At 59.2% G+C, this 56,791-nt stretch carries 53 protein-coding genes (2 of these 53 cut by a window edge); 32 read left to right on the top strand and 21 right to left on the bottom strand.

The window, feature by feature from the left end; all coding sequences use genetic code 11:
• The 4 genes in view from BM316_RS12930 to rnhA are tightly spaced (at most 16 nt apart) and all read left to right on the top strand, a layout consistent with a single transcriptional unit that may run on beyond the window.
• On the top strand, positions 1 to 253 hold the 3' end of the coding sequence (locus tag BM316_RS12930) for a LysE family translocator (RefSeq protein ID WP_090209250.1). Its footprint begins 362 nt before the window's first position; the window shows 253 of its 615 coding nt (coding positions 363-615); the start codon falls outside the window, past its left edge; it ends in the stop codon at positions 251 to 253.
• Between the two features lie 16 nt (positions 254 to 269).
• On the top strand, positions 270 to 719 hold the full coding sequence (locus tag BM316_RS12925; protein ID WP_090209247.1) for a DUF3429 domain-containing protein: 450 nt from the start codon (positions 270 to 272) through the stop codon (positions 717 to 719).
• On the top strand, positions 719 to 1,315 hold the full coding sequence (locus BM316_RS12920) for a class I SAM-dependent DNA methyltransferase (RefSeq protein ID WP_090209244.1): 597 nt from the start codon (positions 719 to 721) through the stop codon (positions 1,313 to 1,315). Before BM316_RS12925 ends, BM316_RS12920 begins: the two co-directional genes overlap by 1 nt.
• On the top strand, positions 1,308 to 1,772 hold the full coding sequence (rnhA, locus tag BM316_RS12915; protein ID WP_090209241.1) for a ribonuclease HI: 465 nt from the start codon (positions 1,308 to 1,310) through the stop codon (positions 1,770 to 1,772). Before BM316_RS12920 ends, rnhA begins: the two co-directional genes overlap by 8 nt.
• Before the next feature lie 22 nt (positions 1,773 to 1,794).
• Here rnhA and BM316_RS12910 read toward each other — a convergent pair whose 3' ends face one another.
• Together BM316_RS12910 and BM316_RS12905 are read right to left on the bottom strand one after the other, a co-directional pair.
• Positions 1,795 to 2,766, bottom strand: a complete 972-nt coding sequence (locus tag BM316_RS12910; RefSeq protein WP_090209238.1) for an NAD(P)H-quinone oxidoreductase — start codon at positions 2,764 to 2,766, stop codon at positions 1,795 to 1,797.
• 99 nt (positions 2,767 to 2,865) lie between these two features.
• Entirely contained in the window at positions 2,866 to 3,573 is a 708-nt protein-coding gene (locus BM316_RS12905) for a COQ9 family protein (protein WP_090209235.1), read from the bottom strand.
• A 104-nt stretch (positions 3,574 to 3,677) separates the two neighbouring features.
• On the opposite strand from BM316_RS12905, the gene rpsU reads away from it, so the two are divergent.
• The 3 genes from rpsU to BM316_RS12890 all read left to right on the top strand — a co-directional run bounded on the left by rpsU (position 3,678) and on the right by BM316_RS12890 (position 6,077).
• Positions 3,678 to 3,884, top strand: coding sequence for a 30S ribosomal protein S21 (rpsU, locus tag BM316_RS12900; protein ID WP_008231221.1), 207 nt, complete (start codon positions 3,678 to 3,680; stop codon positions 3,882 to 3,884).
• Between the two features lie 240 nt (positions 3,885 to 4,124).
• Positions 4,125 to 4,532, top strand: coding sequence for an NUDIX hydrolase (locus BM316_RS12895; protein WP_090209233.1), 408 nt, complete (start codon positions 4,125 to 4,127; stop codon positions 4,530 to 4,532).
• 60 nt (positions 4,533 to 4,592) lie between these two features.
• Positions 4,593 to 6,077, top strand: a complete 1,485-nt coding sequence (locus BM316_RS12890; RefSeq protein WP_090209229.1) for an inorganic phosphate transporter — start codon at positions 4,593 to 4,595, stop codon at positions 6,075 to 6,077.
• Positions 6,078 to 6,492: 415 nt separating this feature from the next.
• On the opposite strand, the gene BM316_RS12885 is transcribed toward BM316_RS12890, so the two are convergent.
• From BM316_RS12885 to BM316_RS12875, 3 genes are all read right to left on the bottom strand, one after another.
• Positions 6,493 to 8,604, bottom strand: a complete 2,112-nt coding sequence (locus tag BM316_RS12885; protein WP_090209226.1) for a methyl-accepting chemotaxis protein — start codon at positions 8,602 to 8,604, stop codon at positions 6,493 to 6,495.
• Between the two features lie 80 nt (positions 8,605 to 8,684).
• The gene (locus BM316_RS12880) at positions 8,685 to 11,603 is read right to left on the bottom strand and encodes a DNA translocase FtsK (RefSeq protein ID WP_090209222.1); all 2,919 of its coding nucleotides are present in this window, start codon (positions 11,601 to 11,603) and stop codon (positions 8,685 to 8,687) included.
• Positions 11,604 to 11,614: 11 nt separating this feature from the next.
• Positions 11,615 to 12,793 carry an aminotransferase class I/II-fold pyridoxal phosphate-dependent enzyme gene (locus BM316_RS12875; protein WP_090209220.1) on the bottom strand — a complete coding sequence of 393 codons (1,179 nt, stop codon included), beginning with the start codon at positions 12,791 to 12,793 and terminating at the stop codon, positions 11,615 to 11,617.
• A 327-nt stretch (positions 12,794 to 13,120) separates the two neighbouring features.
• Here BM316_RS12875 and BM316_RS12870 point away from each other — a divergent pair, with 327 nt between their 5' ends.
• Together BM316_RS12870 and BM316_RS12865 are read left to right on the top strand one after the other, a co-directional pair.
• Positions 13,121 to 13,627 (top strand): P-loop NTPase family protein, encoded by a 507-nt coding sequence (locus BM316_RS12870; protein WP_090209217.1) that lies wholly within the window; start codon positions 13,121 to 13,123, stop codon positions 13,625 to 13,627.
• Between the two features lie 171 nt (positions 13,628 to 13,798).
• Entirely contained in the window at positions 13,799 to 14,047 is a 249-nt protein-coding gene (locus tag BM316_RS12865; protein ID WP_131802590.1) for a hypothetical protein, read from the top strand.
• A 122-nt stretch (positions 14,048 to 14,169) separates the two neighbouring features.
• Here the strand turns inward: BM316_RS12865 and BM316_RS12860 are convergent, their stop codons facing one another.
• A complete protein-coding gene (locus tag BM316_RS12860; protein ID WP_090209212.1) occupies positions 14,170 to 15,513 on the bottom strand; it encodes an amidase in 1,344 nt (447 codons plus the stop codon).
• A 46-nt stretch (positions 15,514 to 15,559) separates the two neighbouring features.
• Between BM316_RS12860 and BM316_RS12855 the strand changes: the two genes are divergently transcribed.
• Positions 15,560 to 16,807, top strand: a complete 1,248-nt coding sequence (locus BM316_RS12855) for a UbiH/UbiF/VisC/COQ6 family ubiquinone biosynthesis hydroxylase (RefSeq protein WP_090209209.1) — start codon at positions 15,560 to 15,562, stop codon at positions 16,805 to 16,807.
• Positions 16,808 to 17,207: 400 nt separating this feature from the next.
• On the top strand, positions 17,208 to 19,097 hold the full coding sequence (locus BM316_RS12850) for an SLC13 family permease (RefSeq protein ID WP_090209206.1): 1,890 nt from the start codon (positions 17,208 to 17,210) through the stop codon (positions 19,095 to 19,097).
• Between the two features lie 3 nt (positions 19,098 to 19,100).
• On the opposite strand, the gene BM316_RS12845 is transcribed toward BM316_RS12850, so the two are convergent.
• From BM316_RS12845 to BM316_RS12835, 3 genes are read right to left on the bottom strand one after another with little or no spacing between them, the layout of a single operon-like run.
• A complete protein-coding gene (locus BM316_RS12845; protein WP_090209203.1) occupies positions 19,101 to 19,280 on the bottom strand; it encodes a Trm112 family protein in 180 nt (59 codons plus the stop codon).
• Positions 19,277 to 19,915, bottom strand: a complete 639-nt coding sequence (locus tag BM316_RS12840; RefSeq protein WP_090209200.1) for an LON peptidase substrate-binding domain-containing protein — start codon at positions 19,913 to 19,915, stop codon at positions 19,277 to 19,279. The genes BM316_RS12845 and BM316_RS12840 overlap by 4 nt, the downstream gene beginning before the upstream one ends.
• Positions 19,916 to 19,942: 27 nt before the next feature.
• Positions 19,943 to 20,854 carry a thioredoxin family protein gene (locus BM316_RS12835; protein ID WP_090209514.1) on the bottom strand — a complete coding sequence of 304 codons (912 nt, stop codon included), beginning with the start codon at positions 20,852 to 20,854 and terminating at the stop codon, positions 19,943 to 19,945.
• A gap of 107 nt (positions 20,855 to 20,961) precedes the next feature.
• Between BM316_RS12835 and BM316_RS12830 the strand changes: the two genes are divergently transcribed.
• Both BM316_RS12830 and BM316_RS12825 read left to right on the top strand, forming a co-directional pair.
• On the top strand, positions 20,962 to 21,600 hold the full coding sequence (locus BM316_RS12830; protein ID WP_090209198.1) for an SGNH/GDSL hydrolase family protein: 639 nt from the start codon (positions 20,962 to 20,964) through the stop codon (positions 21,598 to 21,600).
• Complete coding sequence (locus tag BM316_RS12825) at positions 21,597 to 22,001, top strand: NUDIX hydrolase (RefSeq protein ID WP_090209195.1); 405 nt, start codon at positions 21,597 to 21,599, stop codon at positions 21,999 to 22,001. Before BM316_RS12830 ends, BM316_RS12825 begins: the two co-directional genes overlap by 4 nt.
• On the opposite strand, the gene BM316_RS12820 is transcribed toward BM316_RS12825, so the two are convergent.
• Positions 21,991 to 22,716 carry a phosphodiester glycosidase family protein gene (locus BM316_RS12820; RefSeq protein WP_090209192.1) on the bottom strand — a complete coding sequence of 242 codons (726 nt, stop codon included), beginning with the start codon at positions 22,714 to 22,716 and terminating at the stop codon, positions 21,991 to 21,993. The genes BM316_RS12825 and BM316_RS12820 overlap by 11 nt on opposite strands.
• On the bottom strand, positions 22,716 to 23,111 hold the full coding sequence (gene rbfA, locus BM316_RS12815) for a 30S ribosome-binding factor RbfA (protein WP_090209189.1): 396 nt from the start codon (positions 23,109 to 23,111) through the stop codon (positions 22,716 to 22,718). The genes BM316_RS12820 and rbfA overlap by 1 nt, the downstream gene beginning before the upstream one ends.
• 99 nt (positions 23,112 to 23,210) lie before the next feature.
• Here rbfA and dapB point away from each other — a divergent pair, with 99 nt between their 5' ends.
• A complete protein-coding gene (gene dapB / locus BM316_RS12810) occupies positions 23,211 to 24,020 on the top strand; it encodes a 4-hydroxy-tetrahydrodipicolinate reductase (RefSeq protein ID WP_090209187.1) in 810 nt (269 codons plus the stop codon).
• A gap of 223 nt (positions 24,021 to 24,243) precedes the next feature.
• Positions 24,244 to 24,606, top strand: a complete 363-nt coding sequence (locus tag BM316_RS12805; protein WP_090209184.1) for a dihydrodipicolinate reductase — start codon at positions 24,244 to 24,246, stop codon at positions 24,604 to 24,606.
• Here BM316_RS12805 and BM316_RS12800 read toward each other — a convergent pair whose 3' ends face one another.
• Complete coding sequence (locus BM316_RS12800; RefSeq protein ID WP_090209181.1) at positions 24,607 to 25,179, bottom strand: hemerythrin domain-containing protein; 573 nt, start codon at positions 25,177 to 25,179, stop codon at positions 24,607 to 24,609.
• Between the two features lie 273 nt (positions 25,180 to 25,452).
• On the opposite strand from BM316_RS12800, the gene BM316_RS12795 reads away from it, so the two are divergent.
• From BM316_RS12795 to BM316_RS12775, 5 genes are all read left to right on the top strand, one after another.
• Complete coding sequence (locus tag BM316_RS12795; protein WP_090209179.1) at positions 25,453 to 27,087, top strand: peptide ABC transporter substrate-binding protein; 1,635 nt, start codon at positions 25,453 to 25,455, stop codon at positions 27,085 to 27,087.
• A gap of 82 nt (positions 27,088 to 27,169) precedes the next feature.
• The gene (gene oppB / locus BM316_RS12790) at positions 27,170 to 28,093 is read left to right on the top strand and encodes an oligopeptide ABC transporter permease OppB (RefSeq protein ID WP_090209176.1); all 924 of its coding nucleotides are present in this window, start codon (positions 27,170 to 27,172) and stop codon (positions 28,091 to 28,093) included.
• Between the two features lie 12 nt (positions 28,094 to 28,105).
• The gene (locus BM316_RS12785) at positions 28,106 to 29,032 is read left to right on the top strand and encodes an ABC transporter permease subunit (protein ID WP_090209173.1); all 927 of its coding nucleotides are present in this window, start codon (positions 28,106 to 28,108) and stop codon (positions 29,030 to 29,032) included.
• 2 nt (positions 29,033 to 29,034) lie between these two features.
• Complete coding sequence (locus tag BM316_RS12780; RefSeq protein WP_090209170.1) at positions 29,035 to 30,003, top strand: oligopeptide/dipeptide ABC transporter ATP-binding protein; 969 nt, start codon at positions 29,035 to 29,037, stop codon at positions 30,001 to 30,003.
• Entirely contained in the window at positions 30,000 to 31,007 is a 1,008-nt protein-coding gene (locus tag BM316_RS12775; RefSeq protein WP_090209169.1) for an oligopeptide/dipeptide ABC transporter ATP-binding protein, read from the top strand. Before BM316_RS12780 ends, BM316_RS12775 begins: the two co-directional genes overlap by 4 nt.
• A gap of 97 nt (positions 31,008 to 31,104) precedes the next feature.
• Here the strand turns inward: BM316_RS12775 and BM316_RS12770 are convergent, their stop codons facing one another.
• Together BM316_RS12770 and BM316_RS12765 are read right to left on the bottom strand one after the other, a co-directional pair.
• Positions 31,105 to 35,343, bottom strand: coding sequence for a translocation/assembly module TamB domain-containing protein (locus tag BM316_RS12770; RefSeq protein ID WP_090209511.1), 4,239 nt, complete (start codon positions 35,341 to 35,343; stop codon positions 31,105 to 31,107).
• Between the two features lie 8 nt (positions 35,344 to 35,351).
• Positions 35,352 to 37,139 (bottom strand): autotransporter assembly complex protein TamA, encoded by a 1,788-nt coding sequence (locus tag BM316_RS12765; RefSeq protein WP_090209509.1) that lies wholly within the window; start codon positions 37,137 to 37,139, stop codon positions 35,352 to 35,354.
• A gap of 130 nt (positions 37,140 to 37,269) precedes the next feature.
• Here BM316_RS12765 and BM316_RS12760 point away from each other — a divergent pair, with 130 nt between their 5' ends.
• Together BM316_RS12760 and BM316_RS12755 are read left to right on the top strand one after the other, a co-directional pair.
• Entirely contained in the window at positions 37,270 to 38,919 is a 1,650-nt protein-coding gene (locus BM316_RS12760; protein ID WP_090209167.1) for a hypothetical protein, read from the top strand.
• Positions 38,895 to 39,437: a DUF3726 domain-containing protein gene (locus BM316_RS12755; protein ID WP_090209165.1), complete on the top strand. Its 543-nt coding sequence runs from the start codon at positions 38,895 to 38,897 to the stop codon at positions 39,435 to 39,437. The genes BM316_RS12760 and BM316_RS12755 overlap by 25 nt, the downstream gene beginning before the upstream one ends.
• A gap of 9 nt (positions 39,438 to 39,446) precedes the next feature.
• Here the strand turns inward: BM316_RS12755 and truA are convergent, their stop codons facing one another.
• Both truA and BM316_RS12745 read right to left on the bottom strand, forming a co-directional pair.
• Positions 39,447 to 40,214, bottom strand: a complete 768-nt coding sequence (gene truA, locus BM316_RS12750; RefSeq protein WP_090209162.1) for a tRNA pseudouridine(38-40) synthase TruA — start codon at positions 40,212 to 40,214, stop codon at positions 39,447 to 39,449.
• A 70-nt stretch (positions 40,215 to 40,284) separates the two neighbouring features.
• A complete protein-coding gene (locus tag BM316_RS12745; protein ID WP_090209159.1) occupies positions 40,285 to 41,385 on the bottom strand; it encodes an MraY family glycosyltransferase in 1,101 nt (366 codons plus the stop codon).
• 333 nt (positions 41,386 to 41,718) lie between these two features.
• On the opposite strand from BM316_RS12745, the gene BM316_RS12740 reads away from it, so the two are divergent.
• Entirely contained in the window at positions 41,719 to 43,131 is a 1,413-nt protein-coding gene (locus BM316_RS12740) for a YcjX family GTP-binding protein (RefSeq protein WP_090209156.1), read from the top strand.
• On the top strand, positions 43,128 to 44,126 hold the full coding sequence (locus BM316_RS12735) for a YcjF family protein (protein ID WP_090209153.1): 999 nt from the start codon (positions 43,128 to 43,130) through the stop codon (positions 44,124 to 44,126). The genes BM316_RS12740 and BM316_RS12735 overlap by 4 nt, the downstream gene beginning before the upstream one ends.
• Here BM316_RS12735 and BM316_RS12730 read toward each other — a convergent pair.
• The 4 genes from BM316_RS12730 to BM316_RS16605 are packed head-to-tail and all read right to left on the bottom strand — an operon-like array spanning position 44,123 to position 46,913.
• Complete coding sequence (locus BM316_RS12730; protein ID WP_090209150.1) at positions 44,123 to 45,484, bottom strand: sensor histidine kinase; 1,362 nt, start codon at positions 45,482 to 45,484, stop codon at positions 44,123 to 44,125. The genes BM316_RS12735 and BM316_RS12730 overlap by 4 nt on opposite strands.
• On the bottom strand, positions 45,481 to 46,143 hold the full coding sequence (locus BM316_RS12725; RefSeq protein ID WP_090209147.1) for a response regulator: 663 nt from the start codon (positions 46,141 to 46,143) through the stop codon (positions 45,481 to 45,483). Before BM316_RS12725 ends, BM316_RS12730 begins: the two co-directional genes overlap by 4 nt.
• 51 nt (positions 46,144 to 46,194) lie before the next feature.
• Positions 46,195 to 46,677, bottom strand: coding sequence for a hypothetical protein (locus tag BM316_RS12720; RefSeq protein ID WP_090209145.1), 483 nt, complete (start codon positions 46,675 to 46,677; stop codon positions 46,195 to 46,197).
• A gap of 44 nt (positions 46,678 to 46,721) precedes the next feature.
• Positions 46,722 to 46,913 (bottom strand): hypothetical protein, encoded by a 192-nt coding sequence (locus BM316_RS16605; protein ID WP_131802589.1) that lies wholly within the window; start codon positions 46,911 to 46,913, stop codon positions 46,722 to 46,724.
• Between the two features lie 383 nt (positions 46,914 to 47,296).
• Between BM316_RS16605 and BM316_RS12715 the strand changes: the two genes are divergently transcribed.
• The 4 genes from BM316_RS12715 to BM316_RS12700 all read left to right on the top strand — a co-directional run bounded on the left by BM316_RS12715 (position 47,297) and on the right by BM316_RS12700 (position 52,270).
• Positions 47,297 to 48,937, top strand: coding sequence for an AMP-binding protein (locus BM316_RS12715; RefSeq protein ID WP_090209143.1), 1,641 nt, complete (start codon positions 47,297 to 47,299; stop codon positions 48,935 to 48,937).
• Positions 48,938 to 49,000: 63 nt separating this feature from the next.
• On the top strand, positions 49,001 to 50,641 hold the full coding sequence (locus BM316_RS12710) for an FAD-binding dehydrogenase (protein WP_090209140.1): 1,641 nt from the start codon (positions 49,001 to 49,003) through the stop codon (positions 50,639 to 50,641).
• 262 nt (positions 50,642 to 50,903) lie between these two features.
• The gene (locus BM316_RS12705; protein WP_090209137.1) at positions 50,904 to 51,218 is read left to right on the top strand and encodes a hypothetical protein; all 315 of its coding nucleotides are present in this window, start codon (positions 50,904 to 50,906) and stop codon (positions 51,216 to 51,218) included.
• Between the two features lie 59 nt (positions 51,219 to 51,277).
• A complete protein-coding gene (locus BM316_RS12700; protein WP_090209133.1) occupies positions 51,278 to 52,270 on the top strand; it encodes a TraB/GumN family protein in 993 nt (330 codons plus the stop codon).
• On the opposite strand, the gene BM316_RS12695 is transcribed toward BM316_RS12700, so the two are convergent.
• Positions 52,267 to 52,923: a DUF2161 domain-containing phosphodiesterase gene (locus BM316_RS12695; RefSeq protein ID WP_090209130.1), complete on the bottom strand. Its 657-nt coding sequence runs from the start codon at positions 52,921 to 52,923 to the stop codon at positions 52,267 to 52,269. The genes BM316_RS12700 and BM316_RS12695 overlap by 4 nt on opposite strands.
• A gap of 630 nt (positions 52,924 to 53,553) precedes the next feature.
• On the opposite strand from BM316_RS12695, the gene BM316_RS12690 reads away from it, so the two are divergent.
• The 4 genes from BM316_RS12690 to BM316_RS12675 all read left to right on the top strand — a co-directional run.
• Positions 53,554 to 54,471 (top strand): manganese-dependent inorganic pyrophosphatase, encoded by a 918-nt coding sequence (locus tag BM316_RS12690; RefSeq protein ID WP_090209127.1) that lies wholly within the window; start codon positions 53,554 to 53,556, stop codon positions 54,469 to 54,471.
• A gap of 92 nt (positions 54,472 to 54,563) precedes the next feature.
• On the top strand, positions 54,564 to 55,439 hold the full coding sequence (locus tag BM316_RS12685) for a TIGR01459 family HAD-type hydrolase (protein ID WP_090209122.1): 876 nt from the start codon (positions 54,564 to 54,566) through the stop codon (positions 55,437 to 55,439).
• Positions 55,440 to 55,588: 149 nt separating this feature from the next.
• Positions 55,589 to 56,032, top strand: a complete 444-nt coding sequence (locus BM316_RS12680; protein ID WP_090209506.1) for a MaoC family dehydratase — start codon at positions 55,589 to 55,591, stop codon at positions 56,030 to 56,032.
• Between the two features lie 48 nt (positions 56,033 to 56,080).
• On the top strand, positions 56,081 to 56,791 hold the 5' portion of the coding sequence (locus tag BM316_RS12675; RefSeq protein ID WP_090209120.1) for a bifunctional riboflavin kinase/FAD synthetase. The gene runs 231 nt beyond the window's last position; 711 of the gene's 942 nt are visible here — the first part of the coding sequence; it begins with the start codon at positions 56,081 to 56,083; its stop codon lies off the right edge, out of view.

The raw sequence follows: 56,791 nt of genomic DNA, 5'->3' as shown, positions 1-56,791 counted from the left end.
ACTGTCGATCTTCTTCCTTGCGCTTCTGCCGCCGTTTCTTTCAGGCGATCCCGCAAATGCCACTGCCGAAATGCTCCTGCTTGGCGCCATCTTCATGTTGATGACCTTTGGTATCTTTATCGTCTATGGCACCTGCGCGGCATTCACCCGACAGAGAATTCTGCAAAGCGCGCGCATCATGGCGTGGCTGAATCGCACATTTGCAGCGATCTTCGGCGCACTGGCCGTAAGGCTTGCGTTTGAGCGCGCCTGATCAACGAGGCTTACTGATGAACAGCATTCCACGCTCTGCCTTGATCCTCGGCCTTGCCGGTTTGATCCCCTTTCTGTGGGGGGCCGCGACCATTCTGTTTCCACAACTGCAAAGTTGGGGGCTGGCGACCTTTGGCGGGCGTTTTGTCGGCCCATATGTGCAGCTGTTCTACGGGGCTGTGATCCTGTCGTTCATGTCAGGCGTCCTGTGGGGATTTGCGACCAAAGCCACAGGCCGCGCCGCAACCGCTGGCTATATCCTGTCGGTCATTCCTGCCCTCTGGGCCTTTTTCATGACGGGCGGCGGGCCGACAACGGCAGCCGTGAACCTGATCGTGGGCTTTCTCGGTCTGTTGATGCTGGATTGGCATTTCTGGCGGCTGGGCCTTGCACCACAATGGTGGATGCACCTGCGGGTGCTGCTAACGGGGATCGTTGTGATCAGCTATCTGCCGCTGGTTTTCTGATGAGCGACCCGCGCACGATTGCCTTTTACGATCAGGCCGCAGCGGATTATGCAAAGGCCTTCGCCTCGCAATCCCCCGATGCCAGCTTGCGCGCCTTTATGGCGCTGCTGCCAAAGGGCGGGCGCGTGCTGGATCTGGGGTGCGGGCCTGCGCAGGCCTCTGCCTATCTGCGCGCGGCCGGATTTACGCCCGACCCGGTCGATGCCTCAAGCGGCATGGTCGCCTTGGCCAACGAACGGCACCAGATCGGCGCGCGCATCATGCGGTTCGAAGAGCTTGATGCGATTGAGGCCTATGACGGCGTCTGGGCCAATTTCTCGCTTCTGCATGCGCCGCGCGCCGCCCTGCCCGCACATTTCAGTGCGATCGGACGGGCGCTCCGCAAAGGTGGCGTGCTGCACGTCGGGATGAAGACCGGCTCTGGAGAGGGCCGCGACCGCCTGGACCGGAACTACACCTACGTGACGGTCCCTGAACTGGACGCGCTGATCAGTGATGCGGGCCTGACCGTCACCGCAACGCGCGAAGGCTGCGAAAAGGGCTGCGCAGGGACTGAGGACCCCTTTGTGATCATGTTGGCACGCAAGAATGGCTGAGGTTTTCGCCTATACCGACGGTGCCTGCTCAGGCAATCCCGGCCCCGGGGGCTGGGGTGTGCTGCTAGTTGCACGTGACGGGGAGCGCGTTGTCAAAGAGCGCGCGCTCAGCGGCGGCGAACCGACAACCACCAACAACCGCATGGAATTGCTCGCCGCGATCAGCGCGCTGGAAACACTCGGGCGGCCAAGCCGGATCACCATTGTCACCGACAGCGTCTATGTCAAAGACGGCATCACCAAATGGATACACGGCTGGAAAGCAAAGGGCTGGAAAACAGCCGCCAAAAAACCGGTCAAGAACGAAGAGCTCTGGCGCAGGCTTGATGAGGCGACCCAACGCCATGACGTGACATGGGAATGGGTCAAGGGCCACGCCGGACACCCTGAAAACGAACGCGCGGATGAATTGGCACGCGCTGGCATGGCGCCGTTCAAGGACAAACGCCCCGCATAGCCCGGCACTGACACGCAGTCCGTCAGCTAACCTTCAGAACGATCTTTCCGATATGCGCGCTGCTTTCCATGCGGGCATGGGCGGCGGCGGCATCATCCAAGGCAAATTCCTGATCCATCACCGGCCCGATCTTGCCAGAGGAAATCAGCGGCCAGACGTGCTGGCGCAAATCATCGGCAATCCGCGCCTTGGCCAGATCAGACTGAGGACGCAGGGTTGATCCGGTGATGGTCAGACGGCGCGTCATCAGTTGCACAAGGTTCAGATCAGCTTTCGGTCCTTGCAGGAATGCGATCTGGACCAACCGTCCGTCATCAGCCAAAGCCTTGAGATTGCGCTGAATATACGGCCCACCCACCATATCGAGGATCAGGTCAGCGCCGCCGACTTCTTTCATTTTTTCAACGAAATCGGTCTCGCGGTAGTGAAAGGCCGCCTCTGCGCCCAGATCAGTGCAGGCGGCGCATTTTTCATCCGAACCGGCAGTCGCAAAGACCCGCGCACCAAAGGCCCGCGCAAGCTGGATCGCCGTTGTGCCGATGCCCGAACTGCCGCCATGGACCAGGAACCGCTCACCCGCCTTCAGTCCGCCGCGCATGAAGACATTGGACCAGACGGTGAAGAACGTCTCTGGCAGGCAGGCGGCTTGCGCCATCGTCAGCCCGAACGGGACTGGCAGGCAGTGCGCGGCAGGCGTAGCCACATATTCGGCGTAACCACCACCCGGCAGCAGCGCGCAGACCATATCGCCCACTTTGGGCGAGGTCACATTCGCCCCGCAAGCCACGACCTCGCCAGAGGCCTCAAGACCTGGAAGGTCGCTTGCCCCTTTCGGCGGGTTATAGAGACCGGCACGTTGCAAGGCATCTGGGCGATTGACACCCGCATAGGCCACTTTGATCACGACCTGATCGGCGGCCGGTGTCGGCATCTCGCGCTCTGTGGGTGTCAGAACCTCTGGTCCGCCATGTGCGCTGATCTCGATTGCCTTCATTGCCGCATCCTTTCGCTTTGTCACAGCTATGAGACATTCGGGCTGGATTGACAAACACTTGGGGCGCGCGCTGGCCCGGCCTGTTGATGGCGCTGCGGTCTACTGCGGCGGGTTCGTGTCGCGCCAGATGCCGGGCAGATCGGCGTCAGCCGCCTGTGATGGCGCTTTGACGCCAGCGGTCAATTTTTCCAGCGTGGTCGCCAAAGGTTTGAGCAAAGGGTTCGCTTTTACCTGCGCCTTGGCTTTTTCAAACTGCATCACATTGTCGATCCGGCGATCAATGAAAGCGTCGGTGGCCTGCCCGTTAAGGCTGTCGTCCCCCAGCCAGTAAAGCACGGTGGCACTATAGACGCCTGTAAGAGTCATCCGCTTGGTGTACCAGTTTACATCGCGCGAGGTGTCGCCAAGTGCTGTCCAGATGGCATCGGCTGTGCCCCAGACAAGCTTGGCCCCGTCAGCGGCCATATGCGGCAAGGCAAAAAGGGTGGTGCCGCGGCGGACAGCCTCTTTGTCGTCGATCACCTGCAGGCGCAAACGGATCGCATGGGCGACCTTGTCTCGGAAACGCATATCGCTGAGGTCGGCATCGGTAATTGCGGCGACCATCGCGGCATCACCGCGTTTGTGATAAGCCACGGCAAGATCCACTGCACCGCGCGGGCAAATGGTGCGGGCCAGCGCCGGTTCAATATCGGCATCGCGCACGGCGGCCTCGAATGTGGCGGGCGACCAGCCATCGAAAGCCACATGCGGCAGTGCTGCGTCAACAAGCGCATCAAGTGTCGGATCGGAGGCGTCTGGGGCCATCGGTTTTCTCCTATGCGGGGCACTGGACAAGCTAGGTTGGTTTTGCTATCTGCCCACTTCCTGCAATTTTTGCAAATCCAACTTAGAAAGGTGGTGTCAACCACATGCAGGTTAGTGTTCGTGATAACAACGTCGATCAGGCGTTGCGTGCTCTGAAGAAGAAACTTCAGCGTGAAGGTGTTTTTCGCGAAATGAAGCTCAAGCAGCATTTCGAAAAGCCTTCCGTGCGCAAAGCGCGCGAAAAAGCAGAAGCGATCCGCCGTCAGCGTAAGCTGGCGCGCAAGAAGCTCCAGCGTGAAGGTCTGCTGTAAAGCAGCCTCTCGACGTTACGATCAAAGGCCCCCGTCTGGACAACAGGCGGGGGTTTTGCGTTGCAGAATTGTCAAACCCTTTGCGCGCGTCAAATCCGCTGCAATTGTATTTTGACACAAGCATCGCTAGACACGGTCCAAAGAAGAAAATAATTGAGCGGTTTCAGAATGTTCGCACGTGTTCACAGCGCCCTCAGGGCGTTTATTGGCCCCATGCTCCAGCGCCCCAGAATGTTACAGATGGCGGCGCTGTGCTATCGCGGTCAGGGTACGCGACGCGAGTACCTGCTGGTCACAAGCCGCGACACAGGCCGGTGGATCATCCCCAAAGGTTGGCCCATGCGCGGGCTGTCGTCTGATGAAACCGCGCTGCGCGAAGCCTGGGAAGAGGCGGGCGTCAAACGTGGCAAAGCCGCGCCGGAGCCGATCGGCCACTACACCTATGACAAGATGCGCGACAGCGGCCTTGCTGTTCCGGTCGAGGCGCTGGTCTATTCGGTCGAGGTCAAAGAACTGGCCGAGGAGTTCCCCGAAGCCGACCAGCGCAAGCGCAAATGGGTCTCTGCCGACGAAGCCGCCGAGATGGTGCGGGAAAGCGAACTGAAGCTGTTGTTTCTGGAACAAGCGACCGACGACAAAACCGATTGAGGTGTTGATCACGGCACCCGTTAGTCGCTATCAGCTTTTGAAGCCTTGGGGGATTTTCGCATGACCGATGAAAGTGGCGACGCACGCCATCTTGAAACGCTTGACCGCGATTTGGCGCGGTTTTCCAACCTTGAAACCGCAACCAATATGGTCGCCCGCCCAATGGTGGGCATCGGAATCTCTTTCCTGTTTATCATGCTGGCCGGCCTTACAGCATCGCTGTTCTTTGGCCTCACCAATAACGGAATTATCGTCGTGGTGGCGGCCTGTCTTGGGGCCTATATGGCGCTGAACATCGGGGCCAATGATGTCGCCAACAATATGGGGCCCGCGGTGGGCGCCAATGCCCTGTCGATGGGGGCGGCGATTGCGATCGCGGTCATTTTCGAAAGCGCAGGCGCCTTGATTGCTGGCGGCGACGTTGTATCCACGATTGCGAAGGGCATTATCGCGCCTGAAAGCATGGGCACGTCGGCCACCTTTGTCTGGGCCATGATGGCGGCCCTGCTGTCTGCAGCGCTTTGGGTCAATATCGCCACCTGGATCGGTGCGCCGGTATCCACCACACACTCTGTTGTTGGCGGTGTGATGGGGGCCGGTATTGCCGCTGCAGGCTTTGCCGCTGTCAGCTGGCCCACGATGGGAACAATTGCAGCCAGTTGGGTCATCTCGCCTGTGCTGGGTGGGGTCATCGCTGCCGCGTTTCTGGCGCTGATCAAATCCCGCATCATCTACCGCGAGGACAAGATTGCCGCCGCCCGCACCTGGGTGCCGATACTTGTCGGCATCATGGCAGGGGCGTTTGCCGCTTACCTTGCACTGAAGGGGCTGAAAAAGATCATCAAGATCGACATGCCGACCGCGCTCATCATCGGGGCGATCATGGGAGCCGCGATTTGGGCGGTCATGATCCCCGTGATCCGCAAACAGTCCGAAGGGCTCGAGAACCGCAACAAATCACTGAAAGTTCTCTTTGGTATTCCGCTGGTGGTGTCTGCTGCATTGCTGAGCTTTGCGCATGGGGCCAATGATGTCGCCAACGCCGTCGGCCCGCTTGCCGCCATCGTGCAGGCATCGCAATCGGGTGATTTCACGCAAGCGGTCTCGATCCCCTTCTGGGTGATGATCATCGGGGCTTTTGGCATTTCATTCGGCCTGTTCCTGTTCGGGCCGAAACTGATCCGCATGGTCGGCAGCCAGATCACAAAGCTGAACCCGATGCGCGCCTATTGTGTGGCCCTGTCCGCTGCGATCACCGTGATCATCGCAAGCTGGCTGGGTCTGCCTGTCAGTTCCACCCATATCGCGGTGGGTGCGGTATTTGGTGTCGGCTTCTTCCGCGAATGGGATGCAGAGCGCCGGATCAAAAAAGCGCGTCTGGCCATGCCCGACCGCCCGCAATACGCGCCCGAGGAACGTCGCCGTCGCAAGCTGGTGCGCCGGTCGCACTTCATGACGATTATTGCAGCTTGGCTGATCACCGTACCTGCTGCGGCCGTTCTGTCAGGAGGTATCTTCTTCCTGATCAACACCGCGATGGGCTAGCACAGCACGGAAAAAGCCGGACGGAAGGTCAGACGTTGGTCGGCGCATTCGGCCGAGGCAGTTTGCGTATTCGCCTGCGAAGCGGGACGATTGCGGCCGCGTGACATGATGAAGTGTGAAGGATGCGCCGACAGGCTTCACCCCTGAGCCACATGCTGCGGCCCCAAACGTGTCTTTCCTTCATAGCGATGCGGCAAAGGGCGAGAGTGATGCCTGTGCGGCGATCACCCTTTACATCATCCCTTGCATATCCGCGCCCTTGCGGTTGGACGCCCAAGTGATCAACCATCAGTCACCACGTCCGACGGCGAGGCGAAGAGCAAATGCATCACGACGGTTTGGGCAGCTTCCCCCTCCTCATACCGGTTCAGGAGATCGTCCCTCTGCCCTGCCGACTGAAACGCCGATCAAACCCTCAGGCTGCTTTGGCACGGCTGCGGCCGTTCTGATCCGGCGCGAGCCTGAAATCCGCGATGAGGCCAGCGAGCCGCTGCGAACGGCTGGCGATTTCCTGTGCACCAGAGGTGGTATCGCTGGCCATGGCCATGTTGCGACCGGCAAGGTCATTGATCACCTTCATCGAAGATGACAGATCTTTCAGATCGCTGACCTGCGACTGGGAGCCTTCGGCGATGCGGGTAAGCACGTCATCCACGCGCATGATACCTTCCGAAATCTCGTCAAGGACCGCGCCGGTCCGGTCAACCAGATCCCCACCTTCGCGGACGTGGGTCCCGCTTTCTTCGACCAGCGCGCGGATATCCATCGTGGCCTGACTTGCCCGTTGCGCAAGGGCGCGGACTTCTGAGGCGACCACGGCAAAGCCAAGCCCCGCAGAACCGGCTCTTGCCGCCTCCACCCCGGCGTTGAGTGCGAGCAGATTGGTCTGGAACGAAATATCCTCGATCATCGAAATAATCGCGCCGATCTGTTCTGATGATGTTCTGATCCGGTCCATTGCGGCGACAGCCTCACGCATCAGCGCCGCCGAGGAGGTCGCCTGTTCCCGCGCGCTTCCTGCCATGGCGGAGGCCGTGACGATTTCCTGCCCGAACTCTTCGACTTCGGCGGAAAGTGCGCCAACGCGATCTGTGGTTTGTCTGATCGTTTCCACCTGTTCATTTGTTCTGGAGGCCAGATCGACAGCAGAGGCATTCATCCCAGATGCGGCCTGATCAAGATCGGCCACTGTGTCGGCGATAGCGCCAAGCACCTGCCGCAAACGCGCTGTGGCTGAATTGAAATCCCCACGGATCGAATCATAATCAGCGTCGAGTGGCGTGTCGAAGTGACAAGTCAGGTCCGCCTTTGCGAGCGCGGCAAGCCCTTCGGTCACCAAGGCAACAACCTTGCCGTGCTTGGCATTCAATGCCGCCTCGTCAGAGGCTTTCATATCTTCAGCCTCTTTGCGTAAGGCGAGTGTCTCTTGTTTGAAGTGGTAAATCGCCCTTGCCATCTGGCTGATCTCGTCCTTGCGGCTGATGCCCGGCACCCAGCGGGTAAAGTCGCCCTTTGCGAAACCGTAAACCACATGCGTCAGCGCCTTGATCCTGTGGATCATCCATTCAAAGCTCGCCACGGCAAAAACGCCTACGACGAGAATGGAAATAGCTCCCAGCAGAATCACGTATTGCAACTGGGCGTAGCTGTCGCCCTCAATGGTGCGGGCCAACTGGCTGATTTGCGCTGTTTTCGCGCTTTCGAGATCGCGCAAGAAATCAATCCATGCTGTCGTTGTCTGAAACCAGAGCGCTGGTGTCAGCGTGCCATAGTCGCCATCGAGAAATCCCGAAGAAATCGTCTCTCTGGCTGATTGCAGCGCAAGAAAGGTGGGAGAGGCATAGATATCTTCGACCATCGCTTCCCCGCGCAGGATTTTGGTCGTCTCGGCGATCAGGGCCTGCTGCGCGCCGCCATGGGTGAGCAGCGATTGATAAAGCGTGGGTGAAAAACCTGCCCCCAGACCTGTCGATCCTACAGCCCGTTCCAGACCCGCCCGTTCCTTGGCCGCCGCAAGCAGCGCCCTTGCCGCCTGCAGGTTTTCCAGCGTGCTTTGCCCTGCACCGTCCGACAACGGATAGGCAACCACCATCAGGTCGTTGATGATCCCCGTATAAAAGGCCGCGACCTGCGGAACATCGACACTGATGTTTTGGACCTGTGCACGAAAGGAAGACAGCTCATCAAGTGCCGCCATCGCCGACTGATACGGGTCAGGCCGCAGATCAGCCAAAGCCGCCACACCGCCACGCAAGGGCTGGATCTGGCGGTCGGTTTCAGGCCGCTGGCGCGCCAGATCGGCCGTGAAATTCTGCCCGTCAGAGGCGACAAAACCGGCAGAGTATCCACGCTCCTTTTGCAATTCGTGGATAAGATCGTTGATCACCACCTGTTCTTCGGCCCGCACCACAGACGCCGATGCGATCGTCAGGCGGTCACGCTCTGCCACGATCTTGAGCCATGAAAAATAGCTCGCCAGCGCCAGCAGCGGCAGGATAATTGCAATCATCAGGAATCGCAGCTTCATGTCCGAACCTATCTTTTGACCAGTTCGGGTCTGTGTCGCAGAGACTTCCTAACACTCGCCTAAGATTGCGCCAGATGCGGTCAGTGTTGTTCTGGCACCAGAATCTCGCGCTTGCCGACGTGGTTGGCAGAGCTGACCACGCCCTGGTCTTCCATCTGCTCAACCAGACGCGCTGCCTTGTTATAGCCGATCGCCAGTTTGCGCTGGATGTAGCTGGTCGAGCATTTGCGATCCTTGATCACAATGGCCACGGCCTGATCATAAAGCGCATCCTCACCGTCGGTATTGCCACCCAGACCCAGCACCAGATCAATGTCGCTGGCCTTCTCGTCCTCGGGGCCTTCGACCACGCCGGACATGTACTCTGGCGGACCGAATGATTTGAGGTGGTTGACGATCTCCTCGACCTCTTCGTCACTGACAAACGGCCCGTGCACGCGGGTGATTTTAGAGCCACCGGCCATATAGAGCATGTCGCCCATACCCAAGAGCTGCTCGGCCCCCATTTCACCCAAGATCGTGCGGCTGTCGATCTTCGACGTGACCTGGAAGGAAATCCGTGTGGGGAAGTTCGCCTTGATCGTGCCGGTGATCACATCGACCGAAGGGCGCTGTGTCGCCATGATCAGGTGGATACCCGAGGCGCGCGCCATCTGGGCAAGGCGCTGAATACAAGCCTCAATTTCCTTGCCCGCGACCATCATCAGGTCGGCCATCTCATCGACGATGACGACGATATAGGGCAGCAGTTCGGGCTGGAATTCCTCGGTCTCGAAGATCGGATCGCCGGTTTCATCGTCAAAGCCGGTTTGCACCGTGCGGCTGAACATTTCGCCCTTGGACAGCGCGTCTTTCACGCGGCCGTTGTAGCCGTCAATGTTGCGCACGCCCATCTTGGACATCTTGCGATAGCGTTCCTCCATCTCGCCCACGACCCATTTCAGGGCGACGACCGCCTTTTTCGGGTCGGTCACAACAGGCGAGAGCAGATGCGGAATGCCGTCATAAACCGACAGTTCCAGCATCTTGGGATCAATCATGATCATCCGGCATTCTTCGGGGGTCAGCTTATAAAGCAGTGACAAGATCATCGTATTGATCGCCACGGATTTACCCGAACCGGTCGTCCCCGCGATCAGCAGGTGGGGCATCTTGGCAAGGTTGGCGATGATCGGCTCACCGCCGATATCCTTGCCCAGCGCCAGCGGCAGCTTGTGGTTGCCGTCGCCAAAGTCGCGGTGGCTCAGGATTTCGCGCAGCACCACTTTTTCGCGGTTTTCGTTGGGCAGTTCGATCCCGATGACCGAGCGGCCCGGCACGGTTGAGACACGGGCCGACAGCGCCGACATGGAACGCGCGATATCGTCAGACAGGCCGATCACGCGGCTGGCTTTGAGGCCCGGTGCCGGCTCAAGTTCATACATGGTGACAACAGGGCCAGGACGCACAGATACGATCTCGCCCTTGACGCCGTAATCATCCAGCACGCTTTCCAGCATACGGGCGTTGGCCTCGAGCGCCTCGTCACTGAGGTGATGGCGCTGGATTTCGATGGGGTTCATCAAGAGCCCCAGCGCAGGCCGTTCATAGCCGCCGTATTTGTCGTCAAACTTCAGCCCCGGCTGCGCCTCGGCCTTGGCCTGACGGGAAGGCTGCGGCGCACGCTTTGGCGGATGCTGGACAACCGATTTGGGCTGTGGCGCATCGTCAATCAGCGGTGAGGTGACCGGCGGCATGGCAACCTGTGGAATGGGCATATGCGGTGTGGCCATCACTGGCGCTTCTTCCGGTGCCTCAGGTGCGATGTCCTCAAGCGGGTCTTGTGCTGTCTCGCCATAGACAAGCGGCTTGGGGCCCTTTCCGGCGGTCAATGCAGGCTCGATCCGGACACCGGTCGGTGACGGCTTGGGCTGGCGGTTCTTGATCGCATCGGCAATCCGTGCGCTGACACGGTCGCCCTGACCATCGCTGTTCACAGCGGTCAGGGGTGGTTCCTGCTCGACCAATTCTGGCTCGGGCATTGTGTCATTGCGTTTCAGCAGATTTGCAAGAAATCCGCCTGCAGGCGCATCTTGCTGTGACGAGGCCCGCAACGGTGCCGCGAGCGGAGGACGATCCGGGGCAGCCTGTGCCGTCAAAGGTGGCTCTGCCTTGGGCATGACAGGGTTGGCCCGCACCACAGAGGCAACACGGCTGCGGTGATCGGTAACCGGTGGCACGGTGAAGCTGTCAACGACCTCTGCCTCATCGTCATCCGCAGCGGAGGCGGCCGCACGTGTTTCGGCAAACTGCGCACGTCGGGACTGGACGACCGTGTTCACGCCCTTTGCGGCCTCTGCCGATAGCGACGCCCCACGCCCCAAGGCGCGCAGCAACAGCGAATAGAGCATCACAGTGCCAAGCAGGGCAAAATGTCCGGCAGACCGGAGTTCGGCGCGGGTAAAGCCCAGCGCAAAGGCCAGCACCACCAGCAGACCCAGCGCGGTGATGAACGACAAAAGCTTGACCCCGAAAGCCGTTCCGAACGGCAGGATTGTCAGGACAATCGCCAAGACGGTGTCGCCAAAAAGCCCCCCCAGACCGAAGTTGGCAGGCCAACCCGCACCGGGTGTCAGCGTCGCGGCATGCAAAGGCGCCACAACAATCGCGACAGCCACGAACAGAAGACGCCCCAAGGCGCGCTCATGTCCTGAGTGGCGCAGGAACCGCAATCCCCACCCCATCAGCGCAATCGGCACAACCCAGAACCCAAGTCCCACGATCATGATCAACGGCGCGGCCAGTGATGCGCCAAAATACCCCAGCCAGTTCTGCACAGGCGCATCAGTCGCCGAAATCCAGCTTGGATCATCGGGTGAATAGCTCCAGAGCATCATGCTGACCATCACACCCAGCATGATGAGCGCCAGCCCCAACAACTCACGGCTGCGTTTTTCCAGCGCGGCTTGGGTGGTGCTATCAAGCAGCGGATCGCGTCTGCGGGACTGGTATGATGCCATCGTGTCGTTCCTCAACCATATAGACAGTCGCGGATCAGGGTTAATCCGCGCTGCATTTCTTGTGTTGGGGCCACCATTGCGACCCGGATGTATTTTTCACCGGGGTTCACCCCGTCTTGTGTCTGGCTCAGATAGGCGCCCGGCAATGTGCGCACGCCCGTTTCCTGCCAAAGATGCACGGCGGCTTTTTCGCCATCGTCAACCGGCAGCCAGAGAAAGAACCCCGCCTGCGGGGACTGGTAGCCATCGATATGCCCCAGAATGTCGTCGGCAATCGCGTATTTGCGATGATAGAGCGCGCGGTTCTCGACCACATGCGCCTCATCGTTCCACGCCGCTGTCGCAACGGCCTGTAACGGCTCTGACAAAGGCGCACCGGCAAAAGCGCGCAACAGGCGCAGACGCTTGATCGCCTCCGGTCCGCCAGCACAGAAGCCTGCGCGCAACCCCGGCAGGTTCGATCGCTTCGACAGGGAATGGAAGATTACAACGCGCTCGGGATCGGCCCCCATACGGGTGGCAATCTCAAGCGCCCCGGGCGGGGGCGTGTCGCGGTAAATCTCCGAGTAGCATTCATCCGCAAAGATCATGAAGTCATGCTTCTCGGCCAGCGTGATCAGGTCGCGCCAATAGCCCTCATCAGCGACAGCCCCCTGCGGGTTTGCAGGTGAACAGGCATAGGCAATCGCAGTGCGGTCCAGCACATCCGCAGGCAAGGCGTGAAAATCCGGCAGATGACCGCTTTCCACCGTTGCAGGCACATAGCGCGCCTCTGCCCCGACAGAGAGGGCCGCCACCGCATAGACCTGATAGAAGGGATTGGGCGTCAGAATGACAGGTTGCTGCCCGTTCTTTTCCTCACGGCAAAGTGCCATCGCAGCGTTGTAAAGCCCCTCGCGGGTGCCGTTGAGTGTCAGGATTTGATCCGTCGGGATATCCAGACCATAGCGGCGGTTCAGAAACCCCTGAATGGCCTCCAGATGTGCAGGCACACCGTAGTTGTCGGGGTATTTGCCAAAGCCCTGCAGATTGGCCGCAAGGATCTCGCCCACAAAGGCAGGAAACGGGTGGCGCGGCTCGCCAATGGTCATGTTGATCGTCTCGGACGCCTTTGTCGGCACGTCCAAAAGCGCACGCAAGCGTGGCCACGTCGCTGCCGGAAGGTCCGAAAACCGCTCGGGAAATACCATAACTGCCTCAATTTACGGGATCATTTCGCCCCGCTTTTGTCCAAACTAGCCCGCAGGGGGCGGCCCTGTCCAGCAAATCGGGCACAAGTGGCTGATATTGTGGCTTTTGAGTCATGCAAGGCGCAGAGGGCATCGCCCGACTTGGAGGGCGTTTGCAGCGCCTATGGCACGCGCTGGCCTTCAATAATCGCCACGATTGAGCGGATTGAGGCGTCGCAAATCGCCCTCCTGTGGGAGGTCGGGCGATGCCCGGTGGTGCCCACCGGGCGAGAGCTGGGTTGCAAACGCATGCCCAACGCCCCCTAATCGCGCTTGAAAGGAGCACCCATGCGCATCGCAATCCTCGGAAACGCCGGTAGTGGCAAATCAACGCTCGCCCGCAAATTGGCCGCAGAGCATAACTTGCCCCTGCATGAGGTCGACAAGATCATGTGGACCGAAGACTGGAAACTGGTGCCAGAGCCGCAATTCAACGCCGCCCACGAGGACATGATCGCAAGCGAGGGATGGGTTATCGACGGCATGGGGTTCAAGGGCAGCTTCGCCCCCCGCTTGGCCCGCGCGACGCATGTGATCTTGTGTGATTTCCCGCTGTGGCAGAATTTCTGGCTCTTGGCAGAAAGACAGGCGAAATGGCAGGCAGGTCAGACCGAGGACATGCCCGCAGGCTACAAAGACCCGCCAGAAACACGGGCCCTGTTTCAGACAGTCTGGAGCATCGACCGCAACTGGATGCCGTTTGTGCGGGATGAAGTCACGAAGGTTGAGGGGACGGCAACAGTGAAACGGATCACGGATTTCGACGATTTGCGCACCTTCGTCCTCACGGCTTAGACAGCATCGAATATGGCAACATTAAGACAGGATGAACGAGAGGGGTTGGGCGAACAATAATATTATTCATTTAATCCAATGGCTTGAAAGATAATTGCGCAATTGTCCGATTATATTGATCCTGCGTCGCAAAGCCTCCGTATCAAGTTCATTAACAACCGGAGGAAAACAATGAAGACGACAATCGCACTTGCAACAGCTACAATTTTTTCGATGTCATCCGCCGCATTTGCCGGTGGACACTTTGACGCCGTTGTTGTCAACGGGGGCGGCAAGGTCGTCTGGGGCCTGAACCTTGATGAAGAAGGCATGGTCACCGGCGGTGCCAACAATGGCGGCAACGGCAAAACCGACAAAGCCGCCGGTGGGCTTGCTGATGCCCCAGGCCTGTCGATTGCCATCGTCGAAGACGACGAGTAAGGCACACGCCTGACGACTGCGAAATCTTAGAAAGCGCCTTTGGGAGCCTTCCCAGGGGCGCTTTTCAGTTTCTACAGTGTGACAGCAGGAAATCACCCAGCGACCGCTGATATCGCGCAAAGCTAGTTGTCGGACGCGCCTTTGACGATCTTTTCCGCCGCTGCCGCCAACCGCAGCAACCGCTCTTCTGTTCCGCGCTGCCCGTTGAACATGATCCCGCAAGATGGCACCGCCGTCGGCAAAGTGATCGAGCAGACATCCATCAGATTCGCCACCCGCGTATTGCGCAAGGCCAGTAAGTTCTCGGATTTGTAATAGTCATCGTCGGTCAAAAGCCGGTCCGCATTGGGCGGCAGGATCGGGGCGCTTGGCATGATCACGGCATCAAACTGACTGGTCCATTCGAAATACTCGCGCCGGATACCGCGCAGCATGTTCCAGCCAGCGCAATAGTCGGCCCCCTTCACCGTTTGCCCGCCGCGCACCCGTTCAAGGATTTGCGGGAACATCTTTTCGGGGTTTGCCTCGACCAGATCGCGCCACCAGCCATAGCTGTCAGCCGCATAGAGATCGCCTGCGACGTTAAAGGCATCAAAAAGCTGCGCGAAAAAGCGGTGCTCGATCTGCGCGCCTGCTGCCTTGAGCTTTGCGACGGCCCCTTCGAAGGCCTCACGCGGTGCATCGCGCACATCATCCGGCACAATCGTATCCAGAACCATCAGGCGCACACCGTCCAGCGACGCTGCGGTCAGGTCGGCAGGCTTGCTGCCTTCCAGAATGGCAAGGAACAGCCCCGCGTCCTCGACCGACCGGCAAAGCGGACCGACCGTATCGAAGGTCAGGCAAAGCGGTACGACACCTTCAAGCGACAAACGCCCGTGGGACGTTTTCAGCCCGACCAGATCATTCCACGCCGAAGGGATGCGCACTGAGCCGCCCGTGTCCGACCCGATCCCCGCTGCCGCAAGTCCGAATGCCACAGACGCCCCTGCACCGCTGGATGACCCGCCCGGCACGGCGTCGTGATCATTCACGCAAGGCGGTGTTCCCATGACGGGATTAAGGCCCAGACCCGAAAAAGCGATTTCGGACATATGGGTCTTGCCGAGGCAGACCAGACCTGCCGCCGTGGCGTTCTGCAAGACCTCGGCATCTGTGTCGGGAACGCGGCCGTCCATCAGTCTGGTGCCAGCTTCGGTGCCGATGCCGGCTGTGTCGAAAAGATCCTTCCAGGAGATCGGCACCCCGTCCAGCGGTCCACGGCGCAAACCCGACTGCGCACGCGATGCAGCATCCTTTGCCTCGGCCCGTGCGCGGTCGTGGGTCACGCGCGCATAGATACGGTCCCGGAACTCATGGGCATCAATGGCGTCAAGAAACGTGTCAGTCAGCGCCACAGGATCAATCTGGCCTGCGCCAATTGCACGGCCAAGGTCAGCCGCTGTCATCCACCGCCAGTCGTCCATGTCGCTCTCCCGTTCTTTTGAAAGATACCTAGCGGCCAAGCGGCGCATGGACAATCCCGGTCCGGGACGCATATTGCGCAGCATGGATACTGATTTGATTATCGTTGGCGGCGGGCTGAACGGGCCCGCGCTTGCCCTGGCGGTCGCGAACGCCGGTTTTCGCGTGACCATCATTGACCGCCTGCCGATTGACACCCGCAAGGACCCCGCGTTTGACGGCAGGTCCTACGCGCTGGCCCATGCCTCCATGCGGCTGTTGCGCGGGATCGGGGTGTGGGACGCGATCAAGGACAAGGCCCAGCCCATGCTGGAAATCAAAGTGACCGACGGCCGCGCTGGCGAGGGACCGTCCCCTTGGATGATGCACTTTGATCATGCCGAAATCGAAGAAGGCCCGATGGGCTTTATGGTTGAGGACAGGCATCTGCGCCGCGCGTTTCTGGACGCAATGGCCGAGAGCCCGCTGATCACACAGCTTTCCCAAGAGACCGTGGTCGCGCAAGAGGCCGACGCTTACCGTGCGCAAGTCACGCTCGCCTCTGGCAAGACCGTCACCGGACGCGTGCTGGTGGGATCCGACGGGCGGGCCAGCGGCACCGCTGAACGCGCAGGGATCAAGCGCACCGGATGGGGCTACGGCCAGATGGGCGTTGTCTGCGCCGTCGCCCACGAAAAGCCGCATGGCGGTATCGCGCATCAGTTCTTCATGCCCGCAGGACCACTGGCGATCCTGCCCTTGACCGGCAACCGCTGTTCAATCGTCTGGAGCGAGACAGAGGCCCGCGCGAAAGAGCTGGTCGCCATGGATGACGCCGATTTTCTGGAGGCCTTGCGGCCTGCCTTCGGAAGCTTTCTGGGCCAGATCAGCCTTGTCGGTGCGCGCTACGCCTATCCGCTGAACCTGACACTTGCCAACAGTTTTATCGCAGAGCGTCTGGCGCTGGTGGGAGATGCTGCGCATGGGGTGCATCCGATTGCGGGCCAAGGGCTGAATGCCGGTCTGCGCGATGTGGCCGCGCTGGCCGATGTGCTGGAAACGGCCCGTAGCCGCGGCGAAGACATCGGCAGCCCACAGGTGCTGGCACGCTATCAGCAATGGCGGCGGTTCGATACGGCGACGCTGGCACTGGCCACGGATACCTTCAACAAGCTCTTTTCCAACGACAACCCGTTGTTGCGCACTGTGCGGGACATCGGCATGGGGCTGGTGAATGCCGCGCCGGGGCTAAGACGCAATTTCATCCGCGAGGCGGCTGGCCTCACCGGAGACCTGCCGCGGCTGATGCGGGGGTGATCCCAGCACAAATGGCCCGGCGGCCCATCAGGGCGGCCCGGCAATCGGCAGTGTATTAAATGGAAGATCAAGGGGGCGGGCCCGCCACAAATGGTCTCTCGCTTTGGAAGGCCGAAAACCTTCCAATTGCGTCGCGCGTGTCCTGCACCCAATGAGGGGGTGGTCTGAGGACCAATGCGAAACCTGATCTTGACCGGAAGGTGTCAGCTTCCGTGGCTGGATATCCAAGACAGGACATTAGACACGATTGCTTTCCGGCCACTTACACAACCGCGCGTTGCCTTCCCCGCCTTGCCCGGTCTGACCGAATAACCACATGAAGAAGAAGAGTTTCACAAGACCCGCGACATATCTTTGCGCGGCGGCGCATTGCCGTTAGGCTTGCCGTCAGGAGGTAACGATGGAAGCGCCGGTCTTGACGTTCGAGATGATGGCCGTCCTGTGCCTGCTTGGCCTTACCGTTTTTCTGTTTGTCTCTGAAATTGTCAGAATTGATGTGGCCGCGGTGATGGTTCTCGTCCTGCTTGGCGGGCTGAGCTACCTGCCGGGTCTTGAAACCCTTGCACGGCCTGCCGACCTCTTCGTCGGTTTTTCGTCAAATGCGGTCATTTCGATCATCGCGGTGATGATCATCGGCGCGGGGCTGGACCGCACGGGCCTGATGTCAAAGGTTGCCGCGCTGATCCTGAAACGCGGGGGCGAGACCGAAGGCCGGATCATTCCTATCGTCTCCGGCTCTGTCGGGGTGATCAGCTCGTTTATGCAAAACGTGGGTGCTGCGGCCCTGTTTATTCCGGTTGTCAGCCGGATCGCGACGCGCACAGGCATCCCGCTCAGCCGTCTTTTGATGCCGATGGGCTTTTGCGCGATCCTTGGCGGGACCATCACGTTGGTGGGGTCGTCACCGTTGATCCTGCTCAACGACCTGATCCTGTCTGGCAATGCCATGCTGCCAGCCGATCAACAGATGGAGACATTCGGCCTGTTTTCGGTGACGCCCATCGGGATCATGCTGGTGTTGACAGGGATCATCTATTTTGTCGTCTTCGGGCGGTGGATTCTGCCCAAATCGCGCGACTACGGGGCGGATGCGAATTCTGCGCGGTCCATGCAGGTCTACATCGAAAAGACCTATGGGCTGCGCGCGGACTTCTTTGAAATCAAGGTGCCAGAAGGCTCGATCCTGATCGGGCAAAAGCTGTCTGACATCATGATGGCGCATCACCTTTATATCCTCGGGACCTCTTATCGCGGCAAGAAGGTCATCGCACCCATGGCCGACACCGTGATCGAAGCGCCGTCGCGGCTTGCAATTCTGGGGCTCAGACGCGTGGTCTGGGAGGAATTCGCGCACCCTTTCGGGTTGGAAATCCTGCCCGAACTCGATGTGTTTGCCGACGATTTCGCGGCGACTGAATCAGGCGTGGCAGAGGTCGTCATTCCGCCGGGCTCGGCTGCTATCGGGCGCGCCCCGATTGATCTGCGTCTGCGCCAAAGCCATGGGCTGTCGATCCTTGCGATCCATCGCGGCGAAGAGACGCTGAGTCACGTCGAAACCGACGATCATCCCGCGACCCATGTGGGTCTGGTTCCGTTGCAGGCAGGCGATACGCTGGTCGTGCACGTGCAGTGGGAACGCCTTGCGCGGGTCAAGAAGGACAAGAATTTCGTCGTGGTGACCTCTGATTTCCCGCAAGAGGAAATGCGCCCCCACAAGGTCAAACCCGCGCTGGTCTTTTTTGCGATCACACTGGGGCTGATCCTTTTTACCGATGTGATGCTTTCGCTTTGCCTGATGACAGGGGCGCTTGGCATGATCCTGAGCCGTGTGCTTTCGATTGACGAAGCCTACGCCGCAGTAAGCTGGAGCACGGTTTTCCTGCTCGCCTCGCTTATTCCTCTGGGGCAGGCGGTGCAGAACACAGGCACCGCTGGCTGGATCGCGCATCAGATCCTCGTTTTGCTGGACGGATGGCCGGTTCTGGCATTGCAGATCGGCATCGCGGTGCTGGCGACGGTCTTTACGCTGGTGATGTCGAACGTCGGCGCGACGGTGCTTCTGGTGCCGCTTGCAATTTCGATTGCTGTCGAAGCAGGCGCGAATCCGGCTGTTTTTGCCCTGACCGTGGCGATTTCCACATCAAACTCTTTCCTGATTCCGACGCATCAGGTGAACGCGCTGATCATGGGGCCGGCAGGCTATCGCGTGATGGATTTCGTCCGCTCAGGGGGGATCATGACGGTACTGTTCCTGATCGTCTCGATGACAGGGCTGGCGTTGTTCTTCTGACGCCTAGTCGAGGGCGCGCGCCTCATCCACCAGCATCACCGGAATCCCGTTGCGGATCGGGAAGGCGAGCTTCCCGGCCTTGCTGACAAGCTCCTGCTTGTCGGCATCATAGGCAAGCCGTTCCTGCGTCATCGGGCAGACCAGCGCCTCAAGCATTTTGGGGTCGAAACTGGTTTCACTCATTGCATGACCTCTTCACCGGAGCCGCCCCGCAAGGCGAATTCGATGAGAGTCATGAGCGTTTCGCGGCGGGTGGTCAAGGAGGGCGCCTCGAGCAGGGCCTGTTTGTCCTCCGGCTCGAACGGACAAAGCATGGAAAGGGAGTTGATCAGCAGTTCATCCTCAGCCTCGCCAAGGCTTTCCCAATCGGTCGAAAGGCCCTTTTCGGTCAGGTATTTGCCAAGAGCGTCCATAAAGGCAGGCCGGTCGAAATCGGGATCTTTCTCGACCGGGCCGAGGTCTTGTTCAAAGCCCTGCCAGTTCACCTTGCAGCGGCGGTAAGGTGTAAAGCCATCGACCTCACCTGTGATGCGGAAACGTGATGCGCCCGACAGGGTGATCATATACCGCCCGTCCTCTGTTTCGGAAAAGGCGGTCACCTTTCCGGCGCAGCCGATGCTGTGAAGCTTGCCGCCGCTCGGCGCTTCGTAGGGTTGGACCATGCCAATCAGTCGCGAGGATGTTTTCAACACATCGTCAAGCATCGCCAGATAGCGTGGTTCAAACAGGTGGAGCGGCAGGCGCGCGCGCGGCAAAAGCAGCGCGCCCGGCAGTGGAAAGACGGGAATAACGTCTGGCAGGTCGGTCTTTGAAATCATATGATTCTAGCTAGACCGAAGCTGGCGTCAGGCAAATATCATCGACGAGAGTTTTCTGCGCCCGTTCAGCACAATTGGGTCTTTGGCCTCAAGCGCATCAAAAATCTTGAAAAGCTGCGTTTTTGCAGCCCCGTCATTCCATTCGCGGTCACGCCGGAAGAGCTCTAGCAACTGATCGACGGCCTCTTGCACCTTGCCATTGGCATGCAAAGCGGTGGCCAGATCAAAACGCGCCTGATGATCGTCAGGTGCAGCCTCCACGGCGGCCTCAAGTTCGGCCACCGGACCCGCATTCGCGGCCTCTTTCGCGAGCGTGATCTGTGCGTGCACAGCCTCAAGCGCGGGGTCGGTCGAGATTTCGGCAGGGGCACCGTTCAGGATGGCTTCGGCCTGATCAACATCGCCCAGCGCCAAGTAAGCACGCACCAGACCAGCATACGCGGTGGCGTTGTTGGGATCTTCCTGCAGGATTGCAGCAAAGGTTTCGGCGGCATCTGCCGCGGCACCTTCGTCCAGCATCTGTTCGGCTGCTTCAATTGCGGCACCCAGACCATCATCCTCGCCCTCACCGGCGAGTGCTGCAATCTTGGTGACAAATTCATTCACCTGTGAGGGCGGCAACGCGCCCTGAAATCCGTCAACGGGACGGCCCTGATAGAAAGCATAGACCGTCGGGATGGACTGCACCTGCAACTGGCCCGCATAGGCCTGATTGGCATCGACGTCGATCTTGACCAATTTCACACGGCCTTTGGCGTTGGTCACGGCCTGTTCAATCGCTGGGCCGAGTGTCTTGCAAGGGCCGCACCACTGCGCCCAGAAATCCACGATGACCGGCACCTCTTGCGAGGCTTCAATCACGTCTTTCATAAAACTTGCGTCGGTTCCGTCTTTGATCAGATCAGTAGCGGCAGCTTGTGTGTCACCAAGTTCCAGCATGTCTCGCTCCTTCATGGATGGGTTGCGCCTTATATGTGCGTTTCATCGGCCAAGGCCAAGGGGCAATGGCGCTTTACCTGCCAGCAAAGCGCCCCTAGCCTGCGCCTATGACAAAAACCATTCTGGCCTATGGCGATAGCAACACCTATGGAACACCCCCTGCACTGGTCGCGGGCGAGAACCGCCGCTTTGATGCAGCCACCCGTTGGCCAGGTGTCATGCAGGAGAATCTGGGGGAGGGTTACACGGTCATCGAAGAGGGGCTTCCGGGCCGAACAACCGTTCTTGCCGACCCGGTGAAGGGACCACATCTGGACGGGCAAGTGGGTCTGCGGATCGCCTTGGAAAGCCATGGCCCGATTGATCTGCTGATCATCATGCTGGGGACCAATGATGCCCAGACGCATTATGCCCGCAGCGCAGCGCAGATTGCCGCTGGTGTCGCAGCGCTGATCGCCATTGCAAAGTCAGAGCCCTATCAATTGCGCCACGAGGGTTTCGAAATCCTCATTGTGGCACCGCCGCCGGTCCTTGAAGAAGGCACATACAAGGAGTTTCTGCTTGATGCTGCGGCGACCTCGCACGACTTCGCGCCAGCCATGCGCAGGATCGCCGAACATTGGGGTGTCGCCTTCTTTGATGCCGCCGGCCATGCAGCCTCAAGCCCGATCGACGGGGTGCATTTCACGGCAGAGGATCACATCGCCTTGGGTCGTGCACTGGCCGAGAAGGTCCGCAGCCTATGAGCGCACCGAAACTGGGGGCCATCGCGGTTGTCGCCCATGAGGGTCAGATCCTGCTGGTCAAACGCAAGAAAGAGCCCAACGCGAACACATGGGGCTTTCCCGGTGGTCATGTCGAGCTTGGGGAAACCGCGCTGGCGGCTGCGGCGCGTGAACTGCTTGAGGAAACCGGCATTGTCGCGAGGCCGGAACACTATCTGACCAACCTTGATGTCATCCACCACGACGAGACCGGTGCGCTGCGCTTTCACTACCTGCTGGCGGTGGTGCTTTGCACCTATGAAAGCGGCACACCGCTGGCCGCTGATGATGTCAGTGATGCTGGGTGGTTTGATCCTGCGCGGATCAGCGAACTGCCGCAAAGCCCGAACCTGCAAAAGATCGTGGACCTGCTCAGTCTTTAGTGGTCACCACGGCTACCATGGGACCGAGTTGGAAACCGAAATCACTGCGTCCCAGATCACGCGAATAAAGCCGCGAGACCTTGCCGTCAAAAAAGAGCGCATTGGGCGTTTCAAGGTAATCGCGGAACAGACGCCCGAATTCGTGAAAAGTCACGGCCTCATTGGAAATCGCGAACACGACGCGGTCGCCATCCGCACTTGTCCCGACACCGTTTCGGATAAACCGCGAGCTGCTGTCAGGCAAAAACCGTGGATGCAGTGATCCGTCGATCACCAGCATCGGCCCTGATTGCGTCGCATCTCGGCAGTCGGGGGCGGTCTCAAGATAGCGGGTGGTCTCGAAGACCTGTGCGCGGTCGTCGGTGATGCAAAACACGCCATTGGGCAAAAGTCCAAAGTTCCCGGGTCCCGCGTTGGGGATCACACGCATGATTTCTTCGCCGTCTTCGACATAGTGCCCGACCGGTGCGCGGTCAGCGTGATACATGCCCGCATTCATCGCAAAAAGGACCGTATCCACGTCAGGTTCGTCTGAAATCCCTGAAAAACTGCCGATGATCTCGCCTGCTTGGTCGCGCAGAAACAGGCGCAGGTCCTCAGTAGCGGGATCAACCTCGCAGATCGTATAGCTGCGCCCCTCAACGCTGCGGTCTTCACAGTCCACCGCAAAGGCGGGGCTGGCCCAAAGCAGCAGTGCCGCAATGAAGAAGCGCATTAGTCGTCGAGGTCCTGCCGCACGTGATCGGAGGCCAGGAGCGCGCGTGTCGCATCCATCTGGTCAAAGGTCCCGTCAATCTGGAACCGCAGCTCGGGCGCGAACTTCATCGTGCCGCCTTTGACAACCTGATGGCGGATTTCCACGGTATTGCGACGCAGGGCGGCCAGTGCCTCTTCCTTGTTCTGTCCGCCAAGCGGCAGCACAAAAGCCGTCGCTATGCGCAGGTCAGGGCTCATCCGGACCTCGCCCACAGTGATCGACATCTGTGCCAGCTCCTCATCATGGACATCGCCACGTTGAAGCACCTCGGACAATGTCCGGCGGATCATTTCGCCAACGCGCAACATGCGCTGAGTGGGGGCTTTGCCCGCGCGGTTTGAACTCTTAGCCATGCCCCTCATGTAGTCCGGCATGGGACGCTTGCCAAGCGAACCTTTGCGTCAGCGCGCGTCCCCCGCTAAGAGAGGCCAAAGCAGGAAGGACACAATCGCATGACCGACATTCCAGGCATCGTCATCACAGGGGCATCAGGACGGATGGGCCAGATGCTGATCAAGACTGTTCTGGCTTCAGACAAATGCCGCCTCGTCGCCGCTTTGGAGCGTGAGGACAACCAATGGGTCGGTCAGGATGTGGACGCAATGATTGGTGGCCAGGCGACAGGCATCACGGTGACGTCGGACGCGGTTGAGGCTTTCGCCAAAGCGCAGGCGGTGATCGACTTCACCGCGCCGGCAGCGACGGTCGCGTTTGCGGGCCTTGCAGCACAGGCGCGGGCGGTGCACGTGATCGGCACCACGGGATTGTCAGATGACGACCTGAAAGCCATCAACGCTGCGGCGCGCCACGCGGTCATTGTCAGGGCCGGGAATATGTCACTTGGTGTGAATCTCCTGGTGCGGCTGACGCAAAAGGTAGCCGCTGCCCTTGATGAGGATTTCGACATTGAGGTGATCGAGGCCCATCACAACCAGAAGGTCGATGCACCGTCAGGCACAGCGCTGATGCTCGGTGAGGCGGCGGCCAAGGGGCGGGGTGTTTCCCTCAAAGAGGTCAGCGACAGCGGGCGCGATGGTATGACCGGCGCGCGCAAGAAAGGTGATATCGGTTTCAGCGCTATTCGCGGCGGCGATATTGTGGGGGAGCATGATGTTTTGTTCGCCGCTGCTGGCGAACGGATCGTGCTGCGCCACCTCGCGACAGATCGCGCCATCTTTGCGCGCGGCGCGCTGAAGGCCGCACTTTGGGGGCAGGACAAATCGCCGGGCGAATACGACATGATGGACGTCCTGGGCATCTAGACCGGACAGATACGTGTCAGCAGTATCGCCGCCGAAAGGTCGGGGTTGGCTGGTGGTTATGGAATGCCGCGGGCGGTCATTTCGACGTACCCCTCGCTGATCGACTTTAACTCGCCAGGACGATGAGGCCCCGCACACCCGCGCATCGCATCACACGAGAGTGAGTGAACCAAAGCGCAATGCACTGCGTAGTATTGGTAACTGCTAGAAATAGAGGTGCCCAATGAAACATGCTGTTCTGACAACTCTGCTCGCACTGACACCGCTGCCCGCGTTGGCTGACGGCTTTGCGCCCGTGCGTGACGAACAGACATTCGTGTCATTGGTGCAGGATAGGGAACTGCGGATTTTCCTTTATGGCCTGCGGCTGCGCGTGCTGGAAAACGGTGCAATTGAAGGGTCCGCTGTCGGGTCACCCGTCACAGGCACGTGGTCTTGGCAAAACGGGTATTTCTGCCGCGAAATGGCTTGGGGTGATGAGCCGATCCCTTACAACTGTCAGTTGGTTGAGGTCGAAGGCGGGGACCGGATGCGTTTTACCGTGGATCAGGGCGCGGGCGATTCAGCGACCTTCCGTCTGCAGTAATCAGCCAAGATCAGCCGCGCCATAGCGCAAGATCACCGGTACGATCAGATCTTCTTCGTCAATCAGATGACGGTCGAGCAACCCTTCCAGCTTGGCAAGCTCGGACTGAAAATCCCCAGCCGCGTCCTGTAGCTGGTCGCGGTTGTCGCGTTTTCCGATCACCGTATTGGCTTGGGTGACAAAGGACGCAAGATAGTCATCAAGGGCGTGATGGTCCTTGTCCAGAATGTCAAAGCCTTTCGAGATGCGGCTGTCTTTGTCGACCAGCTTGGGAAAGTAATGCTGATCCTCAATCATGTGATGCCCGTGCAGTTGCTGCACAAACATGCCGCCATAGCGCGACACCATTGCACCGAAACGGTCCGGTGCCAGCTTGCGGTCAAGCAAGAGTTCGGTGCCCTGACGCATCTCTGCCATCAGGCGGCGAAACATCATGTGGCGATCCAGCCAAAAGGAAATCAGGTTGTTGAAACCAGGGTCCTCTGTCCAGCCTGTGCGCGGGTATTCGTGCAGCAAAACCTGAAGCGCCTCAGGTAATCCTTCGCGATTTTCCAGCGCCAGTGGGTCTAACATGACAAGATTTCTTCCGATTGATGGGGCTGAGTCGCCCGTGGGCCGTCATCTGCACAATTCACCGAGAAATAATCCTGCGGCGACACCGGTCAAATCGTTCATGACAATTCGCCCCGGGCAATTTTCAGCAATTAATCCGCTCTGCCGTAGGGTCAAGGCTTGGAATGCCTTGCCAATTGACTTTCGAAAGCAAAAGATACCTGCACCTGCACGGTTCCCGTGCATTTAGCCAAAGAAGGTATCTGTAAAAGATACGTCAACAGGGAGTTCTCAATGACATTGAAAACCAAATTGTTTGCAACGACATCAGCGTTGCTGATCGCATCAACCGGCGCGCTTTATGCCGACGGTCATGCGACACACCCCGTCACCGGTGAAACCCTCGCCTCTGACCAGACATTCACCTACCGCGATCTGGACGAAAGCCCATCGATCGACCCAGGCATTGCCGAAGACAGCGCTGGCGGCGATATTCTGCGTGACCTGTTTGAAGGCCTCTACAATCAGGATGCGACCGGCAATCTGGTGCCAGGCGTCGCCCTGAGCCATGACGTCAGCGAAGACGGCATGACCTACACGTTCAACCTGCGCGACAACGCAAAGTGGTCCAACGGTGACACTGTCACCGCAGGTGACTTCGAATATGCTTGGAAGCGTGCCGCTTCCCCCGAACTGGCCTCGCCTTATTCCTGGTTTATCGAACTGATGGCCCTGGAAAACGCCAGTGAAGTGATTGCCGGTGATGTTGACCCATCCGAGCTTGGCGTGACCGCAATCGACGACACCACACTCGAAGTGCGCCTGACCCAGCCGCTGCCTTACTTCCCGCAGATGCTGACACACTTCACTACCTTCCCTGTGCATCAGGCCACTGTCGAAGAATTCGGCTCTGACTGGACTAAGCCAGGCAACATGGTGTCCAACGGTGCCTATGTGCTGACCGAGCATGTCCCACAGGAAAAACTCGTGCGTGAGCGCAACGAAATGTACTGGGACAACGAAAACACCATCATCGAGACTGTAACCTCGCTGGTGATCAACGATGAAAACGTGGCCCTGACCCGTTATCTGGCAGGCGAGCTGGACCGCACCGACGTCCCGGCAGGCCAGTTCCCGCGTCTTGCAGCCGAATACCCTGATCAGGCCGTATCGGTTCCGCTGTCCTGCTCTTACTACTACCTCTTCAACCTGCGTGATAACGCACCTGAAGAAATCCAGAACGCCGATGTCCGCAAAGCGCTGAGCCTTGCCATCGACCGTGACATCATCGTGGACAATGTTCTGGCCGGTGGTCAGAAGGCAGCCTACACCTTCACACACTGGGCCACGGCTGGTTTTGAAACGCCAGACATCCCGATGGCGTCGATGACACAGGCCGAGCGTAACGCAATGGCTGTCGAATTGATGGAAGGCGCAGGTTACGGCCCTGACAATCCGCTCGAGATCGATCTGGTTTACAACACATCTGAATCGCACAAGTCCGTGGCTGTCGCGATCAGCCAGATGTGGAAGCAGACCCTTGGTGTCGAAACGACACTGGCCAACCAGGAATGGCAGACATTCCTTGAAGCCCGCTCCAACGGCGACTTCGAGGTTGCCCGTGGCGGTTGGTGTGCTGACTACAACGAAGCTTCGACCTTCCTTGACCTGATGCAGTCAGATTCCGGCTACAACGACAGCAAATATGTCAACGCAGAAGTTGATGAACTGCTTGCTGCGGCCAAGACATCCGACAATGCGCAGGCCAACTACGACCGCGTCGAAGAGATCGTGGCCGAGGAAACACCGATCATTCCGATCTACCACTACGCATCGGTCAAGATGTTTGCCGAGGACCTTGAAGGCTGGCCTTTCGAGAACTTCCAGCAGAACTGGTACTCCAAAGATCTCTATAAGATCGCTGAATAATCAGCGTGATTGATCAGCCGCGCCCCCTTTGATCGGGGGGCGCGGTTTTTTCCATTTTTGACCACCTGACCGGACCCCAGACATGCTGAGCTTTGTTGTGCGCCGCCTTGCTGTGGCGATCCCGACCCTTCTGATACTGGTCGTGCTCTCGTTTATCCTGATGTATGCGGCCCCCGGCGGCCCCTTCAATTCAGAGCGCCCGCTGCCGCCAGAGGTCCTGGCGAATATCGAAGCCAAATACGGGCTTGATCAGCCGTTCTGGAAACAGATCATCAACTATGTTGTCAGCGTGGTCACTCAGTTCGATTTCGGACCATCGTTTCAATACAAGGATCGCTCGGTCAACGATGTGATCGCACAAGGTTTTCCCGTCACACTGACCTATGGCTTCTGGTCATTCGTCGTCGCCGTGACCGTTGGCATGTCACTGGGCATTGCCGCCGCAATCAAACAGAATTCATGGCTCGACTACCTTGCGGTCGGTGTCTCGATCGGGGCGCAGGTCCTGCCCAACTTCGTCATGGCACCAATCCTGCTGCTGGTCTTTACGCTTTGGCTGGGCTGGTTGCCCGGAGGCGGCTGGAACGGCGGGCAGTGGCAGTTCCTGATCATGCCCGTGATCGCCCTGTCCACATCCTACATGGCCTCGATTGCGCGGATCACGCGGTCCTCGATGCTTGAGGTGCTCAACACCAACTTCATTCGCACCGCCCGCGCCAAAGGCCTGCCGATGCGCCGCGTGATCTGGCGTCATGCGATGAAACCGACGATCCTGCCTGTTCTGTCTTATCTGGGGCCGGCCTTCGTGGGCATGATCACAGGTTCGGTCATCATCGACGTCTTTTTCTCAACAGGCGGGATCGGACAGTTCTTCGTGAACTCGGCGTTCAACCGCGACTATTCCGTGATCATGGGGATCACCATTCTGGTGGGCACCCTGACCATCCTTTTCAATCTTCTGGTCGATATCCTCTATGCGTGGATCGATCCCAAAATCCGCTACTAGGGAGGCGCGCCAATGTTACCGAACCGTGCCGCTGTCGAAGGTGTCGCCGCGCAGATGCAACTGGCCGAGGTCAAGGGCCGCTCGCTCTGGGCGGATGCCCGCAGCCGTTTCTTTCGCAACAAGGCTGCCGTTGTGTCGCTTGTCCTGCTGGGGCTTGTCGCGGCCTTCGCGCTTTTTGGCGGGCTATTTGCGCAATATGAAAACGACTTTGTCGACTTTTCGCTGATCGGCAGCAACGCCTACTTGGGTGTCCCTTCGATCGAGACGGGGCATTACTTCGGCACCGACAGCAATGGCCGTGACCTATTCGCGCGGACCGTGCAAGGCACAGGCATCTCGCTGATGGTGGGGATCGTGGGGGCGCTGGTCGCGGTGATCGTCGGCACGCTTTACGGTGCGACGGCAGGGTATTACGGCGGGCGTCTGGACGGGCTGATGATGCGCATCGTTGACGTACTGATGTCCATTCCCTTCATGTTCGTGCTGATCCTGATGCTGGTGATCTTCGGCCGCTCAATCTTCATGCTGTTTCTCGGGATCGGGCTGATCTCATGGCTTGATATGGCGCGGATTGCGCGTGGTCAGACACTGACCATCAAGAACAAGGAATTCGTCGAAGTCGCTGTCGCGACCGGCGTGCACCCCCTGAAGATCATCCTGCGCCACATCGTGCCGAACCTGCTGGGGATCGTCATTGTCTATGCCACCCTGCTGGTGCCGAACATGATCATCTTTGAAAGCTTCATCAGCTTTCTGGGGCTGGGTGTGCAAGAACCCGCAACCTCGCTCGGGGCGCTGATCAACGAAGGCTCGCGCACCATGCAATTCGGCTATTACTGGCAGATCGCCTTCCCGCTCTTCTTCTTTGTTGTCACGATCTTTGCCTTCTTCTTTGTGGGCGATGGATTGCGTGACGCGCTTGACCCCAAGGACCGCTAAGCATGAGCTTGCTTGAGATCAACGACCTCAACGTGACATTCACGACCAATGACGGTGACGTCCATGCTGTCAACGGGCTGTCATTCGGGATCGACAAAGGCGAAACGCTCGCCATCGTCGGTGAAAGCGGGTCCGGCAAAAGCCAGACGGCCTTTGCCGCGATGGGGCTTCTGGCCAAGAACGGGCGGGCCAGCGGGTCGGCAAAATTCGACGGGCATGAGCTGTTGGGGATGAACCAGAGCCAGCTGAACAAGATCCGCTCCAAAGACATGGCGATGATCTTTCAGGACCCGATGACCTCGCTCAATCCCTATCTGAGGGTCAGCGACCAGATGGCCGAGGTGCTGATGTTGCACAAAGGCATGGGCAAGCAGGCCGCTATCGCCGAGTCAGCCAAAATGCTCGACGCGGTGCGCATCCCCGACGCCAAGGCGCGGATTTCGATGTTCCCGCACGAATTTTCAGGCGGGATGCGTCAGCGGATCATGATTGCCATGTCGCTCTTGTGCCAGCCGCGCCTGCTGATTGCGGATGAACCCACAACCGCGCTCGACGTGACCGTGCAGGCGCAGATCATGCAGCTTCTGGCCGACATCCGCGAGGATTTCGGCACGGCTGTGATCCTGATCACCCATGACCTCGGGATCGTCGCAGGCTTTTGTGACCGGACGCTGGTGATGTATGGCGGCCAGATCATGGAAGAAGGACCGACCACCGATATCTTTGCCGCACCGACACACCCTTACACCAAAGGCCTGCTTCAGGCCGTTCCGCGTCTCGATCAGGATCAGGGCGAGCTGATGACGATCGCTGGCGAGCCCCCTGACATGTCGCATCTGCCGCCGGGTTGCCCGTTCTCGCCGCGCTGCGCGCAGGTGATGGATCATTGCCCGACAGACCGCCCGGCGCTTGAAACCAATGGCCAGCGGCGTCGCGCCTGCCATCTTCCCGCAATGGAGGTTGCCCCATGACCCCGCTTCTTTCAGTGCGTGACCTCTCTGTCACCTTTGACGTCCGCAGGCCGGGGTCATGGCCCTGGACACCGCCACGCAAGCTGCATGCGGTGTCAGAGGTCTCTTTCGACATCGCCCCCGGCGAATGTCTGGGCATCGTCGGCGAAAGCGGCTCTGGCAAATCGACGATTGCGCGGGCCGTTGTCGGCACCCTGCCGTCCTCTGGCGGTCACATCATGTTCGAAGGGTCCGATCTCGCCAATATGGACCCACGCCAGCGCCGCGTGCATCGGCGTGATGTGCAGATGATCTTTCAGGATCCTCTGGCGGCGCTGAACCCGCGCATGACCGTGGGCGAGATCATCGCAGAACCGCTGATCACACATGAACCCGGCACGCCGCGCAAAGAGGTCAAGAAACGGGTGGGTGAGCTGATGGAACGGGTGGGTCTTCTGCCCAACCTCATCAACCGCTACCCGCACGAGTTCTCCGGCGGTCAGTGTCAGCGCATCGGGATCGCGCGGGCCCTGATCCTGAAGCCAAAGCTGATCATCTGCGACGAACCGGTGTCGGCGCTCGATGTGTCGGTGCAGGCGCAGGTGATCAACCTGCTGATGGAACTTCGCCGTGATATGGGGTTGTCGATGATCTTCATTGCCCACGACCTCAGCGTGGTCAAACACATCAGCGACCGCGTGCTGGTGCTCTACCTCGGGCGGGTCATGGAAACCGCCGAAGCGCGCAAGCTGACCACCCTGCCAGAGCACCCTTACAGTCAGGCCCTCATCGCCTCGGTCCCGATCCCCGATCCGGTTCTGGAAAAGGCCCGCCCGCGTCCGATCCTTGAAGGTGAGCTTCCCTCACCCCTGTCGCCGCCATCAGGCTGTGTGTTCCGCACCCGTTGCCCCAAGGCCAGAAGCTCCTGCGCGCAAGAGGTGCCAGCGTTGCAGGACATCGGCGGTCGGCATTTCGTGGCCTGCCCCTACCATGAGGCCGAACAGGTTCTGGCGGTGAACGGCTAACACCGAAACGCGCATATCCGGTCATTACTGGCCCTGAAATATCCTGGGGGGGGCGCGGGTAGCGCCGGGGGCAAAGCCCCCTCCTCTCATTGGCGGATCAGTAATCGCGCTCGAAGAAGATACCGACGCTCGTCTCGCCGTCCTGATCAACGCTGCCTTTGGCGGTGATTTCGTTGGTGATATCGAGGTTGAGGTTAATCTCGGTTTCCCCCTCGCTCGTCACCGTCACATCCGTGTAGACGTTGTCCGAAAGATAGGCCCCGGCGCGCACGGCGGCGTTGCCTTCCTCATCGGTGGTCACGTCGAAATCATCAAGGCCGAGCCCTGCCCTGAAGCGGTCAAGCGTGCCGCCGCCGCGTCCGGCCAGCGTGCTGATCGCCGAGGCCAGTTGCACCGCCTGCAAGGCGCTGATGCTTTCCAGATCACGGCCAAAGATCAACTGCGCCAAGACCTCGTCCTGCGGCAGTTCAGGGACAGAGACAAACCGCACTTCAGGTGATCCTGCAGGGCCTTCAACGATGATATTGATGACCGTGCCCGTCTCGGTTTCCGTAGTGGCGACCAACCGGATGAAAGGCTCGAAGTCCCCTTGCAGCGTCGCGATCCCTTCGGTGAGGGCAAAGCGTTGTTGCAGAATATCAATCCGCCCCCGCACCAGCGTGAAGCGGCCCACAGGGATCACATCGGCGGTTGTGCCGCCGATGTTGAGCGATCCGCCAAGTTCGGCATCCAGTCCGCGCCCGCGGATGAAGATCCGCGAGGGGGCGTTGATTGTCAGATCAAGCGGGTATGGCCGTCTGGTCACGCCACCGCCATTGCCACTTTCGCCGCCCAGCACACCAGCCCGCGCCAAGGTGCGCCGCACATCTGCCGGAGGTGCGATATGGGATACATCGGGAAGATCACCCAGACCACTGATCGAGGAAGACGGCACCTGCACATCTGTCTGACCCAGATTGAGTGTGCCAGTGATCCGTGCGCCGCCCTGCAATGGTCCATCAACCTCGATCCCACCGTTGACCTCGGTGCGGTAAAGTTCGGGGTCGCGCACCACCACATTATTCAGGCGGATCGTCAGATCGGCATCATTGGGCGGGGTCAGGGCGACAGGGCCGCTGACACTCAGGCTTCCGCCTGTTTCCACGGCACTTTGCAGATCAATCTGCGCGCGTCCTGATGTAAGCGTGATACCGCCGGTAATGTCGGTCAAAGCCTCGCCCAGTGTCGGGGCCGCAAGGCGTCCGTTGTCAAAGGTGACACGTCCGCTCACCGCCTCAAGCGATGGCTGACCTTCGACGCTGAGGTCAAAGTTGGCCTGCCCGCTCAGGCGACGCGGATCGAGTGCCGCATTGGCCAGCGCAAGCGGTGCGCTGCCGTCGATATCAATGTCCAGCCGCCCGTCAGGTGCGATCTGACCGGCAATGTCGGCCCCAAGTCCTCCGGGACCGGTGCCTGTCGCGTCAATGCCCCAGACCCCGTTTTCGTCGAGCGATGCGGTGCCAGTGGCGCGCACCGGTCCGCTGATTTGATCGGTCAGCACGCCTACGTTGCGCAAGCTTGCATTAAAGCGGCCTTGCCCGAAACCTTGCGCACCATTCAGCGCCGCCACGATTGATACCTCGCGTGTCGAGACCTCAAGCGTCCGAACCCCCAAAACGCCATCTTCAAGCGCAACAGTGGCATTGATCCGGCCGGTTCCGGCAAGAAGCGGATCAACCGTCGGAATACCGACCTGCAGATCCTCGCTGCGCAGATTGACCTGCGCATCGAAGGCCGACAAATCGGGCAAAACGCTGCCTGATGCGGTGAGGTTGAGTTGACCGGCAAGGTCACGCCCCGCCAGATCGGCAAAGGCCGACAGGCGCGCGACATCTGCTGTAACTGTGCCGGATACTTCGCGCTTATTTGCAGGCGATGCGATGATCACATCTGCCAGCACGTCAGCGCCGGCACCATTGACCGACAGTTGCGCGGCCGTTGCATCATCAGGGGCCGGTGTAGCCTCAAGTGCGATGATCATCGGGCCAGACAGACTTGGCTCAAGCATCGCGGCATCATTGACCGTAAAGCGCAGGTCGGCAGTGTTGCTTCCGTCAAGATCAACGTCAGCGGCACCAATGAGGCGCGCACTCGGTGTAATGACGGCCAGATCAGCCAGAACAAAGCGATCGTCAGCAACCCGTTGCACTGCGCCTGTGATCGTGCTGCGCCCCGCAAGGAAAGGATCGATCCGTGCAAACCCTGTCTCGATATCACGGGTCTCGCCAGTCACACTCAGGTCAAAGCGCAGGCTTTCCGTGTCCACCCGCCCTTCCAGATCAAGATCGACACGCCCTGCAAGCGGGCTGTCAGCCAGTTCCGCGAAACGTGTCAAATCACTGATCACGGCTTGCGCGGTTGCGTCGATGATCGGGCCGGTCCCGTCAGATGTGACAAAACCCTGCGTTGCGATTTCGCTCTCTGCGGCTTGTGCCACCACGTCAAAGCGGATCACGCCCGCATCGTCCTGACTGACATCCCCGGTGAGGGTCGCGGGGCCTGCAAGCTCGGGCAGGACAAGTGCGAGATCGGACAGACGCGCGTTGAAGTCACCTTCGCCACCGTTCGAGGTCAGCGCACCGCTGGCCTGAAGGCGGGCCTGCAAAGTCCGTACGGTCAGGTCTTCCAGACGCGTGCCTGCTGTGTCCCTGACCGCGCGCAAAGCGATGTCACCTTGCCCTGCCAGAACCGGATCAATCTGTGCGATGCCGACGCTGAGGTCGCGCGTGACACCATCCAGTGAAACATCGAAAAGCCCGTCAAGCGGCGTCGCAGAGACGACGACGTCAACCGATGCCGCGCCACCCAGCGGACGCCCGACCAAAGTCGAAAACCGCCCCAGTCCCTCGATACCGGCGGTGAGCGTGGCTTCGGTTTCAAAACCGCGCGAGGCACCAGCAATGACGGCCTGCGCCTCGACCTCTAGACCGGCACCGTTCAAGGTGAGCGTGCTGATCTCAGTCGTGCTGCCACCTTCGCGGGAGGCCACGAAAAGCCCTTCGACGCGATCACCAAAGGCGGTCTGTGCCGCTGCATCGTCAAACGCCACACCTTCGGCGGCATAGCGCATCCGTGCCGAGAACGCCGGTGTTTCGCCTGGCTGTGGCGGGCGGATCAGGCCGCCGCCGGTCAGATTGATCGTCTCGACCCGCAAGCCCGTTTGCGCCAATCCTTCAAGCACGATATCGGCCCGCCAGTCGTCTGAGACCGCGACATCGTAGGTCACGGCGATATCGAGACCCTCTACAAAGGTTTCCGCACCGGACAGTGGCAACAAGACAGGCTGGTCGCCCAGCGGCGTGATCCCACCGGTGAGATTGATCAATGAGGGCCAGCCGCTTTCGTCGATGGCCAATGTGCCGTCAAGTGTCAGCCGTCCTGCATCAAGCGCCAGCAGCGGAATATCGACGCTGCCGTCAGCACCACGGATCACCTCGGCCTGAAGGCTGGCATCATCACCAAAGAAGCCACGATAGGCCGGCGCAAAAAGCGGAGAAACGTCTCCGCCCAGATCAACGGTGATGCGCTGGCCGCTGTCTTGTTCAACAGTTGCAAAGGTGCCGCTCAGGCGGTCCTCACCATCTGTGGCCAGCGCAAGCGTTGCGGTGAAATCACTCAGCGGCGCATCGCCAGCGACCTCAAGCCGCACGGCGGGCCGACCCGGCAGGTCAATCAAGCGCGCGGCGATGCCGTCTGGCCCCTCGTCAAGGCGCAAGAGCAGATCAAGTTCGCGGGTTTCGTTGGCATAGGCGCCAGCTATTTCGAAAACCCCGCGCTTTTCGCCGAGCCGCGTGGCGGTAATGTTGGCAGCCCCTTCGCCACCGGCAAGTTCAGCTTCTCCGGTGAGCGAGAATGACACCTCTTCGCCCAGAAACACCGGCGCAAGCGTGATATTGTCAATCTGGAGCGTATCGAGATTGACGCTGACAGGCAGTTCCGGCAGCGAAAATGGCTGTGCTTCGGGGCTTGGTCCGGTGTCTTCTCCGATTGGGGCGCGGGCGACGGTGATCTGTTCGGCGCGCAGTTGTTCCACGTCAATCGCGCCGCGCAGCAAGGCGCTGCGGTTCCACGTGAGCACGACATCCTCAAGCGTCAGCCAGATGCCTTCTGAGTCCGCGATTGTCATCTGCTCGATTGTCGCCTCGGAACTGAGCGCGCCTGTGAAGCCCACGATTTCGACAGACCTGCCAGCGCCCGAAAGATTGTCCTCGATCAGCGTGGTCAGATAGCCCTTGTCATCGTCAGATGATTGTCCGAATGCCCAACCTGCGCTGAGGCAGGCACATGCAAAGATCACATATCTGTTCAAAACGCCTGCCCTATCCCGATGTAAACCTGAACCGCCCCGAAGGCATCATCACCTGATGCCGGTGTGCCGATATCCAATCTGATCGGCCCGATCCCGGTGTTGTAGCGCACGCCCAGCCCGGTCCCTGCGTGCCATTCGCCATCCTCTGCCGGGGTGGCGGTCGGGCCGACGTGGCCGATGTCGTAAAAGCCAACGACGGCGAGGTTTTCACCAAACAGATAGCGGGCTTCCAGTTGCGCCCCGATAAACGACGTTCCACCTGTCGTGACCTCATCCCCACCTTCGGTGGTTTCAAGTCCAAGGCTTTTGTAGGGCTGGCCGCGGACCGTGCCGCCGCCGCCTGAGTAAAACAGAAAGTCTGCCGGTGCCTCATCGACGGAGGCCCCAAGTATACTGCCGACCTGACCGCGACCGGCAAAGGTCAGACGCTCTTCCTCGCCCACGGTGACGTAACCACGCAGGTCAGCAAAGCTGCGCGCACCTGCGATGTCGCCATCGGCGCTGATAAAGGGTGTGGCTGAGACGTCGATGAAATAGCCGTTTCTGGCGTTGCTTGGAGCGTCGCGGCGATCAAGCGTTGCATCAAGTGGTAGGGTGAAAAGCGTGTATTCCCGTGTCTCGCTTTCGCGCTCTTCGCGGGCACGCAGGACGCCCACACCAGCACGCACGGTCAGATCCTCTGATATGATCCGTGAAAAGCCGGTTTCGATCGCAATCTTGTCGATCAGGAACTCCGGTTCGTCCTCGCGGGAAATCTGTGCTTCGAGGAAATAATCTGTATCGGGGCCGAACACGGCGGGGCGATTGAAATTCGCACCAAGGCTGTAGTCGATACCGCCGGTTTCACCGGCGATGCCTGAAACCTCTGCCTCTGCCCTGAACCGTTCCGCACCGCCCAAGAAGTTGCGGTGTAGCCAGTAGCTCGACAAGGTGAGCCCTTCGATGGATGAAAGCTCGATGCCGAAACCGATCCGGCGCGGCTTGGCCTCCGAGATCAGAGCCGTGATCGGCAGACGGTCGCCATCCGCGATCTGATCGGCCTCCGTGAAGGAAACACTTTCGAATGTGCCAGTCCGGCGCAGACGCCGCTCTGCCGCGGCAAGTTCATCAGGCGAGAAAACCTCGCCCGTTGGCAAGCCGGCGATTTGGCGGATGCGTGCATCACTGACCACACGGTTGCCGGTGACGGTGAGTTCCCCGAACCGCAGGCGCGGACCTGTGTCGAGTGTCACGGCAACATTCAACAGGTTTTCAGGGTGACGGGCCACGATGGACTGATCTGCGACAGAGACTTTGGCATAGCCCAGATCGCGCCACGTTGCGATCGCACCAGAGACCGCCTCCTGAATTTCGCCGGAGCGTGCAGGCTGGCGCGGGCCAAGGTCTGCATCAAGCGTGGTGCCTTGCGGCAAAGGCGAAATCGCAACATCACCAAAGCGGAACCGTGGTCCTGCATCGACTGTGATCACCACGTTTTCGATGGACCCTGGTGCGGCCAAAGGCGCGACATTCGCGGCCTCGGTGCCGTCAAGCGTGATGGAAACGGCACCACCATAGAACCCTTCGGCGTAAAGCGCGGTCAAAAGTCGCCGGTAGTCGGCGCGGGCTGCAGCGACATAGTCCTGCGGTGCGGCCTCATCGTCGAGCGACAACAGCAAAGACGCCGACTGCAATGCCTCGCGCGCGCGATCTGTCTCAAGCGTCACGTCCTGCGCAACCACCCCGGTTCCCAGCGAAGTGACCGTTCCTGTCAGAGCTATTGCTGCCCATCGCACCAAATTCATTGACATCCACCCTTCGCACTAGCCCCCTGCCCGCCACGCTATACAAAGCCTGACGCGATGACCAATGACATACCTTTGAAATGTCGCTTTTCAACTAGGCGCAGGCCGACATGCGCGCTAGGTCTGGGCCATGAAGGATTTTGCTGCCATTCCCCAACGCCCACTCCGCCCCGCATCAAAGGTTATGCGGCTGCGACGGATGGGTGCGGCGTTCCCGACACGACTGTCTTTTCTGCGCACATTGATGCGCAGGCTTTCGGCCGAAAAGGCGCAAGTGACGCGCCCTGTCTGGGAGATGTCCCCTGATGGCTACGGCCATGCGACCTATCAGGTCAGCCTTGGGGGCTATGTTTACACGCTGGTTGCGATCTCGACCGATTTGCCGCCAGAGATGCGCACTGACCGGGTTATCGCGACGGCCTGGGACACAGCGTATGTGCTTTATGACGGGGTCCCCACGGCTGAGGAAATTGCGCGGATCGTGGCATCCGCCCCGAAACAGGAAGCCGCGCGTTTTACCGCACGCGACCTTGTGCTGAGCCGTGCCAACAAATCCGTGCGCCTGTTCGATCATGTCACTTCGGCCCTGAAAGCCGGCAAACAGCCCGACGCGGCAAAAATCCGCGAAACAGGCTATCTGATGCGCACCACAGCCGTTTACGGCAACGGGAAGTTCGGGATTGCGGACCGGGCCCATATTGCCGCGCGCCCCGGCATGGGCGGGCCGTTCATGGCGGAAATGCTGACTGTCTGGCTGATCCGTGGCTTTACGCATGATCTGGCCGAACATATTGGCGGCGCGGCACTGTCGCCGCAGATCAAGCGGCACCTCGGGATTGGCAATTCCACCGGCCTCGGGATGGCCCCTTTCCTTGTCAATCATCCGCTGCTGCTGGATGCCTGGATGCAGGTCCGCGAGACGGCCATCGCGCGGGTGCGAGCGATCCCGAGCCTCGATCCCGATCAGATTGCGCGCATTTACGATCTTGTCATCAGAACAGCCCAGCACCTTGCCGAATGGACTGTGCCTGACGCCATTGCCGCTGAAAGGATCGAGACGCTGCGGGCGGAGTGGCCGGCCTTCGCCAATACGCTGACGCCCGAGCTGATGACATCCCGCACACCGATTGATACGATCATCACCCAAAGCGCGCAGTATTCTGTCGATACGCAGGAATTGATCGCGGCCCTTATGCTTGAGCCCTTCGGTGATCTGATTGACGGATTGACCGATTGCATGGCCACACCATTCACGCCTGTTATCGATCCCACCATGACCTGCGCCGATCTGACGGCGCATGTGCAGAACGATTGGGATTGGGCGCTCAAGACTGATTTCGAAGCGGCAACGGAATGTGCCCAGTTCTGGTATGTCTCTGAAGAGAAACTTGAGCCGCGCCTTGGCAATCGCCACAGCGAAGAAGGTGCCGAGCTTGAATCACCACTCGACATCGCGCGACAGGTCAAGGCTTTGGCACTTGCCTTGCCAAATGACGCAACGCCCGTTGGCAGGTTCTTGGCAGAGGCACCGGCCCATCGCGGTGCGGTCAGACGCGTGCAGACGCTTGCGACCCACGCCTACGCCGAGATCCGCGATAACCTGATTTCAGAGACCTGTCTGCCGATTGATATCCTGCGCTGCAAACTTGCCTTTTTCGGTGCGGCAAAATTCGATCCCAAGTCAGATCGCTGGACGCGGATCACGTTGTGTCAGGGCGCGCCGCTTTTTGACGGGCTGGACGATGCCGATGACTGGTGGCTGCCGGTGGCCTCCATCTGATGCTGTCGCTGAACGAAGTCGGCGGTATTGTTCTCAAGGCCGGGCGCGGTGCAGGGCTGCCGCTTGGGCAGGCCGAAGACCTTGCTGCTGTCGCGACATACCTGCTGGGCATCAGCGGCAAAGCAAAAGTGATTACAAACGCGCTACAAGAGCCGATTTCGGAGCCACAGATCGACTGGCAGGATGACAGGGTGGTCGTGCAGGCAGGATCTGCCTCCATGATCGCGCCGATCATCAGGGATGCGTTTTTGATGGGCTACGATTCCGCAACTCTGTCGGACCTGAGCCACGTCTGGCTCGTCGGCGCAGCACTTGCCAATGACAGGATTGCCCTGCAATGGGACGGGCTGCACCTGTCGCGTAGCGATACCGAAGTGCTGCGCCCAAAAACAGGGCCGGTCAGCATCCCCGCTGATGATTGGGACGTCTGGTCAGCACTTGCCGCCAAGACCTATGTGCCGGAAAGCGACGCCTCTCGCCTCGCCGGAGCCGGCGCGGGGCTGACAGACAACGACTGACTGGCATCGTCAGGAAAACGGGTCGTCCGGGTAGCGCACATTTGCAAGGTAAAGCCCCTGCGGCGGGCTGACCGGTCCGCAGGCGCTGCGGTCTCTGGCCTCCAGGGCGGTTTTGACGTCTTCAGGTGCCCATGCCCCTGCGCCGACACGCTCAAGTGTGCCGACAAAGCTGCGGACCTGATTGTGCAGGAACGAGCGCGCCCTGACGTGGAAATGGAACTCGACGCCGTGGGGCCGTGGCTTGGAGGCGATGCGCAACTCATCGAGCGTTTTGACCGGGCTCTTGGCCTGACAGATCGTTGACCGAAACGTGGTAAAGTCATGCTCGCCCAGCAGATAGTCAGCCCCCGCCTGCATGGCCGCAAGATCAAGCGGGTGGTTCACCCGCCACATCTGACCTGCCTCTGACGTCAGCGGCGCGCGGCGGCTGATCAGTTTGAACAGATATTGGCGCTCAACAGCAGAAAAACGGGCGTGCCAGTCTTCATCAACGAAAGCCGCTTTCAGGATCGCAACCGGATGCGGTTTAAGGTGATAATTCAGTGCCTCTGACAGCCGGAACGGGTCCCAATCCTTTTGCAGATCGCAATGCGCGACCTGTCCGGTCGCATGCACGCCAGCATCTGTGCGCCCCGCCGCAGCGATCGTGTGCTCACGCGGTTCAAGCTTTGCCAGTGCTGTCTCAATCGCCCCCTGCACCGAAGGCTGGTCCTTCTGGCGCTGCCAGCCGGCGAAAGGCGCGCCATGATATTCGACAAGTAAAGCGTAGCGAGGCATGGTCCGGGCTTAGGCGGAGGCATTGGCAAAATCAATCCCTCCCCACCCCGCCAAGGCGTGACCGGGGCTTTCAGCGGCCAAGACCCATCTGCCGCCGAAAGCGGCGGATAAAGGCGCCAGCGAGCGTGTAGGACGTTGCAAATAGCGTGCAAAACGCGATGACACTCAGGAAGGCACGAAAACTGTCATCCCACATCAGGACGCCAACCAGCGGCGGCGCGATCACAAAAGGTGCGAGCACCAGTGTCGTCAGAGGGTTGGAAATGTGCCGCCGTTTCCGTCCGATCCAACAAATCTCAAGTGCCCGCATGACCATCTGGTGAACATGCAGACGATCCGGCGCCATCGCGTCACCCTTGCGCCTGACGCGCCGGTAGATCGCCAGCAGCGTATCTGCGACAGGCCAGAAGAATAACAAGAGAACCGCCCAAGGAGACACCTCAGGCGCAACAGCCAGCAAGGCGATGCCGAACCACGACAATACAAATCCGATCGTATAGGCGCCTGCGTCACCAAGAAAGATCAGGCCAAACGGGTAATTGAGCAAAAGAAACCCGATCAGGCTCGCCGCCAGAACCAACGACAAATAGGAAATTGGCATATAGCCGACCTTGCTTGCAATCTTAGCGAGTGAAACGGCCGCGACGACCCCGGCAAGCGCCGCCAGACCATTGACGCCGTCAATCAGGTTGAATCCGTTTGCAATGCCAACGGTCAAAAGCAGTGTCAGCGCCACGCCAACGGGCCAGAACGCGAGCAAAGGGTCGAGAAACGGGATATCTGTGCGCAACAGCCATTGGCCCAGCAGCATGATTGCAACAAGGCTCGCCACGCCTGCTGCTGCAATCCGTTTTCGTGGCGACACATCAAAGCCAAGATCCTCGGCAAGCCCCACAGCAAAGAGGAAAAACGCCGCCGCCAGAATACCGATGTAGGGCACGTCAAGCGGTGCAAGATAGGCCAGCGTCAAGGCGAAAGCGCCAAAGATCGCAATCCCGCCGACGCGCGGGGTCAAGCGATTATGCGCCGATTGCACGGCCTTGATATCGGCCGGACGGCCCATCAGACGTGGAATGCGATGCTTGAGCAGGACAAGCACGAGGCAGAGTCCGAACGCCAGCAAAACCGTGCCGCTGATCGTCGCACCATAATCGGCGATGATTTTCTGCATAAATCTCTTTCCGCCTGCGTCGCGCGGTCAATCCCATCACCAAGCGGAGTAGTGTGCAGGAAAGTTGAGGTCAATGGCTGGAAAGATCGGCAGAGTTGTCGTGCGGTATGGTGCCATCTACGTCACGCCATCGGCGTAATTCCCAAAAGAACACCCCGGCTTCCCGCAGCACTTCGACCCGAAAACAAAAAAGAACCGGCTGGCCGAGGTGGACAGGGAGGGCATGTGCTTCGGTCGAGTTGGTTTAGTCACTAGTGTCTTTGCAAAAACCAATCCCTACACATTGCGGGCGCGCGTCCCTATCTTCGTTCAGACCCGGTAAAGGATAGTGCAGTGGTGATTGCCAGTATTGCAGATCAGATATTTCGCACCGTTGAAGGCGTGAGCGACACGCTGACGGCGCCTTTCAGTGAGCCTGTCATCCGGCTTGGTGTGACAGGGCTGTCACGTGCGGGAAAGACGGTGTTTATCACATCATTGGTGGCGAACCTGATGGATCGGGGCCGGATGCCGCAACTGCATGCTGCCGCGAGCGGCGCGATACAGACAGCCTATCTGCAGCCTCAGCCTGACGATACGTTGCCACGCTTTCCGTTTGAGGCGCATCTGGATGCCCTCACCTCGGCTACGCCCTACTGGCCTGAAGGCACCCGTGCGATCAGCGAACTGCGGCTTTCCTTGCGATTGCAACCCAGCGGTTTGCTTGGTGGAATTTCCGGCCCGCGCACCGTGCATATCGACATTGTGGACTACCCCGGAGAGTGGTTGCTTGATCTTGCGCTGTTGGATCAATCCTACGATGCGTGGTCAGCAGATGCTTTGGCCCGCGCGCCCAAACGCCCGGGCGGGCAGGATTATGTCGCATTGCTTGCTGGGCTTGATCCGGCGGCACCGCTGCGCGAGGAAGAAGCGCAGGTTTTGTCAGAGCGCTACACTGAATATCTGCGGAAGTCCCGCGAGGCAGGGTTCTCTGACTGCTCGCCCGGACGGTTCTTGATGCCTGGCGATCTTGCCGGTTCGCCTGTCTTGACCTTTGCGCCACTCCCCGCCGCAAATGCGCCGCGCGGATCGCTGGCGCGCGAGTTTGAACGGCGCTTTGAAAGCTACAAACGCAATATCGTAAAGCCGTTCTTCCGTGATCACTTTGCAAAGATCGACAGGCAGATTGTCCTTGTCGATGTGCTGGGCGCTATTCACGCAGGTCCTGCCGCGCTTGACGATTTGCGCAATGCGATGGCGGGTATCCTTGGCGCTTTTCGGGTGGGGCGAAACGATTTCCTGACCCGCATTTTTCAGGGCCGCCGTGTCGAGAAGATCCTGTTTGCTGCGACGAAGGCGGATCACCTCCATCACAGTCAGCACCCGCAACTGACAGCGATCACACAGGCGCTTTTGCGAGAGGCCAAGGATCGGGCCGACTTTGCCGGAGCGCAGACTGCGGCGATGTCGATTGCAGCATTGCGCACAACCGTCGAAGATCAGGTGACCCATGAAGGCAACACGCTGGACGTGGTGCGTGGGCGACTGCTTGAGAGCGGAAAACAAGCGGCGTTTTATCCCGGTGATCTGCCGCAAGATCCCGCGCAGCTTTTGTCGCCAGCGCGCGCAGGTGAAGACAAGTGGCTCAACGCGGACTACAGCATCATGCGATTTGCGCCAGCACCGTTGACGCGCAAACCGGGTGATGGTCCACCGCATATCAGACTGGATAAAGCGGCCCAGTTCCTGTTGGGAGATCGCCTATGAGCCGTGGTCCTGTCCTGATTGATCTTGAGGAAAGCAACGCGGCACAGCCCGAGCTTGCACCGGCCATTGCAGATGACCATCCCGGCGGCGGCACAGCAGCGATGGAAAAGGTCGCTGCGGTCGCAGCCAAGCGACCGTCGCCCTTGGTGCGCTGGTTTTGGGCTGTCGCGGTCAGTCTTCTGGCTTTCGTGGTTTCACTGGCGGCGTGGGACTATGTGACGGGGCTTCTAGAGCGGTCGCCTTTGCTAGGCGCCATCGCGACAGGGCTGATCGGGCTTTTGATCCTGATCCTTGCTGTGATCGGATTGCGTGAACTGGCGGCCTTTGGCCGCTTGCGGAAACTTGATCGCATTCAAAGCGATGCCGTGGACGCTTTGGCAAGTGACGACCTTGGCAAGGCGCGGCGCGTCGTTGCAGATGTTGAGGCCCTTTATGCCAATCGGGACGACACACGGTGGGGACGTCAGGCGTTCAAAGAGCGGCAGCTGGATGTTCTGGATGCCGATGGGCTGTTGGGTCTGGTAGAGTCCACCATCCTTGCGCCGCTTGACGTGCGCGCGCAGCGCGAGGTGGAGGCTGCAGCACGGCAGGTCGCCACAGTCACAGCCGTCGTGCCGCTGGCTTTGGCAGACGTCTTTACGGCGCTTACAGCCAATCTGCGGATGATCCGGCGTATTGCTGAAATCTACGGCGGGCGCTCAGGCACATTGGGCAGTTGGCGTCTGACGCGCAGTGTCCTGTCGCACCTCGTGGCCACCGGTGCTGTGGCTGTGGGCGACGATCTGATCAGTTCGGTGGCCGGCGGTGGCGTCTTGTCGAAGGTCTCGCGACGGTTTGGCGAAGGTGTCGTCAATGGTGCGTTGACCGCGCGCGTCGGCGTAGCGGCGATGGAGGTCTGCCGCCCGATCGCCTTCCAACAGGCCAGGCGGCCAAGCGTCAGTGGTCTGGTCGGTCGTGCATTGACCGGTCTATTTGCAAAGACCTCTGCGCGTTAGGTTGATTTGGCCAGTTTGGGGCCACCGGGAACCGGCAGGTTGAGCGATACCATCAGCCCACCCAAATCTTCAGACCGGCCTAGTGCAATGGTTCCGCCATAGGCGGTGACGAGATCCGACGCGATCGCCAGTCCCAAACCTGTGCCGGGCTTGCTTTGGTCAAGACGTTCACCGCTGCGCAGGACTGAGCCCAATTCTTCCTCGGGAACGCCGGGACCGTCGTCAGAAATTATGATGCGCACAGCCGGGTCATCTGTCCGCTCCGCTTCAAGGCGAAAGGCGCTGTTTGACCATTTCATGGCGTTGTCTAGGATGTTGCCGATGACCTCCTCAAGGTCGCTTTGGTCCATGCGCACACGAAGACCCTCGGGGACGTCTGCAGAAAACTGTCGTCCCGCGTTGCGTGCCAAAGCCGTAAACGCGCGTTGCATCCGCCCCAATGACGTGTCGAGGTTCGTAATGACACCGACGGAGCTATCGCCTCCGTCCGCCCGCATCCGTGCAAGAGATCTTTGCAACTGCGCATCAAGCCGGTCGAGTGCCGCCAGTGCATCGGTCACATCCCGTCCAGCGACCTGAAGCTGTTCCAACTCATTGCGCATGATTGCGGCAGGTGTCTTGATCGCATGGGCGAGGTCTGCGGCCTGCTTGCGCGAGCCTTTAATGATATCGCGGTTTCTCTCGAGCAGGCCGTTGATATCATTGACCAAGGGGGCAACCTCAACAGGGTAGCCGGTTACTTGCAGCCCCTCCTCATGCTCCCATCTGGCCGCAACGTCAGCGCGCAGAGCATTCAACGGTTGCAACATCGCAGCGACCTGAACCAAAGCGCCGACCACGGCGATCACTGCGACGATCACGAACGCAAAGAACAGGCTTTGGCGCAGCACGGCCTCGTCCTGGCGCAGGGTTTCAAGCGATGAGGCCACCTGCACATACCAGGACTCACCATCGTCCATCGTGAGCCACTGGCCGATGATCATCAGCTCTTCACCGTCAGGGGTGACGATTTCCTGCGTACCCGGCCCTTCAAACTGGTCTGGGGGCAACGGCAAAAGCCCATCAACAAGTGATGGCGAGACGATCAGGTCGCCATCAAGGCTTTCCGCCTGCCAATACTGTCCAGAGAAGGGTCTTTGGTAGACGGGATCACCGATTGCACGGGCGATCTGCTCAGGCGACGAGGCGCTGTTGGCCACGGCGACAAGTGCCTGCGTGTGCCGGGTTTGCAGGAGTTCGATAAAACGTGCTTCGGATTGGCTAGTGAGATAAGTCGTGAGGCCCGCTAGCCCCAAGACAATGGTGATAACCGCCCAGATGACGCCTGCGGTGACCGCGCGCGCGCGCAGCGACCTCATGCAGTTGCTTTGATCACGTAGCCGCGTCCGCGAACAGTCTCGATCAAGTCATTGCCGAGTTTCTTGCGCAGACGATTTACAAAGACTGCGATGGTGTTGGAGTCGCGGTCGCCATCATATTGGTAGATATGCTGGGACAGTTCAGTGCGCGAGACCAACCGTCCTGAGTTATGGAAGAGGTAGGACAGCACTGCCACCTCTTGCGCTGTCAGGTTGGTGGGGACGCCGCTGACCATCACCTGATTGTTGCGGCTGTCAAACGTGACATCGTTCTTTGTGAAGACCGGGTTGGATTGCCCAACCTTGCGCCGGATCATGGCACGCACCCGTGCCGAAAGCTCTGCCATGTGAAACGGTTTCGGGACGTAGTCATCCGCGCCGGCATCCAGACCGTCCACGCGATCCGTCCAGTCGTTGCGCGCGGTCAAAAGCAGGACCGGTGTGTCGATCCCGGCATTGCGCCATCCCTTCAGCACGGTCAGACCGTCTTTGATCGGCAGCCCGATATCGAGAATGATCATGTCATAGGGTTCGGTTTCACCCAGAAACTGGGCTTCGGCACCGTCAGGTGCGATATCAACGGCCAGCCCCTCTGACGCCAGGACTGTCTTGATCTGTTTGGCCAGAACTGGCTCGTCTTCTGCTATAAGTACACGCATGATTGAATCACTAATGGGTGCGGATGGCAGAAGTGGGGCGAGAGTGAGGCTTTACCTGTCGCGGCCGCCGCCGTTTCCACCGCCGCCGCCATTGCCGCCACGGTTGTTGTTACCACGCCCATTGTTACCGCTGTTCCCGCGGTTGCCAACACCGTTATTGCGACCGTTATTGCGACCAAATGCGTTTCCGTTACCCGGATTGGCCCCAACATATGCCGCAACAGCCTGACCGAGCGAGGAACCGCCGCTGACAGCGCGGCCGGACTCACCATCTACGAGAAGCGTTTCAATCGACCCTTCTGTGCCACGATACAGGATGCGGTAGACCAACACATCCTCATCAATGAATGCACGAATATCGACAACTTCGCCGCCGGTGTAGTTTTCGACGCCGCGCACCAAAGCGCGCGTCGGGATTGCCTTGTCTGCGGCAATCGCGGCGCGCAAATCAGCCTGTGACAGCTCGGTCACGTCAGCAACACTCTGCGACGCGACAAGAAGTCCAGCTATAGCAAGGATCAGCGGCTTCATCATAGTTACTCTGTCAGCTCGTTACTCAGGTCACGCAAAAATCGCGCCTAGCGCGCGCGATACCGACCATTGGCAACATTTACGGTGTCGTCTGTCAACCTTTCAAGAAGATCATCAACATCAGGGAAACGATCATCCTTGGTACGTCGGCGATCGGCAAGGTGGATCAAAGTCGTCTGTTCGTGTGAATCCACATCGCATTCCGACGTGGCCGTGGCGTGAGTGAATTGAATCTGCAAGGCGGTGTCCTCCTGAGTGGTCCTTGACTGATTACCGCGGCCAAACAGGCACTGTACCGAATACTCAATAATCTTATGCGCTTAGCTAGATGAACGGCAGTGTAACGGGATGTTCACTTAAGCCAAAATTGATTAATACAGGCGAAAAATCGCCAAAACTGAAAACCTGACTGCTGTTTTCCCCATAAAAAACAGGGCGATGCTTTTGCCGCATGGGGCTTAAGGGACCCAGGATTCAAAGCCAAATTTTTTCGGTTTAAATCGGCTCGATATGCAACTGTGGCGGGATTGTGTCGGGGGTTGGCCGGACTCGTGTCAACTTAGCCTGACAGAGGCGAATCGGCGATTGACAGAAAAAACGCATATGAGGTCAACTGGGCCGCATGCTGACTAAAGCCGATACCTACGCCCTGACCCGCGAGGGCTTCCGCTGGGACATCCCTGAGCGTTACAATCTTGGAGTCAGCATTTGCGACCGGCACGCAGAAACGCGGCCTGACCAAACCGCAGTCATTGACGTTGCAGAAACCGGAGCACGGGCAGTCTATTCCTTCGTCCAACTTCGGGATGCATCCAACAGGCTCGCGAATCACTTGGCTGGCGTTGTGGACCGTGGCGACCGGATTGCCGTGCTCCTGCCGCAGCGTTTTGAAACGGCAGTCGCGCATATCGCCGTGACGAAGATGGGCTGCATCTCGCTGCCACTTTTCACCCAATTCGGGCCAGAGGCGCTTCTTCACAGGTTGCGCGATTCAGGCACGAAAGTCGTGATTACTGACGCCACAGGTGCGGCAAAGCTGGCGGCAATGCGCGATGCATTGCCGGAGCTGGCTCAGGTTCTCTCAGTCGATGGGGCAGACCACGGTGCGCTGGATTACCATACCGCCTGCGCGGAGAATGCCGTCGTCTTTTCGCCTGTCGACACAGTCGCAGATGATCCTGCAATCCTGATCTACACATCTGGCACAACCGGCGCGCCGAAAGGCGCATTACATGCGCATCGTGTCCTTTTGGGGCATTTGCCGGGTGTGGAGATGAGCCACGATTTCTTCCCGCAACCCGGTGACAAAATCTGGACACCGGCAGACTGGGCCTGGATTGGCGGATTGCTGGATGTGATGATGCCCGCCCTGTACCACGCGGTTCCCGTTGTCGCCTGCCGGTTTCGCAAGTTTACCGCCGCTGCAGCCTACGATCTGATCCGCGAAGAAGGAATTCGAAATGCGTTTCTACCCCCAACCGCTCTTAAGTTGATGCGCTTGGAAACACCGGAAAGGCCGATCCCCATGCGCTCGGTGGCAAGCGGCGGCGAGACATTGGGTAAAGAGCTGATCGCCTGGGGCCAGGAGGTTTTTGGGACCACAATCAACGAATTCTACGGGCAGACCGAATGCAATATGATCGTCTCATCCTGCGCGGCACTCGCCCCCGCTGAACCGGGGGTGATGGGTTTTGCCGTTCCCGGGCATGACGTTGACGTTGTCGACGAGGCGCGGCAAGCAATCTGCGACATTGACGAAGAGGGCAGCATCGCTGTCCGTGCGCCCGACCCCGTCATGTTTCTGGGTTACTGGAACAATTCGGAAGCGACAGAGTCGAAATTCGTCGAGATAGATGATGCCAAATGGCTGCTGACAGGTGACAAAGGCTGCAAGACGCCGTCTGGCCGTATCCGGTTTATCGGTCGGGATGATGATATCATCAGCTCTGGTGGCTACCGGATCGGTCCTGCAGAGATCGAGGACTGCTTGCTGACCCATCCGGCGGTCCAAATGGCTGGTGTGGTCGGAATGCCCGATCCACTCAGGGGCAGTATTGTCTGCGCCTATCTCAAGCTCGCAGATGGCACAGTCGGTTCAAATGCGCTTGCCGATGAAATTGCGCTGCATGTCAAAACGCGGCTTGCAGCCTATGAATATCCACGAGCAATCCGGTTTGTCGAAGACATGCCAATGACGACAACGGGAAAGATCATTCGCGCCAAACTGCGCGAAATGGCCGAACGCGAGGCGTCCCAAGACTGACGCAGCGTCAGTATTTGCGTCGACCTGCGGTGCCGCAATGATGCGCGGACAGGAGGAGCCATCATGCAAAGCGACGTCGTCATTATCGGTGCGGGTTTGGCGGGCCTTGTTGCAGCCCATGAACTGGTTCTGCGTGGCAAGACGGTGACTATTCTTGATCAGGAAGGTCGGCAGAACCTTGGCGGGCAGGCTTTCTGGTCACTTGGCGGGCTCTGTATGGTCGACACACCGGAACAGAGGCGGATGCGTGTCAAAGACTCACATGCCCTCGCAACAAACGACTGGTTCGGCTCTGCCCAGTTTGACAGACCCGAAGATCGCTGGCCTGCAGAATGGGCGCGGGCTTACTTGGACTTTGCCACCGGCGAAATGCGCAGCTATCTTCATGCGCTTGGCATGCGCTGGTTTCCTGTCGTGGGTTGGGCCGAGCGCGGTGGCGGGTTTGCCAATGGACACGGTAACTCTGTTCCGCGTTTCCACATCACTTGGGGCACCGGTCCGGGTGTTCTGCAGCCTTTCATTGACCGCGTGCTTGCCGCGGAAAAGGCAGGGGACGTTATATTCTGCTTTCGTCATCGCGTGACCAGCTTTGATATCCAAAACGGCCAGATTGCCAGTGTTTCAGGCGACATCCTTGCCCCAGATGACGCCCCTCGCGGCGCAGAGACAAACCGGGACGTCATTGACACCTTTGATCTCAAGGCCGATCAGGTCATCGTCACCTCAGGCGGTATGGGCGGCAACTTCGACATGGTCAGACGGCATTGGGACGCCGTGCGATCAGGCCCGCTGCCAAAGACGCTGGTCTCAGGGGTGCCCCGCCATGTGGATGGTCTGCTTCTGGATCATATGAAGGCGGCTGGCGCTGATCTGATCAATATGGACCGGATGTGGCACTACTGCGAGGGCGTGCAGAACTGGGACCCGATCTGGCCGGACCATGGGATCCGCATCCTGCCGGGTCCGTCATCCATGTGGTTCGACGCGACAGGCAGCCGATTGCCTGCCCCTTGCATGCCGGGCTTCGATACAATGTCGACGCTGCACGAGATTTGCAGGCGGGGATATGACCACACATGGTTCGTTCTGACCCAGAAGATCATCGAAAAGGAATTCGCACTGTCGGGATCAGAGCAAAACCCGGATCTGACAGGCGGCACATGGCGCGGTGTCCTGAAAGAGCGCCTTGGCAAAGGAGCGACGACCGCAGTCGAGGCGTTCAAGGAAAAGGGACAGGATTTCGTCGTCGCGCAAGATTTCGAGACGATGGTGGGCGGTATGAACCAGCTTGGCGGCAACCTGATTGATTCGAAGCATTTGCACGCGCAAATCGCAGCCCGTGACGCACAGATCGATAATCCGTTTACGAAAGATGCACAGATTACGGCGATCCATACGGCTCGCAACTATCTGGGCGACAAGCTGATCCGGACAGCAAAACCACACCGCATTCTTGACCCTGACAATGGCCCGTTGATCGCTGTGAAACTGCATGTGCTGACGCGGAAGACGTTGGGTGGTATTCACACCGATCTCGATGGCCGGGTGCTGTCGCGCAACGGTGAAAGGATCGGGGGACTCCGCGCTGCGGGCGAAGCGGCAGGCTTTGGCGGCGGCGGTTATCACGGCAAGAACGCACTTGAGGGCACGTTCCTGGGGGGCTGTATCCACTCTGGCCGCCGCGCGGGCCGCGCCGCAGGATAGACACGAGGGGGCTTTGCCCCCGCCGCTGACGCGGCTCCCCCAGGATATTTTTCGGCCAATAATAACAAAAGATTAGAGTGAGCCGAGAAGACATCGCACAGAAAGTGCTTGGTGATTTTCGCAGTTGGCGCGTATCACCCTGACACGCGAATGCGAATCGAAGGAGACTGCCATGACGAGAAAGGGACTATCACTCACCTGGTGTTAACCACCGGACGGCCGTCTTTTGCCCGACGCGGGCAGACCTTCTATCTCTTTGCGAATGTTTCACCCCATGCATCCCCCGTTTTTTCATGTCGACCATAAGGTCGATCCTCCTATCCGACCCGCAGGTGCAGATGGCATCTTGCGCCGCAGCCACCCGGCCGTGCTTGATTTGCGGGTTCAAAGCCACCTTTTCGCGCCGGTCCCGATGAGTGCGCCAGAGTTGCCGGAAAAGGTCTTTGCCGATCCGCCGACCTCTATTCAATTGCGGGTGGTGCCTGCGCCGCGCCCGACATTGCGCGACCGGTTTGGGCGGCTGCTGATCCGGCTTGGCCAGCGCATCATCTTTGAAAATCACGCACGCCGTATCTGATCCCGGGATTGACGGTGTGCGTGCAGCCCTTACCTGAAGAGAAAGAGGAAAGGTCAGCCATGTTTCTGCGCGTTTGTGCTTTTACGATCTCAACGCTGTTTGCGGCCCCTGTGGCAGCGCAGTGTCTGGGTGAGAGCTATTTTGACACCATGAGCGCGGCCCAGCGCGCCGCACTTGATGCTCAGGTTGCCGATATGCCTTATGCCGAAGGGCTGACCTATGAGGCGACCCGTGGTGATGACCGGCTGGTGATCGTTGGCACGATGCATATCTACGATCCGCGACTGGAGATTATCCGTGCACGCATCATCGAAGAAGTGCGCAACGCTGATCTGGTGATGCTGGAGGCGACCGCCAAAGAAGAACAGCAACTTCAAGAGATGATCAGCCGCAATCCCGAACTGATCTTCATTGTTGACGGCCCCACCCTGCCTGAGCGCCTGGATGAAGAAACCTGGCAGATGATCCTCGCGGCGGCGGCGGAACGCAACATTCCAAGTTTCATGGCGGCAAAGATGCAGCCTTGGTATCTGTCGCTGATGATTGCAATTCCGACCTGTGCCATGGGCGACATGCTGAACGGTGCGCAGGGGCTTGACAAAATGATTGCAGCAGACGCCCGCGCTGCTGGTGTGCCCCGCCAAGCCGTTGAACCTTACACGACGCTGTTTTCGCTTTTCGAGGATGCGCCCGTTGAGGAGCAAATCGACATGTTGCGTGTCAACATGCTGTCCCCCGATCTACAGCGCGGGATGTTTGTGGCGATGCTGGACCGCTATTTCGCGGAAGACGTTGGCCGGCTGTGGGAAATGGGGCGGATTGCGATGGCCGACCTTCCGAATGTGAGTCCCGAAGAAGGCATGGCGATGTTTGACGAGATGGAAGAATCCTTACTGAAGACGCGCAATCGCAACTGGATACCTGTGATCACCGAAGCAACGGAAGCCTACGACAACATCGTGGTTGCGGTCGGTGCGGGGCATCTGATTGGTCAGGAAGGCGTGTTGCAGTTGCTTGAGAACGAGGGGTGGCAAATCACCCGTTTTCCCTAAGTCTCGACATCGCCATAGTCCGCAAGACCCTTTTCACCCTGCTTTGACAGCCCATAAACACCGCGAGAAACCTTTTCGAACCAGCCGTAGTGGTCAGCGCGCATGATTTCTGTGGCTTGCGGGACTTCAGCCCATTCCTTCACCACCGATCCTTTTGACGGCCCATGGACCGCCAGGAACCTCGCGCATCTTATCGCGTCCTGCCGGTAGCCGGTGATCAGTCCGTGTCGTGTGGCCCCTCCTGCATTGGGATCGCCCTGCATCCGGTCATAGGCGCGCAAGAGCCTTGTGCGTTTCTTTTTGGACTGACGCGCCGCGTAAGGGCCGGGATCGGCAAGGACCTCGACAAACCCGTCTCGCAGGCGAACCGTCATCACACCCAACCCAGCGCGGCGTGCAAGCTGCACGTTCCGTTTGAGTGCTTTGCTTTTGCCCCCGGCGGGAACAGCCAGATAAACCGCGTCGGTGATCGCGAGCCGCTCAACACCCTGATGAAAGAGCGCCAGCGAAAATCCGGTCTTCATTTCGACAATCAGCAGATCATCGCCACGCCGTGCGACCACATCCGCCGCACCGACCTCACCCTTCACGGCAAAACCTTGAGCCTCAAGGTAGGCTTTCACCGGCGGGTAGAGTTCAGCTTCCTTCGTCATTTGTGGATTACCCAACCCGATCCTGACAATCGCAGCAAGGCCAAAGGGCGCCCGACCTTAAGGTGAAAGGCCGGGCACAGCGATGTTACCTGCCGCCTAAACGGCCCGGAAACTTATGTGGTCGCCTGTCGTAACGGCGGTCGCGCAGCCCTTCTGCGCCGGGGTTTTTACGCGTTACGCCATCCAGGCCAGGCCGTGCTGCTGGGCGTGGCTGAAGGCTGGTCGTGTTCATTGGTCCCGTCTTGCGGGTTTTACGTGATTTGCGGGGCATGAATGCACCTCTCATCTGAAAGTGGGAAATTGGCCCGAAGGCCAGAGATTGCGCCAAAAGGCGTTATCCCAGATGGTCCATTGTCAGGGTGCTCCTATGAAAGGGGTCAGACGGCGGGCGGATGGCCCGGGATGAAGCGGTTAAACCAGCATGTCCATTGTCAGAGTCCTCCATTCAAGTGACATAAGCCTATCGACTGATCGCCAGCAGGTCAAATGCACCTTAGCTTCCCACGAGCCCGGAGATGACAATTGTGACCCCTGAAAATGGTGGAGGCATCGCCCTAATCCACGGGGTGACACTGCCAACGCACGCTTCTATATAGGCGGCAACTTTGCCTCCCACAGAAAGTGAACCACATGACAACGCTCATCTTTGGCCACAAATCCCCCGACACCGACAGCACCGGATCTCCGCTGATCTGGGAATGGTTCCTCAATCACACCGGCATCGAAAGCAAAGCCGCGCTCTTGGGCGAACCAAACACCGAAGCTAAATTTGTTGCAGAACGCTGGGGCTTTGATCTGCCAGAGATCATCGCAGATGTAGAGGACGATCAGTCCTGCGTGATCGTGGACACCAATAACCCGGCCGAACTACCTGCCAACATCAATAATGCTGACGTGCTGGCGATCATCGACCACCACAAGCTGGCTGGTGGTCTGGAAACCAAGAACCCCATCAACATCACCATCCGCCCTCTGGCCTGCACGGCCACGATCATGCACCAGATGATGGGCGCTCACGCCGACCACATGCCTGAGGGAATCAAGGGTCTCATGCTGTCGTGCATTCTGTCTGATACGCTGGCATTCCGTTCGCCGACCACCACCGAGATGGACAAAGACCTGGCCGAGGCGCTGGCCAAGGATCTTGGTGTCGAGGTTGAGGCCTACGCAGGCGAAATGTTCGAAGCGAAGTCGGATGTCTCGGCCTTCTCGGACGCTGAGCTGCTTCGCATGGACAGCAAGGAATACGGTGTCGATGGCACAAAGTTCCGCGTCTCTGTGCTGGAAACCACGGCACCGCAGATCATTCTCGACCGGAAAGCGTCACTGATGGAAACCATGCCAAAGGTTGCCGAAGAAGATGGCGTCGATCAGGTTCTGCTTTTCGTCGTGGACATCCTGAATGAAGAAGCCACGATGTTGATCCCGAACGACTTGACCAAAACGGTGGCTGAAAAGAGCTTTGATGCTACGGTTGAAGGTGACACCGTCGTTCTGCCAGGGGTGATGAGCCGCAAAAAGCAAATCATTCCTGCGTTGAAGGTCTAGGAAACGAGCCACTGACTGACGCGAGGACATTGTCTTTGCGTCAGTCACCCTCAAAATCGAGCGCGCCAGCGCGTCAGTCACAAGGCAGAACGATGACCCAGATTATCGAAAAATTCTCGGAAATCTCTGGTCGCTATGATGCTGCCTATGTCGACCTTTGGGGTTGCATGCACAACGGGATCGAAGCATTCCCTGATGCCGTGGCCGCGATGCAAGACTTTCGGGCCAGTGGTGGCCTTGTTGTTCTTGTCACGAACTCACCGCGCCCCTGGGACAGTGTCGCACGGCAAATTGACGGCTTTGGGGTTCCCGAAGATGCATGGGATGCAATCGCGACCTCTGGTGACAGTGCGCGGGCTGCCATGTACCGGGGCATCGTCGGGGAAAAAGTCTGGTTTATGGGCGAAAGCCCGCGTGACGACGATTTCTTCAAACCGCTGAAGATTATCGACGACCCGGTCAACATCAAGAAGGTGCCCTTGGAAGAGGCCGAAGGCATCGTCTGCTGCGGCCCTTTCGATCCGTTGGCCGATCTTGATGTCAATCGGCCAGAGTTTCTTTATGCCAAGCAGAAGGGGCTGAAGCTGCTCTGCGCGAACCCCGATATCGTCGTGGACCGGGGTGACGTGCGTGAATGGTGCGCAGGCGCGCTTGCTGCGCTCTACACCGAGATGGGCGGCGAAAGCCTCTATTTCGGGAAACCCCATCCGCCAATTTACGATCTGGCGCGGCGCAGACTTTCCGCACTTGAGAATGCGCCGGCTGACCCACGTATCATCGCTATCGGTGATGGCATCGGCACTGATATCCTCGGCGGTGTGCAGGAAGACCTAGATGTCCTCTTTATCTCCGGCGGCCTTGCGGCCAAGGAAACCAAAACCGAAGATCAGCCTGACCCTGATGCATTGAACGCTTATCTGTCCGATCAACAGATGAGCGCGACCTACACGATCGGCCATCTGCGCTAGTTTTTCACAGCATCATCAAAATGCCCTCACGCGTGCGCGCGACGTTTTGTCGTGCGCAAAAGAATCGCTTGATTTTTCTGCATCTGCAAAGTAATAAAATTACAAACAGCGAACCAATGCAGAATTTTTGTTACCAAATGGAGCCTGATATGTTGGATAATTCACCGCGCGGAACGATCTGCATTGAAGATATCGAGATCGGCATGACCCGCTCGCTCCGGAAAATCATCACAGATCGCGACATCGAACTGTTTGCCGAGGTTTCGACCGATCGGAATCCTGTGCACCTCGACGACGCTTACGCCCAGGATACAATCTTTGAGGGGCGCATTGCGCACGGGATGTTGACCGCCGGTCTGGTCAGCGCAGTGATTGGTGAGCAGCTTCCAGGACATGGTACCGTTTATCTGGGCCAGAACCTCAAATTTCTTGGTCCGGTGCGTCCGGGGGACATGGTGCTGGCGGAGGTCGAAGTGACCGAGATTGACCACGCCAAGCGACGCGTCAAGATGGACACCCGTTGCATCGTGAATGACAAGAAAGTCCTTGTCGGCGATGCCACGGTCCTCGCCCCGTCGCGCAAGTTCGACTGATCCCAAGCGGCGCTTGCGTGGGTCGCGCCTCTCGGCTACCCACAGCGCATGCGCATTATCCGTGACACTGCATTTATGGATCCCGCTGACCGTGGCGCCGCCGCGGCCATTGGCAACTTTGACGGTGTCCACATTGGTCACCAGTCCGTCATCGGCCTGATGCGTGAGGCGGCGGACCAGCTTGATGCGCCGACGGGTATCATGACATTTGAGCCTCATCCTCGTGAATTCTTCGGACGCGGCGACAAACCTTTCCGTCTTATGAATGCAGAAGCCAAAGCGAACAGGCTGGCCAAACTTGGCGTTGAGACGCTTTATGAGGTGCCATTCAATGCAGCATTAGCATCACTGACCCCACGCGAATTCGCGCAAAAGATCATCGTGGATCAACTGGGGCTCGTGCACGTCGTGGTGGGCTCGGACTTCTGTTTCGGAAAGGACCGGAAGGGGACGGTGCAAGATCTGCAGCAGTTCGGTGAGGATATGGGGTTTGGCGTGACCATCGCACCGTTGATTGCCGTCGAAACTGCGAATGTTTCATCGACAGCGATCAGACAGGCTTTGACCGATGGCAAACCGCGCGATGCCGCGGCAATGCTGGGGCATTGGCACAGGATCGAAGGTGAGGTGATCCGTGGCGACCAGCGCGGACGCGACTTGGGATATCCTACCGCAAATATGTCGATCTCCGGCCTGCACCGGCCAAAATTTGGCGTCTATGCCGTCAAGGTCGATGTGCTCAGCGGTCCGTATGAAGGC

Source organism: Yoonia litorea (assembly GCF_900114675.1).
In the GTDB taxonomy this organism is placed as follows: Bacteria; Pseudomonadota; Alphaproteobacteria; order Rhodobacterales; family Rhodobacteraceae; genus Yoonia; species Yoonia litorea.
This window is presented reverse-complemented; position numbering and strand designations above follow the sequence as displayed.

Excerpts from the sequence above, each read along its gene's own strand:
- BM316_RS12865 (WP_131802590.1), top strand. The coding sequence starts at position 13,799 with ATGAAGACGACAATCGCACTTGCAACAGCTACAATTTTTTCGATGTCA.
- BM316_RS12875 (WP_090209220.1), bottom strand. The coding sequence starts at position 12,793 with ATGGTATTTCCCGAGCGGTTTTCGGACCTTCCGGCAGCGACGTGGCCA.
- BM316_RS12720 (WP_090209145.1), bottom strand. The coding sequence starts at position 46,677 with ATGATGAAGCCGCTGATCCTTGCTATAGCTGGACTTCTTGTCGCGTCG.
- BM316_RS12870 (WP_090209217.1), top strand. The coding sequence starts at position 13,121 with ATGCGCATCGCAATCCTCGGAAACGCCGGTAGTGGCAAATCAACGCTC.
- BM316_RS12730 (WP_090209150.1), bottom strand. The coding sequence starts at position 45,484 with ATGAGGTCGCTGCGCGCGCGCGCGGTCACCGCAGGCGTCATCTGGGCG.
- BM316_RS12825 (WP_090209195.1), top strand. The coding sequence starts at position 21,597 with ATGAGCGCACCGAAACTGGGGGCCATCGCGGTTGTCGCCCATGAGGGT.
- BM316_RS12805 (WP_090209184.1), top strand. The coding sequence starts at position 24,244 with ATGAAACATGCTGTTCTGACAACTCTGCTCGCACTGACACCGCTGCCC.
- BM316_RS12885 (WP_090209226.1), bottom strand. The coding sequence starts at position 8,604 with ATGAAGCTGCGATTCCTGATGATTGCAATTATCCTGCCGCTGCTGGCG.
- BM316_RS12800 (WP_090209181.1), bottom strand. The coding sequence starts at position 25,179 with ATGTTAGACCCACTGGCGCTGGAAAATCGCGAAGGATTACCTGAGGCG.
- BM316_RS12700 (WP_090209133.1), top strand. The coding sequence starts at position 51,278 with ATGTTTCTGCGCGTTTGTGCTTTTACGATCTCAACGCTGTTTGCGGCC.
- BM316_RS12765 (WP_090209509.1), bottom strand. The coding sequence starts at position 37,139 with ATGAATTTGGTGCGATGGGCAGCAATAGCTCTGACAGGAACGGTCACT.
- BM316_RS12715 (WP_090209143.1), top strand. The coding sequence starts at position 47,297 with ATGCTGACTAAAGCCGATACCTACGCCCTGACCCGCGAGGGCTTCCGC.
- BM316_RS12920 (WP_090209244.1), top strand. The coding sequence starts at position 719 with ATGAGCGACCCGCGCACGATTGCCTTTTACGATCAGGCCGCAGCGGAT.
- dapB (WP_090209187.1), top strand. The coding sequence starts at position 23,211 with ATGACCGACATTCCAGGCATCGTCATCACAGGGGCATCAGGACGGATG.
- rnhA (WP_090209241.1), top strand. The coding sequence starts at position 1,308 with ATGGCTGAGGTTTTCGCCTATACCGACGGTGCCTGCTCAGGCAATCCC.
- BM316_RS12685 (WP_090209122.1), top strand. The coding sequence starts at position 54,564 with ATGACCCAGATTATCGAAAAATTCTCGGAAATCTCTGGTCGCTATGAT.
- BM316_RS12735 (WP_090209153.1), top strand. The coding sequence starts at position 43,128 with ATGAGCCGTGGTCCTGTCCTGATTGATCTTGAGGAAAGCAACGCGGCA.
- BM316_RS12895 (WP_090209233.1), top strand. The coding sequence starts at position 4,125 with ATGGCGGCGCTGTGCTATCGCGGTCAGGGTACGCGACGCGAGTACCTG.
- BM316_RS12850 (WP_090209206.1), top strand. The coding sequence starts at position 17,208 with ATGGAAGCGCCGGTCTTGACGTTCGAGATGATGGCCGTCCTGTGCCTG.
- BM316_RS12710 (WP_090209140.1), top strand. The coding sequence starts at position 49,001 with ATGCAAAGCGACGTCGTCATTATCGGTGCGGGTTTGGCGGGCCTTGTT.
- BM316_RS12855 (WP_090209209.1), top strand. The coding sequence starts at position 15,560 with ATGGACAATCCCGGTCCGGGACGCATATTGCGCAGCATGGATACTGAT.
- BM316_RS12925 (WP_090209247.1), top strand. The coding sequence starts at position 270 with ATGAACAGCATTCCACGCTCTGCCTTGATCCTCGGCCTTGCCGGTTTG.
- BM316_RS12905 (WP_090209235.1), bottom strand. The coding sequence starts at position 3,573 with ATGGCCCCAGACGCCTCCGATCCGACACTTGATGCGCTTGTTGACGCA.
- truA (WP_090209162.1), bottom strand. The coding sequence starts at position 40,214 with ATGCCTCGCTACGCTTTACTTGTCGAATATCATGGCGCGCCTTTCGCC.
- oppB (WP_090209176.1), top strand. The coding sequence starts at position 27,170 with ATGCTGAGCTTTGTTGTGCGCCGCCTTGCTGTGGCGATCCCGACCCTT.
- BM316_RS12680 (WP_090209506.1), top strand. The coding sequence starts at position 55,589 with ATGTTGGATAATTCACCGCGCGGAACGATCTGCATTGAAGATATCGAG.
- BM316_RS12785 (WP_090209173.1), top strand. The coding sequence starts at position 28,106 with ATGTTACCGAACCGTGCCGCTGTCGAAGGTGTCGCCGCGCAGATGCAA.
- rbfA (WP_090209189.1), bottom strand. The coding sequence starts at position 23,111 with ATGGCTAAGAGTTCAAACCGCGCGGGCAAAGCCCCCACTCAGCGCATG.
- BM316_RS12840 (WP_090209200.1), bottom strand. The coding sequence starts at position 19,915 with ATGATTTCAAAGACCGACCTGCCAGACGTTATTCCCGTCTTTCCACTG.
- BM316_RS12690 (WP_090209127.1), top strand. The coding sequence starts at position 53,554 with ATGACAACGCTCATCTTTGGCCACAAATCCCCCGACACCGACAGCACC.
- BM316_RS12780 (WP_090209170.1), top strand. The coding sequence starts at position 29,035 with ATGAGCTTGCTTGAGATCAACGACCTCAACGTGACATTCACGACCAAT.
- BM316_RS12880 (WP_090209222.1), bottom strand. The coding sequence starts at position 11,603 with ATGGCATCATACCAGTCCCGCAGACGCGATCCGCTGCTTGATAGCACC.
- BM316_RS12845 (WP_090209203.1), bottom strand. The coding sequence starts at position 19,280 with ATGAGTGAAACCAGTTTCGACCCCAAAATGCTTGAGGCGCTGGTCTGC.
- BM316_RS12745 (WP_090209159.1), bottom strand. The coding sequence starts at position 41,385 with ATGCAGAAAATCATCGCCGATTATGGTGCGACGATCAGCGGCACGGTT.
- BM316_RS12835 (WP_090209514.1), bottom strand. The coding sequence starts at position 20,854 with ATGCTGGAACTTGGTGACACACAAGCTGCCGCTACTGATCTGATCAAA.
- BM316_RS12890 (WP_090209229.1), top strand. The coding sequence starts at position 4,593 with ATGACCGATGAAAGTGGCGACGCACGCCATCTTGAAACGCTTGACCGC.
- BM316_RS12695 (WP_090209130.1), bottom strand. The coding sequence starts at position 52,923 with ATGACGAAGGAAGCTGAACTCTACCCGCCGGTGAAAGCCTACCTTGAG.
- BM316_RS12910 (WP_090209238.1), bottom strand. The coding sequence starts at position 2,766 with ATGAAGGCAATCGAGATCAGCGCACATGGCGGACCAGAGGTTCTGACA.
- BM316_RS12775 (WP_090209169.1), top strand. The coding sequence starts at position 30,000 with ATGACCCCGCTTCTTTCAGTGCGTGACCTCTCTGTCACCTTTGACGTC.
- BM316_RS12725 (WP_090209147.1), bottom strand. The coding sequence starts at position 46,143 with ATGCGTGTACTTATAGCAGAAGACGAGCCAGTTCTGGCCAAACAGATC.
- BM316_RS12860 (WP_090209212.1), bottom strand. The coding sequence starts at position 15,513 with ATGGACGACTGGCGGTGGATGACAGCGGCTGACCTTGGCCGTGCAATT.
- BM316_RS12760 (WP_090209167.1), top strand. The coding sequence starts at position 37,270 with ATGAAGGATTTTGCTGCCATTCCCCAACGCCCACTCCGCCCCGCATCA.
- BM316_RS12830 (WP_090209198.1), top strand. The coding sequence starts at position 20,962 with ATGACAAAAACCATTCTGGCCTATGGCGATAGCAACACCTATGGAACA.
- rpsU (WP_008231221.1), top strand. The coding sequence starts at position 3,678 with ATGCAGGTTAGTGTTCGTGATAACAACGTCGATCAGGCGTTGCGTGCT.
- BM316_RS12705 (WP_090209137.1), top strand. The coding sequence starts at position 50,904 with ATGTTTCACCCCATGCATCCCCCGTTTTTTCATGTCGACCATAAGGTC.
- BM316_RS12820 (WP_090209192.1), bottom strand. The coding sequence starts at position 22,716 with ATGCGCTTCTTCATTGCGGCACTGCTGCTTTGGGCCAGCCCCGCCTTT.
- BM316_RS12795 (WP_090209179.1), top strand. The coding sequence starts at position 25,453 with ATGACATTGAAAACCAAATTGTTTGCAACGACATCAGCGTTGCTGATC.